We start from the raw sequence: 57,671 nt of genomic DNA, 5'->3' as shown, positions 1-57,671 counted from the left end.
CCCGTCCGTAGGTTAAAACGACCGCACAATCTTCCCCAGCGTCTCCATCGCCTTCTCACACGACTCGTCCCACGGGCTGCCGTAGTTCAAGCGAATGCACTTCCTGAAGCGCTGTGTCGGCGAGAAGATCGGTCCCGGTGCGATGCTGATGCCCTGGGCCAGCGCCATCTGGAACAACTTCAACGAGTCGGTTTGTTCCGGCAATTCCAGCCACAGGAAGTACCCGCCGGCAGGCTGGCTGACCCGTGTCTGCGCCGGGAAATAGCGCGCGATGGCGGCGAGCATGGCGCTTTGCTGTTCTTCCAGCGCGTAACGCAATTTACGCAGGTGCCGGTCGTACCCGCCGTGTTGCAGGTAATCGGCAATCGCCGCCTGGGCGGGCATCGAGGCACACAGCGACGTCATCAATTTCAGCCGCTCGATCTTCTGCGCATAACGTCCGGCGGCGACCCAGCCGATGCGGTAGCCCGGAGCCAGGCTCTTGGCGAACGAGCCGCAATGCATCACCAGGCCTTCGGTGTCGAACGCCTTCGCCGGTTTGGGCGCCTGTTGACCGTAGTACAACTCGGCGTACACGTCGTCTTCGATCAGCGGCACCTGGTGGCTGCGCAGTAACTCCACCAGTTCCTGTTTCCGGGCCTCGGGCATGGTTGCGCCCATCGGGTTCTGGAAACTGGTCATGCACCAGCAGGCCTTGATCGGGTAGCGCTCCAGGCTTTGCGCCAGCACCTTGAGGTCGATGCCATCGCGTGGGTGTACGGGGATTTCCACCGCCTTGAGTTTCAGGCGCTCGAGGATTTGCAGGCTGGCGTAGAACGCCGGTGCTTCGATGGCCACCAGGTCGCCCGGCTCGGTCACGGCTTGCAGGCACAGGTTCAGTGCTTCAAGGGCGCCGTTGGTGATCAACAGTTCTTCCATGGGCAGCATCAGCCCGCCCACCATGTAGCGCAAGGCAATTTGCCGGCGCAGTTGCGGGTTGCCCGGCGACATGTCGGTGACCACCATGCGCGGGTCCATTTCCCGGCTGGCGCTGGCCAGGGAACGGGCCAGGCGTTGCAGCGGGAACAGCGTCGGGCTGGGGAAGGCCGAGCCGAAGGGCACGGTTTGCGGGTCCTTGATGGAATCGAGCACCGAGAACACCAATTCGCTGACGTCCACCTCGGTGGACTCGTGCACATGGGCACTCACCACCGGCTCGGAAAACGGGCTGGGCGCATGGGTGTTGACGAAGTACCCGGAGCGCGGCCGGGCGCGGATCAGCCCGCGTCGCTCCAGCAGGTAGTACGCCTGGAACACCGTGGACGGGCTGACACCGTATGTCTGGCTGGCATAACGCACCGAAGGCACGCGCTGGCCGGGCCCGAGCACGCCGGAGCGGATCAGTTCTGCGATGTCGTCGGCGAATTTTTCGTAGCGTTTCATTGGGGCTCAGTGCTTTGAACAGATTTTGCTGATTGAACACAGATCAAACGGTGGGAGCGGGCTTGCTCGCGAAAGCAATCTTTCAGTTGATGTATCCATTGACTGGCACACCGCTTTCGCGAGCAAGCCCGCTCCCACATTTGATCTCCAGTGTTGCTGAAAGCTTGGGCTCAGCGATTCAATGGCGCCACAAACCGGCTGTCCGCCGCGCTGTAAATCCACGGCTCATCCACATCCGAGAGCTTGAAGCGGATCGTCTGCGAACTGCTGGCGGGCTTCTCTGCGGTCATCGCCACCGACACCGGCACATCGGTAATCTCACCTGGTGCCAGGCTGATCTCGGTCTTGCCCTGCAGCTGGAAGCCGTCGCCGTCCATCAGCTCCAGGCGGTAATCCTGGCGCTGCTGGGTCTTGTTGATGACCTTGAGGCTGTAGATGTTCTCGATCAAGCCGTCACTGTTCTCGCGGAACATCCCCCGGTCCTTGGTCACGTCCAGCGACACCATCGGGCGTTCCACCAGCGCCACCACCAGCGCGCCGATCATCACCAGCAGCACGGCACTGTAGCCGATCAGGCGTGGCCTGAGCAGATGGGTCTTGCCACCTTGCAACTGATGCTCCGAGGTGTAGCTGACCAGGCCGCGGGCATAGCCCATTTTATCCATGATCGAATCACAGGCATCGATACACGCGGCGCAGCCGATGCATTCCATTTGCAGGCCGTCACGGATGTCGATGCCGGTGGGGCATACCTGCACGCACAGCTGGCAGTCGATGCAATCACCCAGGCCGACGTCCGCCGGTTGCACGTCTCGTTTGCGCGGGCCACGGTTCTCGCCGCGGGCTACGTCGTAGGAAATGGTCAGGGTGTCCTTGTCGAACATCACACTCTGGAACCGCGCATACGGGCACATGTGCATGCACACCGCTTCCCGCAGCCAGCCGGCGTTGATGTAGGTGGCGCCGGTAAAGAACAGCACCCAGAACAGGCTTACGCCACCCATCTGCCAGGTCAGCAGCTCCTCGGCCAGCGGCCGGATCGGCGTGAAGTAGCCGACAAATGTCAGCCCGGTCAGCACGCTGATCCCCAGCCACAGCGTGTGCTTGGCCGAGCGCCGCGCCAGCTTGTCCAGGCTCCAGGGCGCAGCTTGCAGCTTGATGCGTTGGTTTCGCTCGCCTTCAGTGACCTTTTCGCACCACATGAACAACCAGGTAAACGAGCTTTGCGGGCAGGTATAGCCACACCACACACGCCCTGCGAATACGGTGATGGCGAACAGGCCGAACGCGCAGATGATCAACAGCGCCGACAGCAGGATGAAATCCTGGGGCCAGAACGTGGCACCGAAGATGTGGAATTTGCTTTCAGCCAGGTCCCATAACACCGCCTGCCGTCCGCCCCAGTTCAGCCACACGGTGCCGAAAAATGCCAGGAACAGAAAGCCTGCGCCTGCCACGCGCAAGGTACGGAACAGGCCGGTAAAACTGCGGGTGTGAATCAGGTTGTCGCTGGATTTGGCCTTCATCTTCTTTGGATGTGCAGGCTCAAACACTTCTATGGTTCGGACGGGGATTCTATCGCTCATGGTCTTTCGCTCATCAGCCTCCATCAGGCAGATGAACTATGACCGGCGGTCTGTTTGCATAACAGACTCAGGTATGGCGATAAAAAGCGGATCAGATGGGCCGCCCGTGTATGCCTGCGACAATGTGCTGCACCCGGTGGTGCGCGGGGTGCAGCGCTTTTGAGGCGGGGCTGATCCAGGTCAATCAAATCACCGAATCACCGTCGGTAGCTTTCAAGTGCTTACGGCCGTCTTTGGCACCCGCTACGGTCAATGCGTCGGCTTCGGCTTCGGTGATATAGGTGCGGTCACCGTTCAGCTTCACGAACGACATGGATTTCTCGCTGTCGGTTTCGACCGTGACATGGGTGGCTTCCAGTTGTTTCTCGTGGCCGTCCACATCGACGGTGAAGAAACATTGCTGACCTTCGATACGTACGGGCATATCGATCTCCTTTTTGTGGGCTATTACTGATTAGGGTGGGATGCGCAGGCAATGGTTCTGCGCAACTGACTGACGGTCGATGCTGTCCATGTTCTATCGACCCCCAACAAGGAAACGTCCATGGACGCCTGGTGGCATGAAGTCTGGGTAACCCTGCAAGCGGAATTTGCCGATATCGGCGATGCCCGGCAGCTCACGCAAATCACCGTTCGGCTGCTGATTGCGGCGATATTGGGCGGGATCCTGGGTTACGAGCGCGAACAGAAAGGCAAGGCCGCCGGGGTACGCACCCACATGCTCGTGGCCCTGGGCGCCGCGCTGTTCGTGTTGGTGCCGAGCATGTCCGGCTCCCAGGCAGACGCCATGAGCCGTGTGCTGCAGGGCGTGATCGCGGGTATCGGCTTTCTTGGCGCCGGCACCATCCTCAAGGGCAAGGAAGACGAGGAGGGTCAGCACGTCAAAGGCCTGACCACCGCCGCCGGCTTGTGGATGACCGCCGCCATTGGGGTGGCGGCGGGAATGGGGCGGGAATCCACGGCGGTACTCAGCACGTTGTTGGCCTTGGCGGTGTTCAGTGTGATGCCAAGAATCGTCAGGCTATTGGAAAAGAATTAGTCGCCGTATGTTTCATCAGGTCGCGCGTGAATGGGCTGACAGCGTGATATCGAGGCGTGTGCAACTTCACGCTCCTGCTGGACTGATCACTGTACCGGAATGGTGATTTGATCTTCTTTGTGATACGCGAATATGCGTTGGTCTTGAGCGAGCAAGTCAACACGAACCACCGGAAGCAGGCGCTGCGTATAGCCGTAATACTCGCGCTGAAGTTTCTTGGCTGCATCTCTTCCTGGCAAGTTGGCAGCGTTATAGAAGAAAGCCTGGAAGGGGACTTTATCAATCTCGGACACTGTCCAGGCTGAGGTGACGACTTCATTCCAATCTTCAATATAGTTTGCCGGCATCAGTTTTCTGACAGTGATGCTTAGAGAAAACTGCTGCACCGATCCACGAAACGCACACATAAAAAAATAAGCCGGTTTGACTTTGTTGAAGTGGGCCAGCCAGGTGGGGCCATCCACCACGCCTTGCTCATCGCAGTGCCGGCTCCATTCACGCTGGTAGCCTGGCAGCTCCCTGGAAGTTTCGCCGCATCCATCCGGGCGGTCACCTGTCGCACCATTGGTGGGAAAAGAGCAGCGCACGCTGATTGGGCCCGCTGCGGTGGAGGGCAATGCCGACATTATTACGCCAGCGTCCCGTGCAAACAGCTTCCTGATACCCAGGTCGGCTCGCAGGTAAGAGAATGCGGCGGCATTGCGCTCAAGCTCGCCGGGCGATGCTATGAGGCTGTCAGTGACGCGAATAAGCACCCATTGCAGTGATACAGGGCCAGGCCATCGGCACACTGAGCAGCGGTGTCCTGGTAGCGGTTGTTTAATTTGCTTGCGATTTCCGTATCGAGCGGGCCGGAGGGTTCGGTGGTGCAGGCGGTCAAGGTGCAAAGGGAAAGCAGCAGGTAGGCGGCTGTTCTTTTCATGAGGTATCTCCGAGAGGTTTTATTGTTCTGTTCTTCGCGCGTCGCACACTTTGATCATGGGCGGCGTTCGTCTCGGCTGATACTGTCGGTTTTGACAGTTCTTTATAATTTTTTGTGAATGAAGTTGCAGCTTATAGATTCAAGTAAACGCGGAAGCCTGAAGCTTCCGCTTTTTACTTCCTGTGATCGGTCTCTTCAGACAATCACCGGCGGCATCGTCGTCGGTGGTTCCTCCACCGGTGGTGGCTGTGTGCCTGGCGGTTCCTGCTCGGGAACCGGGTCGGGTTCGGTCGGCGGTAATGTGGGCTTATCTATATTGGGATCAGGCGTTTCAGCCGGAATAGGGATATTCATCGGTGTGGCCTCCTTTGTGCTTTGCTCTATCGGTGGACAATCGCGTGGTGGATTTGATTCCCCGCCCGATGGCGGGATATCCGCCTGAACTTTTCACTCGTCGGCATGCTCGGAACCTAGACGGCCCTGCTCAGGGAGAGTGGCGTCGTTTCAGAATTTGAATCAAGCACAAGAGCGTCCACTGGGCGTTAAGGGGAGATGCTCGATGACTGCTGAAACACTGACTCAAGACGATTCAACCTCCACATTACCGCTGTCCCAGGCACTGTTGCTGCCAAGGATCGCGATTGAAAGCACGACCCCGGTGATCGATGGCGGCGAGTTCGCGGTCAAGGCTGTGGTTGGCCAGCGCGTGCAGGTTGCCAGCAAGGTGTTCGCTGATGGCCACGACAAGCTTGCGGTGATGATCCGCTGGCGCCCGCGCAGTGAAGAAAGCTGGCACAGCGTGGTGATGACCGATGTCGGCAACAACGGCTGGGAGGGCGCATTCACCGTGACCGCCCAGGGCCCGCATGAGTATTGCATCGAAGCCTGGATCGACACGTTTGCCAGCTTTCGCTACGAACTGAGCAAGAAACACGAGGCCGGGGTGCCGGTCAGCCTGGAGTTGCAGGAAGGCCGCAGCCAGGTGTTGCAAGCCGCCGAGCGCAGTGACAATGAGCTGCGTGACCGCTTGATGTTGCTGCACCACGAACTCTCCGGTTTGCTGGAAACCGAGCAGGTCGCGTTGTTCCTGCACGAAGACAGTGCACACCTGATGACCCAGGCCGATCACCGCGCCTATTTGAGCATCAGCCCGGTGTATCCGATTGATGTAGAGCGCGAGGCTGCGCAATTTGCCAGCTGGTACGAGTTGTTTCCCCGCTCGATCACCGACGATCCCGCGCGCCATGGCACATTCAACGATGTGCACTCACGGCTGTCGATGATCCACGACATGGGCTTTGACGTGCTGTACTTCCCGCCGATCCATCCGATCGGTCGCAGCCACCGCAAGGGCAAGAACAATTCCCTGACCGCCGGGCCGGACGACCCGGGCAGCCCGTATGCCATCGGCAGCGAAGAGGGCGGCCACGAGGCGATCCATTCGCAGTTGGGCACCCGTGAGGATTTCCGCAACCTGGTCAAGGCCGCCGCCGACCATGGCCTGGAAATCGCCCTGGATTTTGCCATCCAGTGCTCCCAGGACCACCCGTGGCTCAAACAGCATCCGGGCTGGTTCAACTGGCGGCCCGACGGCACGATCAAATACGCCGAGAACCCGCCGAAGAAGTACCAGGACATCGTCAACGTCGACTTCTATGCGGCCGACGCGATTCCCAGCCTGTGGGTCGAGTTGCGCGACATCGTGGTCGGTTGGGTGGAAGAGGGCGTGAAGACCTTTCGCGTCGACAACCCCCACACCAAGCCGCTGCCGTTCTGGCAATGGCTGATCAGCGATGTGCGTTCTAAATACCCCGAAGTGATCTTCCTCGCCGAAGCCTTCACCACCCCGGCGATGATGGCGCGCCTGGGCAAGGTTGGTTACTCCCAGAGCTACACCTACTTCACCTGGCGCAACACCAAGGCCGAGTTGAGCGAGTACCTGAGCGAACTGAACGAGTCGCCGTGGCGCGAGTGCTTCCGGCCGAACTTCTTCGTCAACACCCCGGACATCAACCCCGGCTTCCTGCATGAATCCGGCCGCGCCGGCTTCTTGATCCGCGCCGCGTTGGCCACCATGGGCTCAGGCCTGTGGGGCATGTACTCGGGTTTTGAACTGTGCGAAGCGGCACCGGTGCCGGGCAAGGAAGAGTACCTGGACTCGGAGAAGTACGAGATCCGCCCGCGAGACTTCACGGCGCCGGGCAACATCATTGCCGAGATCGCCCAGCTCAACCGCATCCGCCGGCAGAACCCGGCCTTGCAGACGCACCTGGGGCTCAAACTCTACAACGCGTGGAACGACAACATCCTGTACTTCGGCAAACGCAGCGAGGATGGCAGCAACTTTATCCTGGTGGCCGTGAGTCTCGACCCGTTCAACGCCCAGGAGGCCAATTTCGAGTTGCCGCTGTGGGAGCTGGGCTTGCCGGACGATGCCCAGACCCAGGGCGAAGACCTGATGACCGGCCACCGCTGGACCTGGTACGGCAAGACCCAGTGGATGCGCATCGAACCGTGGCATCAGCCATTCGGCATCTGGCGCATTACCGTTTCCTGAAGCTGATCTCCAATCCAAAGGAGATCAAATGTGGGAGCTGGCTTGCCTGCGACAGCGGTGTGTCAGTGCAGATAATACTGGCTGATCCACCGCTATCGCAGGCAAGCCAGCTCCCACATTGACCGAGTTCCTTCAGGCAGAATTTTTCGAATTCCCAGGAGTTTCCAATGGCGAAGAAACCCAAGGCTGCCACCTTTATCAAAGATCCGCTCTGGTACAAAGACGCGGTGATTTATCAGGTTCACGTCAAATCCTATTTCGACTCCAACAATGACGGCATCGGTGATTTTCCTGGGCTGATCGCCAAGCTCGACTACATCGCCGACCTTGGTGTGAACACCATTTGGCTATTACCGTTCTACCCCTCGCCACGCCGTGACGATGGCTACGACATCGCCGAATACCGCGGCGTGCACAGCGACTACGGGACCATGGCCGACGCCAAGCGCTTTATCGCCGAAGCCCATAAACGCGGGCTGCGGGTGATCACCGAGCTGGTGATCAACCACACCTCCGACCAGCACCCCTGGTTCCAGCGCGCCCGCAAGGCCAAGCCCGGCTCGGCGGCGCGGGATTTCTACGTTTGGTCCGATGACGACCAGAAATACGACGGCACCCGGATCATTTTCCTCGACACCGAAAAGTCCAACTGGACCTGGGACCCGGTCGCCGGCCAGTACTTCTGGCACCGCTTTTACTCCCACCAGCCGGACCTCAACTTCGACAACCCGCAGGTCATGAAAGCCGTCCTGTCGGTGATGCGCTACTGGCTCGACATGGGCATCGACGGCCTGCGCCTGGACGCCATTCCGTACCTGATCGAGCGCGACGGCACCAACAACGAAAACCTCCCCGAAACCCACGACGTGCTCAAGCAGATCCGCGCCGAGATCGACGCCAACTACCCCGACCGCATGCTCCTGGCCGAAGCCAACCAATGGCCGGAAGACACCCAGCTGTACTTCGGGGACAAAAAGGGCGACGACGGCGACGAGTGCCACATGGCGTTCCACTTCCCGCTGATGCCGCGCATGTACATGGCGCTGGCCCAGGAAGACCGTTTCCCGATCACCGACATCCTGCGCCAGACCCCGGAGATCCCGGCCAATTGCCAATGGGCAATCTTCCTGCGCAACCACGATGAACTGACCCTGGAAATGGTCACCGACAAAGAGCGCGACTACCTCTGGAACTATTACGCTGCCGACCGCCGTGCACGTATCAACCTGGGGATTCGCCGCCGCCTGGCGCCGCTGATGGAACGCGACCGCCGGCGCATCGAGCTGCTCAACAGCCTGCTGCTGTCGATGCCGGGCACGCCGACCCTGTACTACGGCGATGAGATCGGCATGGGCGACAACATCTACCTCGGTGACCGCGACGGCGTGCGTACGCCGATGCAATGGTCCATCGACCGCAACGGCGGCTTCTCCCGCGCCGACCCGGCCAGCCTGGTATTGCCGCCGATCATGGACCCGCAATACGGCTACCAGTCGGTCAACGTCGAAACCCAGACCCAGGACCCGCACTCGTTGCTGAACTGGACGCGGCGCATGCTCGCGGTGCGTAAACAGTCCAAGGCGTTCGGTCGCGGCAGCCTGAAAATGCTCTCGCCCAGCAACCGCCGCATCCTGGCGTATACCCGCGAATACGCAGGCGCCGATGGCAAGAATGAAATCATCCTGTGCGTGGCCAACGTGTCCCGCAGTGCCCAGGCCGCAGAACTGGACCTCTCGGCGTTTGCCGGCATGGTTCCGGTGGAGATGCTCGGTGGCAATGCCTTCCCACCGATTGGCCAGCTGAATTTCCTGCTGACCCTGGCGCCGTATGGCTTCTACTGGTTCGTGCTGGCGGCGGAAAACCAGATGCCAAGCTGGCACGTGGAACCGGCACAAAGCATCCCGGACTTCACCACCCTGGTGCTGAAGAAACGCATGGAAGAATTGCTCGAAGCACCGTGCCGCACCACCCTGGAACAGAATGCGTTGCCGGCGTGGCTGCCCAAGCGCCGCTGGTTTGCCAGCAAGGATACGGCAATCGACAGCGTGCACATCGCTTATGGCGTGCGCTTCGGCGACCCGCAGCATCCGGTGCTGCTCAGTGAAATCGAAGTCACCAGCGCCGGCCAGGTCAGCCGCTATCAACTGCCGTTCGGCTTCCTTGGCGAAGACCAGTTCACCAGCGCCTTGCCGCAACAACTCGCGCTTGCCCGTGTACGGCGAGTGCGTCAGGTAGGTTTGGTGACCGATGCCTTCAGCCTCGACACTTATATCCGCGGCGTGATCCAAGGCCTGCAGGCCAAAACCGTCCTCGACTCCACCGATGGCGAGATTCGCTTCGAGCCCACGGCGCAGTTGGCCAAACTGGAATTGAACGACGAGTCGGAAGTGCGCTACCTCGCGGCGGAGCAGTCCAACAGTTCCGTGGTGGTGGGCGGCAGCCTGGTGCTCAAGCTGATCCGAAAAGTCAGCGCCGGGGTTCACCCCGAGCTGGAAATGGGCGCCTACCTGACCGAGGCCGGCTACGAACATATCTCGCCGCTGCTGGGCTCGGTGATCCGCCACGACGCCGATGGCCAGGACAACCTGCTGATGATCGCCCAGGGTTACCTGAGCAACCAGGGCGACGCGTGGGGCTGGACCCAGAATAACCTGGAGCGAGCGATTCGCGACGAGCTGGCCGAAGCCATGTCCGAGCAGGAACAGCACTACAACGCACTTGGCGAGCTGGCGGATTTCGCCGGCTTGCTCGGCCAGCGCCTGGGCGAGATGCACCTGGTGCTGGCGGCGCCCACCACTAACAAGGCGTTCAAGCCCGAGGTCACAACCCTCAAGGACAGCCAGGGCTGGGCCAGGCACGTAGGCGCACAAATCGACCACGCCTTGCAGTTGCTCAAACAGCATCAAACCAAGTTGAACCCTGCCGATCAGGCGTTGGTCAGTGCTTTACTGGAGCAGAAAAAGGCCATCGCCAGTCACGTTCAGGACCTGGCGAAAGCCACGGTGGGCGGGTTGCGCATTCGCGTGCACGGCGACCTGCACCTGGGCCAGGTACTGGTGGTCAAGGGCGATGCCTACCTCATCGACTTCGAGGGCGAACCGGCGCGGCCGCTGCCTGAACGTCGCGGCAAACACAGCCCGTACAAGGATGTGAGCGGGGTGCTGCGCTCGTTTGATTACGCGGCGGCCATGGCGGTGAATGTGCAGGGCGTCGACCAGTCGCCCGAGGCCAATGCGTCCCGGCAACGTGTGGCGGATCGCTACTTGCATGAGGCCAGGCAGGCATTTATCCAGGCCTATCACGCTGCCACGACTACACTGGCCCATGACTGGCAGGATGCCAAAGGCCAGGACGCAGCGCTGGCGTTGTTCAGCCTGGAGAAGGCCGCGTACGAAGTGGCCTACGAAGCAGAGAATCGCCCGAGCTGGTTGCCGGTGCCGTTGCAAGGTTTGCACGGGCTGCTCAGCGGGTTGAAACCAATATCGAAAACTGCACGCGGTGGGGAGACGTCATGAGTTTTACAAGCAAAGAACCGCTGCAGGAAAAGTTGAGTGTGATGCCCAAGCCTGCTGATATCGAAGCCCTGGTGCGGGCCGAGCACCATGATCCATTCTCGATCCTGGGTCCCCATGACGATGAGCAGGGCGGCCAGTTCATTCGCGCCTTCCTGCCGGAAGCACTGAGTGTCCAGGTCCTGGCCCGCGACAGCGGCGAGCACATCGGCAGCCTCGATGCGACCCAGGTGCCGGGCTTGTTTGTCGGGCATTTCGGCAGCCGTCAGGCGTACTTGCTGAAGATCCAGTGGGCCGGTGGCGAACAGATCACCGAAGACCCTTACAGCTTCCAGCAACTGCTGCTGGGGGAGATGGACCTGTACCTGTTTGCCGAAGGCAATCACCGCGACCTGAGCAGTTGCCTCGGGGCACAAGTGACCAGCGTCGACGGGGTCCAGGGCGTGCGTTTTGCGGTATGGGCACCGAATGCCCGCCGGGTCTCGGTGGTGGGCGACTTCAATATCTGGGACGGGCGCCGTCATCCGATGCGCCTGCGCCATCCGTCCGGGGTGTGGGAGATTTTCATCCCGCGCCTGCAACCCGGCGCGGCCTACAAGTATGAAATCCTCGGTGCCCACGGGATTCTGCCGCTCAAGGCCGACCCCATGGCCCTGGCCACGCAGTTGCCGCCGGATACTGCGTCCAAGGTCGCTTCGCCGCTGCAGGTCGACTGGCAGGACCACGACTGGATGCAATCGCGCAGCGAGCGGCAGAAACCCAGCGCACCCTTGTCGATCTACGAGTTGCATGCCGGTTCCTGGCAGTGCGAGCTGGATGAAGTCGGCGAGGTGTCCCGCCAGTACAGTTGGCGCGAGCTGACCGAGCGGTTGATCCCTTATGTACAGCAGTTGGGCTTCACCCATATCGAACTGATGCCGATCATGGAGCACCCGTTCGGCGGCTCATGGGGTTATCAGGCGCTGTCGCAATTTGCCCCGACGGCACGTTTCGGCTCGCCGGAGGATTTCGCGTTTTTCGTCAACGCCTGCCATCAGGCCGACATCGGCGTGATCCTGGATTGGGTGCCGGCGCATTTCCCCACCGACACCCACGGCCTGGCGCAATTCGACGGCACCGCGCTGTACGAATACGCCAACCCGCTGGAAGGCTTCCACCAGGATTGGGACACCCTGATCTACAACCTCGGCCGCACCGAAGTCCACGGCTTCATGCTGGCGTCGGCGTTGCACTGGCTCAAGCATTTCCATATCGATGGCCTGCGGGTGGATGCAGTGGCCTCGATGCTGTACCGCGACTATTCGCGCAAGGCCGGGGAATGGGTACCCAACCGCCACGGCGGGCGGGAAAACCTCGAGGCCATCGACTTCCTGCGCCACCTCAACGATGTTGTTGCCCTTGAGGCCCCCGGCGCGCTGGTGATCGCCGAGGAGTCCACCGCATGGCCGGGCGTAAGCCAGCCGACCCAACAGGGCGGCCTGGGGTTCAACTACAAGTGGAACATGGGCTGGATGCACGATTCGCTGCACTACATCCAGCAGGACCCGGTGTACCGTGCCCATCACCACAACGAGCTGAGTTTCGGCCTGGTGTATGCCTGGTCCGAGCGTTTTATCCTGCCGATTTCCCACGATGAAGTGGTGCACGGCAAACACTCGTTGATCGACAAGATGCCCGGCGACCGCTGGCAGAAGTTTGCCAACCTGCGGGCATACCTGAGCTTCATGTGGATGCACCCGGGCAAGAAGCTGCTGTTCATGGGCTGCGAGTTCGGCCAATGGCGCGAGTGGAACCACGATCAGCAACTGGACTGGTACCTGCTGCAATACCCCGAACATCGGGGCGTGCAGAAACTGGTGGGCGACCTCAACCGTCTGTACCGCGAAGAGCCGGCGCTGCATGACCAGGACGACGCACCACAGGGCTTCCAGTGGTTGATTGGGGATGACGCGATCAACAGCGTCTACGCCTGGTTGCGCTGGAGCAAGGACGGCAGGCCGGTGCTGGTGGTGGCCAACTTCACGCCGGTGCCGCGTGAGGCCTACAAGGTCGGCGTGCCGTTTGCCGGGCGCTGGAGCGAGGTGATCAACAGCGATGCCGACACCTATGCCGGTTCCAACTTCGGCAACGGTGGCGGGGCGTTTACGGAGGAGGAGCCCAGGCATGGGCAGCCGTTGTCGCTGTCGTTGAACCTGCCGCCATTGGGCGTGCTGATCCTGCGACCGGACGCCTGACTTCCAGCCGATGAAGACCCCATGTGGGAGCGGGCTTGCTCGCGAATGCGCAGTACCAGTGCCAGATTTTTTGGCTGACACACTGCATTCGCGAGCAAGCCCGCTCCCACAGTGGGGATGTGTTGTGGCTTAGAAGTCGACCCTTATGCCAATCGTGCCTTTTCGCCCATTCAGCTGATTACTGTCCAGATTGCTGTTGTACCCCACCTCGCCATACACACTGACCGTACTCGATACCTGCAGCGTTGCCCCGGTGCTGACGTCCAGCGTGGTGGATTTCTGTTCGGTGTTGATGTCCGTGCTGTCATTGAACGTGACAGTGTTATTCCCGGCGCTGGCGTGCCACACGTTGGTACGCACATAAGGCAGCAGGGGCATGCCGCTCACGCTGTAGCTGCCCTTGAGGCGGACACCGAGACGGGTGACGACGTTAGTGTCGGCGCGGAATGAGACATCCGAGATTCCGTCGTTCTGGCTGTCCACATAGCTTCTATCGACAATCACCTGGGCCTGCGGCTCAACCTCCCACTGTTCAGACACCGCAAACGGCATTCCCACCTCCATAGACCCCAGCACGTTGTGGCCCTTGGTTGGAAGTTTGACGCCCCGGTCGGATTCACTGTGGCCATCGAACCGCGTGCCCATCAGCACGACATCGATATAGGCGTGGTTGGCGCCGATGAGCGTCCAATACGCGCCCAGGCTGTCACCGCGCAGGGTGGTGTTGCCGGCGTCCTTGCCCTGAAAACCGCCATTGAAACCCGCCACATTGCCGGTCAGGCGGCTGTGGCCGACAAAGAAGCCGAGGCGTTGGGTCAGGCCAGCGTCGTTGGTCCAGGCATACAGGTCAGTGCCAACCTGGAAACCGGACAGGGAGCTGTCCAGCGACGGGCTGACGGTGCCGGCGAATGATTGCCGCGTGCTGCTGCCATACACCCGGCCCCAACCGGCCGCTAAAGCGCCAGGTTGACGTTGCAGGCTTTGGTCGCCCATGCGTTCGTGGTAGGTGCCCAGCATGCCCTGGACCATCTGCTGCACGGCGGGAAACAACACGGCATACACCGGGACTTCCGGGCGATAGATGGGTATGGGTTCTTCTCCCGGGAAAATCCCCGGGAGGTCCGGCGTGCCATCGGCGGGGACGGGGGGGAGAATGCCCACTGGGTCGTCAGGATCCTCAGGGTTGGGCAGCGGCGGCGCCACCACCGAGGACCGCAGGAACCAGTTTTGCCCGGTGCCCGGCGTTACGCCTCCTTTGAACAGGTAGTACTCATAGGCGCCTGCGGAAACGGATCCACCGCGCAGGGTAAACGCCAGGTCGCTGCTCGTGGCACCGTTAAGCGCTTCAACCACCTGGATGCCGTTCTGCAGCGTCATGGCGCCGGGGCCGGCAAGGTTGGTGACGGTGATGGTAGTGCCGCCTTGCAGCGTGCCCTGGCTGACTACCAGCTTGTCACTGGCCGAGCCGTCGGCGCCGAGTACCGATTGCAGCGCGAGTTCGCCACCATTGCCGGTGTAGTTGCCGTTGACCGTCAGGCTGTCGGTGGCGCTGGAGCTGCCGGTGGTCATGTCGATCAGGCCGCCGTTGTTCAGGTTGGCTGGTTGCCCGGCCGTGAAGGGGCTGATGCTGCCCTGTGTTACCTGCAGGGCGGCGCTGCCAAAAATATTCAGGGTACCGGTGGCCGTAGCGCTGTCACCGAGCTTGAAGTCGCCGCCCAGGGTCAGGCGCGAATTGTTGTCCAGGTTGACGGTTTCCCAGTTGACATAGCGGGTTGGCGTGGCGGATCGGGTGTTGTCGAAGGTCAGGGTGTCGTTACCCAAACCACCATCCAGGAGCGGAGTGGAAGCCAGGGTGGTTTCGGTCAGGTTGAGCAGGAAACCCCTGTCAGCGCCATCACCCATGAGGATTTCCTTATGGATCAGACCGCCGCCTTCCCAAGTGAACTCATCGTTGCCAAAGCTGGCGAGGATCTGCCCACTTATTTCCCCTCCGCTGACTTTGATGATGTCGTCGCCGCCGCTGACGCTGATGTTGCCACCAACCGCTCCTCCGGACACCAGGATGGTGTCGTTTCCGAAGCCAGTAACGAGGTTGCCGATGATCGCTCCACCCCGCAGGTCAAACAGGTTGTTGTCGAGCTTCATGTCGACCCGTCCGATGCTGCCACCGGTCATCAGCGCTACATCTCCATCTTCAAAAGCACCGACAATCCTGCCACTGCTCATGGTGAACTCGTCACGGCCGTCGCCCTGAGCCAGTGAGGTGACAGTGCCACCGCTCTGGAAGTACTGGTCAACCCCGTCACCCTGGGAGATTGCACCGGAGCTGCCGCCGCTGATTTGCGCAATATCACCGCCCGCGCCTTGCGTCACCGTGCCGGAGATATTGCCATTGAACAGTTGGAAAATATTTCTTCCGTCACCTTGATTGATCGCACCGTTGATCGCGCCGGAATCCATCGTGACCCGATCATCTCCCGCGCCATAAGTCACGTTGCCGACGATGATGCCGGTGCCGCCGACGGGGAACTCAAGGATGTTGCTTCCTTGTAAATCCGTCAGCGCGCCAGCACTGCCATCGCTGCACAGGGTGGTGTCGTTGCCTGCGGTTATGACCAACGTACAGGCGGCCTGCGCGGGGAGAGGCCAATTGAGCAACAGCGTCGTCACGCTGCAGACGCTCAGATACGTCACTGATGAAAACCGCGTGCTCATGATTCGCCCTCCCTGCAAGCCGGTGTTCCAAGCTAGCCACACAGAGAGAGCGTTCGCTACTGTCAGAAGTTACAGGTATAGACGAGTGGGTGCGCCTACAAAAATACAATCTCATAGGGCTCGCGCATGCGCTCCAGCAGCACCTGCGCCAGGATCGGCGCCAGGCCGATTTCCGGGTCGCCTGCCAGTTGGCTGGCATAGGCGTGGGCGGCGTGCAGCTTGCGGGCGACGCTCCAGGTGTCGAGCCGCACCTTGCGCGCGCGCTGCCAGGGGATGGCGGCGGTTTCCCGAAGCGGCCAGTGCCACGCCCAGATCGGCAGTTCGTGCAAGCGCACGCCCTTGACTGCGCAGGCTTTGGCAGCGGCACGGCCGACGGCGTCGTGGTCGTCATTGCCGTCGTTGCGCCAGGTGGTGAACACCACGTCGCCGGGTTGCAGGTAGCGCGCAATGAACTGGCTCATTTGCTGTTCCCGCGCGGCCAGGGCGTTGTCGGCGAAACCGCCGCGGATCCATTTCAGGCTGTGCAGGGGCACGCCCAGGCGGCGCAGGGCTTCGACACTTTCCTGGGGCCGCACCACGCTCAAGCGTTTGGCCGGCCACACGGCAGACCCCGGATGGCTGGCGCTGCCGTCGGTGATGGAGATCAGTTGCAGGGAGTATTCAAGGGTGCTGAGCAATTGCAGCAGACCGCCGCAGGCGATCACTTCATCGCCGGGATGCGGGGCGATGATCACCACGCGGGCGCCCTTGGGCACCAGGGTTGCGGGGTTGATGGCAGGGATTTGCGCGAGTTGCGGGGCGCTGTTCCAGATTTGCGCGGGGCCCCGGCGGTTGTCACTTAACAGTGCAGGCTTCATGGGTGTCACGTCCTTGTTTATCGGTGGTGCAGGCCGTACCCCGTTGACGGGACGGCTCTTGTGGTACGCGAGCGTCAGGTACTGCACGCTCGCGGCGCGACGGCGTTCCAACCCTGGATTGCCGTGCAAGGAATAGTGATGATAGTTATGAATCGCCGCTTTAACACCGCCGGGTGTCGCAATTTTTTCACGAGGCCTGCATCAGGCTCTTCAGGTAATCACCGAAGCCGCCCTGGGCGCGACAATCCAGGCGGGCACTGGTAATCACCTGGGGCGAGTGGCTCCAGGCAATGGAGGCCCCGCAGCGCTCCAGTTGGCGCACCAGCTCCACGTCTTCATGGCAGGGCAGGGGCTCGAAACCGCCGGCCCGCACGTAGGCGCCGGCACTGACGCCCAGGTTGGCGCCGTGGATATGCCGATGCCCGTCACGGGCGGTGTAGGCCTGGTGATAGCGGATCTGCGCCGCCGGGTCGAAGCCGTCGCTCCAGGCGTCCACCGTCACCGTGCCGCACACCGCATCCACGCCCAGGGCCAGTTGCGCCACCAGCCAATCGGGAGCGACGCGGCTGTCGGCGTCGGTGCAGGAAATCCAGCGCGCGCCGTTGTTAAGCAGGTGCCGCGCACCCACGCCGCGCACGTGGCCCACGTTTCGCGCCTGCACTTCCAGGCTGTGCACCTGGTATTCGCGGGCGATCATGGCGCTGCGGTCGCTGCAGCTGTCGAGCACTGTCAGAATCTGCACCTCTTCACCCAGCAGGCCCGGATGACTGGCGGCGACCATCGCAGCTTTCAGGCATTCGGGCAGCAGTTTTTCTTCGTTATGCACGGGTATCAGGATGCCGATCATCGCAGTCCCTCCAGGGTCGCAACCGTAGTGCCGTCGCGGCTCCACAAATCCAGTAGAAAATCGCTTTCGTGATGCTGCGCCAGATGTGGCATGCCCAGGCGCTGGCCGAGGCGCACATGCACCTGTTCGGCGGTCTGCGGGCAGCCTTCGATGATCGGGCGCCAGTGGCAGGCGAGGATTTGTCCGTCAGGCGTCAGGGAGGCGAGGGCGCGATCGATCAGCCCATCGAAATCCTTCGGGTCCAGGTAGTAGCAAAGCTCGCTGAGTACGATCAGCTCGAAGGTTTCGCTGGGCCATTGCTGCGGCAGGCGGCTCTGCTGCACGGTGGCGTGGGTGAAGCCGCGCAGCCGCGCCTGTGCGAGGCTGACCGCCGCTTGCGCCGTGTCACAGCAGAGCAGGCGGTCACAGCGCGGGGCCAGCTCGAAGCTCAGTTCGCCATTGGCGCAGCCGGGTTCAAAGATCGAGGCATAGCGCGGCCGGGTCAGCAGCGCCAGGGTCAGGGCCCGCTTGCGCTGTTCATACCAGCGTTGCCGAAAGGCCCAAGGGTCGTCGTTACCGGCAAACAGCTCATCGAAATAGGGCGTGGCGACACTCATACGAACACCACTTCAAAAGGTTGCAGCAGGCGCTCCAGCACATAGGGCGCGAGCACCGGTGGCAGGCCGATCTGCGGGTCGCCTTCCAACTGGCTGGCGAAGGCATGGATGGCGTGCCGTTTACGGGCCACGGCTTCAGGTGTCAGGAGAATTTTACGAGCGCGATCCCAGGGCACCTGGCTGTCTTCCGGGGTTGCCCAATGCCAGGTCCACACGGGCAGCTCGAGCAAGGTGGCGCCCACCGCCCGGGTCGCCTTGGCACTGGCACGGCCCACGGCCTCGTGGTCGCAATGGCCGTCTTCGCGCCAGGTGGTGAAGACCACGTCGCCGGGCTTGAGGTAACGCTCGATGAAGCGGCTCAGGTCTTCTTCACCTGCGGCGACCTGGCTGTCGCTGAACCCGGCCCGCAACCATTTCAGGCTGTGCAACGGCAATCCCAGCCGGTGCAGGGCCTGCGCCGACTCTTGCGGCCGCACCACGCTCAGGCGTTCCACCGGCCAGCGGCGGGAGCCGGGGTGACTGGCGCTGCCGTCGGTGACGGAGATCAGCAGGATAGGGCGATCCAGCGCGGCAAGGCCTTGCAACAGGCCGCCGCAGCCCAGGACTTCGTCATCCGGATGTGGCGCGATGATCACGGCGCGGCTGCCTTCAGGCACCAGTTCGGCAATGTCTACGCAAGGCAGCTCGGCCAGTCGCGACGAGCCTTGCCACACATGCAAGGGCGTGCCCTGGCCGACGATTGGATTGATCTTCATAGTTCCCATCTCCCTGGGCGCTCATCGGCGACTTGTTGACCAAGGGCGGCCAGGTCGCGCTCGGCATGACTTTGCCGCAGGTACACCGGCAAGTCGGCCATCAACTGGGCAAAATGCGGGTCCTTGCAATACGGCCCGGCGCCCAGTGCTCGGCCGACATGGTGAATCACCTGGTCGACGGTTTCTTCGATACAGGCCCGTGCCTGTTGTGCCAACAGCCGGGCATCTGCCTTGGGCTGCCGGTCGATATGGGTGGCGCTGTCGCGCAGCACACAGGCCGCGCTGTGCAAGGCACTGTCGACGCTGCCAAGGTGCGCCAGGGCGTGGGGCTCCGGGCGTTTTGCGCTCTGCTCGCGCAAGGCCTCCGCCAGGCGTTGTGCCGCGCCGTACCAGCAGGCGGCGATGCCGATGCCGCCTTGCCAGAAGCCCGGGCGCGCCAAATAGTCCCCAGGCTTGCCGATGGCCAGGCCAACGGTGTCCTGGAAAAGCACTTCAACACTGCCCGTAGCGGCCATGCCCACGGCCGCCCAGCCCTCATCGGTGACGGTTACGCCGGGCTGGTGCATTTCCACTGCAACCAGTTGCTGGCGATCCTCTTCATCCCACGCCGTGAGCAACCCGTGGCTGACCACCGCCGCGCCCGAGCACCAGGCCTTGCGGCCCTCCAGCCGCACACGTTGGCCGTCACGCCGGATCCGCACCTTGGCGGTGGGCGGCTCGGCCGCCCACATGCCCCACGTGCTGCCAACCGGCGGCAAGGGGCTGTCGAGTTCAGCGATGATCGCCAGGGCGTCCGTGTGGCCCTCGAACAACTTGCACAACCGCAGGTCATGGCCGGCGACTTGCGCCAGCCGGCTGAAGCGTTCCAACGTTTGCCCGCTGCCCGGCAAGGGCAACTGGTCCAGGCCTTCCTCCACCAAAGCCCTCAGCGCAGCGCCAAGGGCCTGGGTGTCCGGGTAATCCCGGTAGCCGCGAAGAAACTCATGCAAGGCCATGTCACACCTCGTCCTCATGCTGCAATTCAAACAGCAGCAGCGAACGCCCGGTGACCGCGTATTCGTGATCGAAATCGAAGCGCTCCTGGCCACGCACCGCTGGCTGGTTGGTGTCGAGCATGCAGGTCCAGAAGCCGCCATCCGGCACCGGTGGCAGGCGGAAATTGACCATGTCGTGGTGGGCATTGACCACCAGCAACAACGTGGCATCGGCCCCCGGGCGGCGAATCCCGGTTTCCTGGGCGCGGCCATCCATCAGCATGCCCAGGCAACGGCCATGGCTGTCCTGCCATTGCTCGATGGTCATTTCATCGCCGCTCGGCGCGAGCCAGGTGACGTCCTTGACCCCGATATCTTCGTTGTAGTCGCCCACCAGGAAGCGCCCGCGACGCAGGATCGGGTACGCCAGGCGCAACTTGATCAGGCGCTTGACGAACTTGAGCAGGGCCTTGCCGTCTTCATCCAGTTCCCAATTGATCCAGCCGATCTCGCTGTCCTGGCAGTAGGCGTTGTTGTTGCCGTGCTGGGTCCGGGCGAACTCGTCACCGGCTACCAGCATTGGCGTGCCCTGGGCCAGCAGCAGGGTGGCGAAGAAATTGCGCATCTGGCGCAGGCGCAGCGCGTTGATTTCCGGGTCGTCGGTAGGGCCTTCGACACCGTGGTTCCACGACAGGTTGTTGTTGCTGCCGTCCTGGTTGTTCTCGTCGTTGGCTTCGTTGTGTTTGTCGTTGTAGGACACCAGGTCGTGCAGGGTGAAACCGTCGTGGGCGGTGATGAAGTTCACCGAGCTGTACGGCCGGCGGCCGCGCTGGTTGAACATCTCGCCCGAGGCGGTCATGCGTCCGGCGAAGTCGGCCAGTTGGCCGTCGTCACCTTTCCAGAACGAGCGCACGGTGTCGCGGAAACGGTCGTTCCATTCCACCCAGCCCGGCGGGAAACCGCCGACCTGATAGCCGCCGGGGCCACAGTCCCACGGCTCGGCAATCATTTTCACCTGGCGCAGCACCGGGTCCTGGCGGCAGGCCACGAGGAAGCTGTGGCGCTCGTCGAAACCGTCGCGGTAGCGGCCAAGGATGGTTGCCAGGTCGAAGCGGAAGCCGTCGACATGCATCTCGGTCGCCCAGTAGCGCAACGAGTCAGTGACCATTTGCAGCACGCACGGGTGGCTCAGGTCGAGGGTGTTGCCGGTGCCGGAATCGTTGATGTAGAAGCGCTTGTCATCGGGCATCAGGCGGTAGTACGAGGCGTTGTCGATGCCGCGCATGGACAGCGTCGGGCCTTGCTCGTTGCCTTCGGCGGTGTGGTTGTAGACCACGTCCAGGATCACTTCCAGCTTGGCTTCGTGCAGGTGCGCGACCATTTCCTTGAACTCGGCGATCTTGCCGCTGGCCAGGTAGCGCGGGTCCGGGGCGAAGAAGGCGATGCTGTTGTAGCCCCAGTAGTTGGTCATGCCTTTTTGCAGCAGGTGCTGGTCGTTGACGAAGGCGTGCACCGGCAGCAACTCGACCGATGACACACCCAACTGGCGAATGTGCTTGAGCACATCGTCGACCATCAGCCCGGCGCAGGTGCCGCGCACTTCCTCAGGCACCGAAGGGTGGCGCATGGTGATGCCGCGCAGGTGGGTTTCATAAATGATCGTGCGATCCCACGGCGTGCGCACTGGCTGGTCGTTGCCCCAGGTGTGGGCCGGGTCGATGACTTTGCACTTGGGCACGAAGGGCGCGCTGTCGCGTTCGTCGAAACTGAGGTCCGCGTCCGGATGGCCGATGGTGTAGCCAAACAGGGCCTCGGACCATTTGAGCTCGCCCACCAGCTGTTTGGCGTAGGGGTCGATCAGCAATTTGTTGTGATTGAAGCGATGACCGTTGGCCGGGTCATAGGGACCGTACACGCGGTAGCCGTAGATCAGCCCGGGGTGGGCGTCGGGCAGGTAGCCGTGGAAGGTCTCGTCGGTGTATTCCGGCAGTTCGATGCGCTCCAGCTCGACTTCGCCGCTGTCGTCGAAAATGCACAGTTCGACTTTGGTGGCGTTGGCCGAGAACAGCGCAAAGTTGACCCCCAGACCGTCCCAGGTCGCGCCGAGAGGGAAGGGCAAACCTTCACGAATCCGCGACGGCTCGTTTTCCGGCGTCGAGTTGGGCTTGTTGGGTTTGCTCATTGAGATGCTCCTGCAAAAGGGTTTTTCCGGGCCGAACGGGGCCATTCCGGCGTGATGCCGGGTAGATATCGGTAGTTGGATAGCCTCCTGCGGTGCGGGCGCACCTGCAGGAGGATCTTTGGGTCAGGGTGCCTTGGGCTTCTTCGCAGCAGGCTTCTTCGCCGCCGGCACTGCGCTTGGCTTGGCTGCCGGTTTGGGCGCTGCCGCTGCGGGCTTGGCTTTTGGCTTGGCCTTGGCGGCGGCCTTCGGTGCCTTGGATGGCGTCAGCGCTTCGGCTTCCGCCAGTTTGCGCGCCATTTCCCAGTGTCGTGCGTCCTCGCCATGGGGTTTACCTTCAGATTCCCAGATCTGATGTGCCAGTTCGCGGATGCGTTTGTCTTCAGTACTCATCGCAATGCTCCTCACAGAAAATTTCAGCTTTCTTGATCATCAGGATTGATAAAGACATTGACCGGGAAATCCCCCAGGGCAGCGCTGATCATGAGCTCCTTGTTTGGTGTGACTGCGCCTGTTCGGAAAAGTCCCTTCCAATTTTGGGTTGGAGCGGCGAACGGTAATCGGACCCGGGTATCGCCCCAAATCTGCGCGTTGATCAGGGGATACACACCGTTTTCAAGCAGCCGGTGAGGCCAGCGTGGCACCACCACCAGCAGCTGTTTGCCCTGGTATTCGCGGTAGAAAGCGACTACCCGCTCGGCGTGTTCGCCCACCACTTCCAGAGGCTCGTACGTGCCCTGGCGAAACAGTTGCGGATGCGCCTTGCGCAACCCCAGGACCTGGCTGATCAACGCCTGTTTTATACGCCCGTCATGCCAGTTGAACATCAGCTCGCCGATGTCCGGCGGCGTGTGCAGCCCCTGTTGCCGTGCGGGGTAGTCCAAGGGGCGGCGGTTGTCAGGGTCCACCAATGTGAAGTCCCAGAACTCATCGCCCTGGTACAGGTCCGGCACGCCCGGCACGGTGAGGCGAAGCAAGGATTGCGCCAGCCCGTTGAGCGCGCCGGCCGGGGCGATGGCCTGGGCGGCCTCGCCGATGGCATCGCGCAGGGTCTTGCCGGCGTCCTCCAACAGCAGCCGTGACAGGAACGCTTCGACACCTTGCTCGTACAACTCGTTGGGTGCGCTCCAGCTGCTGTTGAGCTTGGCTTCACGCAGGGCTTTCTGCTGCCACTGCCACAGGCGCTGGTGATAGTCCGCCAGGCCCTCGGTATCGTCGCGGTGCAGGTCCAGCGGCCAACTGCCCAGCAGCACCTGATAGAGGATCAGTTCGTCACCTGCGGACGGCGTGTTGGCATCGCTGCGCAGGCGGGCGGCGAGGGGGCGCCATTGCTCCACCTGCTCGGTATACCAGTCGGCGGCCTCGCTGAGCACGGCCAGGCGCGCACGGGTATCTTCGCCGCGCTTGTGGTCGTGGGTGGCGGTGGCCAGCAGGTTGTCGGGGAAGGTGCGCAGGCGTTGCTGATTGACCGCGTGGAAGTCTTCCAGCGGGGCGCTGAATTGTTCGGTGCTGAAACCCACGTCATTGCGCGACAACAACACACCCGAGCGGTAGAACGCAGTGTCTTCCACGGCCTTGGCCGCCGCCGGCGAGGTCAGTTGCTGGAAGCGTACGCAGGCGTGCTTGAGCATCTTGCGTTTGCGGCCCAGGGGGCGGTCGCGCCAGGGTTGGCCGCCGAGCCATTTTTCCAGGTAGTCGAGCACCGGCCAGTCGCCTTCGCTCAAGGTGCTGCGGGCACCGGCCAGGGCTTGCAGGAAAAACACGTCATCCAGTTCGCTGCGGCCCCGGGCGCTGATGTAGGTGCGGTACACCGGGAAATGCACGATCAGTTCCTGCAACGCGCGGCGAATTGCACCCAGGGTCAGGTCGCGGCTCATCACATCGTCCCGAGCCACTTGCAGCAGGGCCTGGGCCACACTTTCAAAATCCCCGGCCAGGGAACCGTTGAGGATCTGCTGTCGGGCCAGCCAGGCTTCTTCGATAAATGAAGACGGGCGTTCGGTGTGGCGGGTCCATAACTCGGCCAGGGGTTCGAAGCCCTTCGGGTCATGTTGCAGCAATGACAGCTGGTTCATGAATTCGTAGCCGGTGGTGCCGTCCACGCGCCAGTCTTCACGCAAGGTTTCGCCTTCGCCGAGGATCTTCTCGACGAAGATCGGCAAGTGCCGCCCACTCGCCAGCGAGTCCACCCGGCGGCGCAGCTTGCGGCAGTAACCGCGCGGGTCGGCGAGGCCGTCGATGTGGTCGATGCGCAGGCCGTCGATCAGGCCTTCGCTGATCAGCTGGAAGATCTTGCCGTGGGTCGCTTCGAACACCGCGCTGCGTTCAACCCGCAGGCCGCCCAGCTCGTTGACGTCGAAGAACCGCCGCCAGTTGATATCGTCCGCTGCCGTGCGCCAGCTGGCCAGGCGATAGCTTTGTTGTTCCAGCAGGTGGTGCAGGCGGGCGAAACCTTCGGGATGGCGGGCGTCGTAGAGGTCGAGGTTCGCTTCGATGGCCTTCAGGGTTTCGGGGTCGCGGGCGGCCTCGATCAGTTCCTGTTTCAGCGCGGCGGCCTGGGGATAGGCGTCCGGCTGGTAGGCCAGGCTGCTGAAGCGATCGGCCAGTGACTTGACGGGCACCAGCTCGCCGTATTCCCGCGGGCAGATCGGGAAGCGATGTTCGTAATGCTCGACGTAGAAGCTGCCGTGCAGCGGGTCGAAGCGCAGCGGCAGGGCACCCGACTGCAGGGCTTCGCCGTAGTCGCTGCCCAGGAACGGCATCAGCAGTTGGCCCTTGAGCAGCGGGTCTGGCGAGTGCCATTGAATGTCGAAGAATTCGCTGTAGGGACTCAGGCGACCCCATTCCAGCAAGTCCAGCCACCACAGATTATCGGCACCGCCGACGGCCATGTGGTTGGACACGATATCGAGGATCAGCCCCATGTCATGTTCGCGCAACGCCGCAACCAATCGCCGCAGCGCCGGTTCGCCGCCCAGCTCGGGATTGACGGTGGTGGGATCGACCACGTCATAGCCGTGCATCGAACCGGCGCGGGCGCTCAGCAATGGCGAGGCGTAGAGGTGGCTGATGCCCAGCTCGGCGAAGTACGGCACCAGCGGCACGGCGTCGTCGAGGGTGAAGCCCTTATGAAATTGCAGGCGCTGGGTAGCCCGAAGCGTCAATGCTTTCATCGGTCACGCTCTTGGGCCTGGATGCGCGCCACGGCCAGCAACTCAAGGCGGCGGGCGGCATTGTCATCATCGAGCAGGGTGGCGGCATCGCCCGGCAGGCGCCGGCGCCAGTTCGGGTGGGTGTCGGTGGTACCGGGCAGGTTGGATTGTTCCTCGACCCCCAGGGCGTCCTCCAGCGGCAGCAATACCAAGGGTGCGCGGGTGTGGCCCAGGTAGCGCACGCTGGCGTCGATGACGTGGTCGGTTTCGTTGCGCACTTCGTCGATGAAGTTCTGCGGGTCCTGGCTCAAGGCCTGGCGCAGCGCCTGGCGTTCCCGCAGGCGGTGTTCGCTCCATTGCTCGACGGTGGGTGCATCGATCAGGCCCAGCTGGACATTCCAGTCGATATCGCGGCTGTGCCACCAACCGTTGAGGGTCGGCAGGTCGTGGGTGCTGGTGGTGGCCAGCGCGTTGTCCGGCCAATCGAGGATCGGCTTGAACTGGCCGCCGTGGTCTTGTTCGAACAGCAGCACGCGCATCCCAAGGATTGAGCGCGCGATGAGTTTTTCCCGCAGGCCGTCGGGTACGGTGCCGAGGTCTTCACCGAGGACGATCGCCTGGTGGCGGCTCGACTCCAGGGCCAACAGCCGCAGCAGGTCATCCACCGGGTAATACAGGTAGGCGCCGTCCCGTGGCGAGGCGTCCATCGGGATCACCCACAGGCGTTGCAGGCCCATCACATGGTCGATGCGCAAGCCGCCGGCGTGGGCGAAGTTGGCCCGCAGCATTTCGATAAACGCGCGAAAGCCGTTGCGCTTGAGGCCTTCGGGGGAAAACGCGGAGATACCCCAGCCCTGGCCGGCACGGTTCAGGATGTCAGGTGGCGCACCCACGGTCAGTTCCGCCAACAGTTCATCCTGGCGGCTCCAGGCCTGGCTGCCGCCGCCGTCGGCGCCCACTGCGAGGTCGGCGATCAGGCCGACACCCATGCCGCTGCCGCGCGCCGCTTGTTGCGCGCGTTCCAGGCACCGGGCAATCAGCCATTGGCTGAAGGCGTAGAAGCCGATCTCGTCCCGATTGGCTTCGGCAAACTGCACCAGGGCCGGGCTTTGCGGGCTGTGCCAGTCCTCTGGCCAGTGGCGCCAGTCGAGGCTCTCGCCGTTGGCCGCGCGTTCGGCTTGTACGGCTTCGAAGCGGCAGTGGTTTTCCAGGGCTTCACCGCCAGCCTGGCGGAAGCTCAGGAAGTCGGCATGTTGCGGGTGGTCGCCCTGGCGGAAGTCGTCATACAGGGTGCGCAACAGGCGCTGCTTGGCTTTGGCCGCGGCCGGCCAGTCGATCAGGCTTTGTTGCTCAAGGTCATTCAATTCGTCGGCCAGCCCGCTGGCTTCAATGGCAGTTTGCACCGCACGTTCGCCGAGGATGCAGCCGGGGGACGCGTACAAACTGTTGAGGAACAGGCGGCTGGACGGGGAATAGGGGCTGAAGCGCTCGGTGTCGGCGCTGAACATCGCGTGCATCGGGCTGATGGCCAGGGCGTCGGCGCCGCGTTCGGCGGCGGCGCGGGCCAGTTGTTCCAAGGCCTGGGTATCGCCAAAGCCGCCGTCGCCGCTGCGGCGCAGGGAATACAGCTGGGCGCTCAGGCCCCAGGCGCGGGCGGTCTGGGTGTCGACCGCTTCTGCAACGGTGTAGCAATGCGTCGGTGCCACGGCCAGGGTGAAATGCTGGTCGGCAATATGCACTTGTTGGTAGCCGACCGGAATCGAGCCGGGCAACACCGCGTTCTCGTCCAGGCTCAGGTCCAGCACGCTGGAATCTTCGAGGTGAATCTGGCACGGCGTACCGGGGGCGAAGTAGCGCGCCAGGTCCAGGCCGGCGCCGCTGTCGACGGTCATCAGGGGCGGCAGGTGCTTGTCTTGTTGCACGCGTTCGAGGTCCAGCAGGCTGGCTTCGATCTCGGCGTCGCTGTCGGCCGGGTGGCCCAGGCCTTTGAGCACGGCGCGCAGGGCGTCGGGCTTTACATGTTGCGGGCGGCCATTCGCGTCGATCCAATCGACGGCCAGGCCCGCTCGGCTGGCGAGTATTTCCAATTGCGCGTCGCTCAAGGGTGCTCTCCAACAGGGGAATGGGTGAGGCTGACGCGGGCGCTGAGGGGAGCCAATTGTTCGGCCCCGCTGGCCTGCGTCACAAATAGGAGGTGCTCGGCAGCCGGGTAGTTCAGAGAATCGGCGCTCAGGTTGAGGTCGATCTGCAACAGGCTGCCATTGCCCAGGCGCCAGCGCGCCGTGACCGCGCCCTCCGCCAGCACGTGCGCACCCAGGGCCATGCTGCCGGGCAGGTGCGGCACGATATGTTGGTGGCGCAGGCTCAGCAGGTGCCGGTAGAGCTGCGAGTCGCCGCAGTCGGCGAGGGCGGGTGCCGAGCGGCGGAAGGTCTGCAGGGAGTTGGGGTCGGGAATGCGTTCGCGGCGTTCGGGGTCGCTGAACGCGGCGAAGTCGGCAAACTCGTTGCGCCGGCCTTCACGTACCGCCTCGGCCAGTTCGCCGTGATGGTCGGTGAAGAACAGGAACGGCTCCTCGGCATTGACTTCATCGCCCATGAACATCAGCGGGATCATCGGCGACATCAGCAGCAAGGTCGTCGCGGCGCTCAGGGCCTGGGGCGAACACAGTTGATGCAGGCGTTCGCCCAGGGCGCGGTTGCCGATCTGGTCGTGGTTCTGCAGGAACAGCACAAAGGCGCTGGGCGGCAGGTGCCCGCTGGGCTCGCCGCGCGTGTGGCCGTGGCGCGTGGTGTGGCCCTGGTAGATAAATCCTTCGCTCAGGCAGCGCGCCAGTTTTCCCGTGGGGTCCTGGGCGAAATCGCTGTAGTAGGCGTCGGTTTCGCCGGTGAGCAGCACGTGCAGGGTGTTGTGGCCGTCATCGTTCCACTGGGCGTCGAAACCGCTTTCCAGCAGGCTGGCCTGGTTGAATTCGTTTTCCAGCACCAGCCACACATGCCGCCCCGTGTCGACTTGCTGGCGTACTTTTTGCGCCAGCTCCTGCAGAAATTCGGGATCGTTGATGGCGTGCACGGCGTCCAGGCGCAGGCCGTCGAAGCGGTATTCCAGCAGCCACATCAGGGCGTTGTCGATGAAGAAATCCCGGACCTCCCGGCGATCAAAGTCGATGCCCGCGCCCCAGGGCGTGTGCACGTCTTCGCGAAAGAAACCCTTGGCGTAGGTGCCGAGGTAGTTGCCGTCGGGGCCGAAGTGGTTGTAGACCACATCGAGGATTACCGCGAGGCCATAGTGGTGCGCACTGTCGATCAGCTGTTTGAGCTGCTCGGGCGAACCGTAGGAGGATTGGGGAGCGTAGGGCAGGACACCGTCGTAACCCCAGTTACGTTCGCCGGGGAATTGCGCGATGGGCATCAGCTCAATGGCGGTGACCCCCAGTTCGGCGAGGCGCGGCAGTTGTTTCTCGACCTCGGCGTAGCCCCCCAGTACGCCCACGTGCATCTCGTAGATCACCGCTTCGTGCCACGGCCGGCCTTGCCAGTGGCTTTGGCGCCACTGATAGGCCAGGGGGTCGACCACCACGCTGAAGCCGTGAACGTCCGTGGCCTGTGCCCGGGAAGCCGGGTCGGGAACGTCCTGTTCGCCGTCGATGTTGTAGCGGTAGCGGGTGCCCGGCGGGCATTGCAGCTGCACCACAAACCAGCCATCGGCCTGGGGCAGCATCGCTACCGATTTTCCTTCCTCAAATTCAACGCTGACATAAAACGCGTCTGGCGCCCATAACGCGAAGCGGGTGTGTTCCGCATCCAGCATGATCGCGCCGTGGGGCCAGGTTTCCAGAGTCCGTGACGGCATCTATGAAGACCTCTTTTTACTGTTTCCCCGATCTTCCCAGCGCTTTCGCTACCAGTTGCTCATAAAGTTCGGCATAGGGTTCCACTGCCTGGCACCAGTTGAACGGTGCGGCCATAGCCCGGCAACGCATGGCGTTGAGCAAGCCTGGGAAGGCGAAGACCTTGAACGCGCGGCTGAGGGCCGCTTCGTAGCTTTCGACAGTGGATTCGTTGAACAGGAAGCCGGTGACGCCATCCTCGATGGTGTCGGCCAGGCCGCCGGTGTTGCGTGCAACCGGCAACGAGCCGAAGCGCTGGGCATACATCTGGCTCAGGCCGCAGGGTTCGTAACGGGATGGCATCAACAGGAAGTCGCTGCCGGCGAACATGCGGCGCGCGTCGGTCTCGTTGAAGCCGATGCGCACGCCGATCTGGCCGGGAAAGCGCAGGGCCAGGGCACGCATGGCTTGTTCTTCTTCCGGCTCGCCGCGACCGATGATCGCGATCTGGCCGCCATTTTCGACGATGAAACTGGCGACCGCCTCGGTCAGGTCCAGGCCTTTCTGGTAGACCAGGCGCGATACCACGGCGAACAGCGGGCCGGTGGAGTCGTGCAAGCCAAACAGGTTGCGCACATGGGCGGCGTTCAGGGCCTTGCCTTCCCAGTCACCAATGTTGAAAGGGTGGGTCAGGTGCGGGTCGGTGGACGACTCCCAGCTTTCATCAATGCCGTTGGGAATGCCGCTGAGCAAGCCTTGCTGGGTCTTGCTGGCGAGGAAGCCATCCAGACCGCAGCCAAATTCGGGGGTGGTGATTTCCTGGGCGTAGGTGGCGCTGACCGTGGTGATATGGCTGGAATACGCCATGCCGGCCTTGAGGAATGACAGCTTGCCGTAGAACTCCATGCCTTCTTGCTGCAAGGCGTGTTCGGGAATGCCCAGCTCCGGGCACGAGGCCAGGCTGACCACGCCCTGGTAGGCGAGGTTATGAATGGTGAACAGCGTTGGAGTGCGTGACCCACGCCAGTGCATATAGGCTGGCGCCAGGCCTGCTGGCCAGTCATGGGCGTGCACCAGGTCCGGGCACCAGTGGATCTGCGCCAGGTTGGCGGCAATATCGGCGGCGGCCAGGCCCAGGCGGGCGAAGCGGATATGGTTGTCGGGCCAGTCGCGGCCGTTGTTGGCGCCGTAGGGCGTACCTTCGCGCTCGTAAAGCTCGGGGCAGATCAGCACGTAGATAACCAAGCCGTCCTTGAGGTCCATGCGCCCGATCTTGCACGGTGGCAGCGCGGCGTGGCCCCCCAGCTCACCGATGATATGAATAGGGTTGTCGCTGTCCAGCACCTGCGGGTAGCCGGGGATCAGCACGCGCACATCGTGCAGGTGCGCCATGGCGCGGGGCAGGGCGGCGGAAACGTCGCCCAGGCCGCCGGTTTTCACCAGGTCGGCCAGTTCGGAAGTGACAAACAGCACTTTTTTGCGATTGGGATTCACACGTGGGACCGGCCGCACCGTGTTGGGAAGGTCGGCCAATGAGGTCGGCCCGCCAACCGGCTGACTAAAACGCTCTCCCTGAGTATCTACAGCGGCACTGATCATAGTTCTCTCCCGAGTTTTGGTCGGCTGATGGCATATGGCAATCAGCGAAAGTTGACCGCGTCCTGCGGCCAGGCGCACAAGCGCTACACAGACTGGCAAGCCTTATGCCAGTTGTGCTGGAGTCTTAAATAGAGTGGATGGACGGGCGTTCGGTGGGAACCGTCAGCACTCGCCTTACCTTAAACCTGACCTGTGGCAGAGTTGGAAAGTTTCGATTTTTTGCGGGGTTTTTGTTTTGGATCGGACCCATCGGTCATGAGTCTAGGACAGATCCCAGAGCCTGTGGGGTCTGTGGGGTATTTTTGTAGGACAAATTTTTTTCATGAGCCCGGTAGCAGCTGTCGAGCGCGCTCCGGTTCAGGATCGGCAGTGCGCCCGACGCAGCCTCGCTGAGGCTCGACAGCTGCTACGGGGGGAGTGGGAGGTGAAATGTGTGCACTAGCTTAGTGCGCGAACGGGCACTCCTTTGGCCCACGCTTGGATGTCTTCGATCATCTGCTGGTAGAACTGGCGGTAGTTCTGCTCGCTGACGTACCCCACATGAGGGGTGGCCAATACGTTGGGCAACTGGCGGAATGGATGCCCGGCTGGTAGCGGCTCCTGGGCGTACACGTCCAGTGCCGCGCCCGCCAGCCGGCCATTGGCCAGGGCGTCAATCAAGGCGGCCTCATCGACAATCGGCCCGCGTGCCGTGTTCACCAAATGCGCCGTAGGTTTCATCCAGCCCAACGCTTCGGCGTCCACCAGCCCGCGGCTGCGGTCGCTGAGCACCAGGTGAATCGACAACACGTCCGCCTGTTCAAACAACTCGCGCTTGCTGACCCAGGTCACGCCGCTTTCGGCAGCGCGCTCTGGGGTAAGGTTTTCGCTCCAGGCAATTACGCGCATGCCGAAAGCCTGGCCAAATTTGGCGACCTTCTGGCCAATGCTGCCCAGCCCGAGAATCCCCAGGGTCTTGCCGTACAAATCGCCGCCCAGGCCCACTTGCCAACCCCCGGCGCGCAGGGAATTGGCTTCGGCCAGCAGGTTGCGGGTAGACGCCATGATCAGTGCCCAGGTCAGTTCCGGGGCCGCGTGCTTGTAACTGTCGGTGCCGCCTACCTGGATACCCAGGGCCTTGGCCGCAGGAATGTCGATGGCGGCGTTGCGCATGCCGCCGGTCACCAGCAACTTGAGCCTGGGCAAGCCTTGCAACAGAGCCTGGTCGAAGGTGGTGCGTTCGCGCATCACGCAGATCACCTCGAACCCCTGCAAACGCTCGATCAACGTGGCGGTGTCCGCCGGGTAATCGTGGAGGAAGTGCACCTGGCCGACCGACGCCAGGACTGACCAGTCCACCACGCCACTGGCCACATTCTGCCAATCATCAATCACTGCGATCTGTACCGACATTCACGCATGCCTCGAAAAAGGTTGGATTAAAGGGCGTTCAGCCCTTGCAACAGTGCCTTGTGAAACTGTACCGGCTCTTCCATTTGCGGTGCATGGCCCAGGCCCGGGAATTCCACCAGGGTGGCGTGGGGAATCAGCTTGGCCACTTGCTTGCCCAGCACCGCGTAGTTGCCGAGCTTCGCCTTGACCTCCGGTGGCGCCAGGTCTTTGCCAATGGCGGTGTTGTCGGAGGTGCCGATCAGCAGCAGGGTGGGCATCTGCAGGTCCTTGAACTCGTAGTACACCGGCTGGGTGAAGATCATGTCGTAAATCAGCGCCGAGTTCCACGCCACCTGGGTGTGGCCGGGGCCTTTGTTCATGCCGGCGAGCATATCGACCCAGCGGTCGTATTCAGGCTTCCAGCGGCCGACGTAGTAGGTGTCGAGCTCGTATTTGCGGATGCCTTCGGCGGTCAGTTTCAACTCGCGCTCGTACCATTGGTCAACGCTGCGGTAGGGCACGCCGATGGCCTTCCAGTCTTCCAGGCCAATCGGGTTTACGAGGGCAAGTTGTTCGGTTTGCTGCGGATAGAGCAGGGCGTAGCGTGTGGCAAGCATGCCGCCGGTGGAATGGCCGAGCAGGGTAGCCTTCTGAATACCAAGTTTTTCCAGGAGTTGATGGGTGTTGATCGCCAGTTGCTGGAAGCTGTACTGGTAATTGTCCGGCTTGCTGGAGGTGCAGAAACCGATCTGGTCGGGAGCGATCACCCGGTAACCGGCGTCGCTCAGGGCCTTGATCGATTCATCCCAGGTGGCGCCGCAGAAGTTCTTGCCGTGCATCAGCACGATGCTGCGCCCGTTGGCCTTGCCCTTGGCCGGCACGTCCATGTAGCCCATCTGCAGGGATTTGCCCTGGGACTGGAAGGTGAAGTGCTCTACCGGGTACGGGTATTGGAAGCCTTGCAGCTCGGGGCCGTAGGTCTGACCTTCTTCGGCGGCGAAGGCGGGCAGGGCGCTGCCGAGCAACAGGCTGGCGACGCACAGAGAGCGGATCTTGGACATGGTTAGAGCTCCGGGAACAGTGCCCGGATGCTGTGGCGAGGGGATTAACGGGAGATTAAATCCAGTGCAGGGTGAGCATGGCCAGTCCCCCGTAGCGCGCCCCTTTGGCCAGGGTCACCAGCACCAGGAACCGCCAGAACGGTTCGCGCATGACCCCGGCCACCAGGGTCAGCGGGTCACCAATGATCGGCACCCAACTGAGCAGCAACGACCAATGGCCCCAGCGCTGGTAATGGGTACGGGCCTTTTCCAGGTGCCTGGGGCTGACCGGAAACCAGCGTCGATCCTTGAAGCGCTCGACCGAGCGGCCCAGCAGCCAGTTCACCACCGAGCCCACTACGTTGCCGGCCGTTGCAACCCCGAGCAGCAGCCACACGCTGTAATGCCCGCTGATCATCAGCCCTACCAGCACCGCCTCCGATTGCATCGGCAACAGCGTGGCGGCGCCCAAGGCGGCGAAAAACAGTCCCAAGTAACCGGCAAGCATCAATCAGCGTGCCGGATAGTCAGCCACTACCACGTCTTTGCCATCGCGAGTCAGGCCGATGACCTGATAGGCATCGCTGCTGCCGTCCATCTCCATGCCTGGCGAGCCCATGGGCATGCCCGGTGCTGCAATGCCCAGCAAGTCGTCGCGCTTGCGCAGGGCCAAGACCTGGTCGGCTGGCACATGGCCTTCGACGAACTTGCCGTCGATCACGCCGGTATGGCAAGACGCCAGGCGTGGCGCCACGCCCAGGCGCTGCTTGACCTCGCTCATGTTGCTTTCCACATGGTCGTTGACCTTGAACCCGTTGCTTTCCAGGTGGGCAATCCACTTTTTGCAGCAACCGCAGTTGGCATCACGGTGCACGTCAATCGGGATCAGCTCGGCAGCCTGGGCCAGGGTGCTCATGAGCAGGGCCGACAGTGCGGCCAGTCGCAGGGTGGTTTTCATCGTCATCTCGTCGGATAAAGGGCAACAGCGGGGCATTCTCCCTGCTTTTTGGAAAAGGGTTTCCCGGGAGTGTTACGAGGTTTTACGAAAAACCGACAGCACCAGAATAACCGCCTGGTGCTGTCGGAAAACTGAGAGGGATATGACGGTTTTGTCAGGCTGGCGGGGGTTCCAGGCGCTGCTTGAGCTGATCAAGGGCCTGGTTGGACAGTGCGATCATGCGCTCATGCAGGGTGGTCAGTTGCAGTTCGGTTTCATAGGTCAGGATGCGCTTGAATAGCGTGCCGTTGCCCTGTACTTGCAGCAGATAATGAATACAGCCATCGACCGCCAATGAGGTGAACGCGGTCTTGAACTCCCGCGGTCGCTGCGCAATCTGCACGCGATAGCTCATGGGAACCCGCACACCCAGCAGGTCGATGGTTTCAGTGAAACGATGACCGGCAGGCAATGAGCCGGCGATACCGGTGTCGGCGCCCAGGGATGTCGGATGCCATTCATGCCAGCGATCCGGTTGGGTAACGTAGTCGTAAACGTCGTCGATAGAGGCTTGTATATAGCGTTCCTGACTGATCCGCTCCAGACGGATCGGGTGCTCAACTGCGTGCATGACACACCTCCTGTGTGGCGAGACTAAGCACAGCGAACTGTCAGAATAGTCTGGCTCCCGCGCATTGCACGGGAGCTTTCAGGCTATTTTTTCAACGCACCTTGAAGCGACCCATCAATGCAATAACCCGGCCATTGGCATCCAGCAGGCTCTGGGTGTTGTGCTCCGTGGCGTGGCCGCTTTGCACCAGCTCTTCGACCATGTGGCGGATGTGCACCATGCTGCGGTTGATTTCCTCGGTCACCGCGCTTTGCTGTTCGGCGGCGGTGGCGATCTGGGTGCTGAGGTTGTTGATATGGCTGACGGAGCCGGCCATCTCGTCCAATCCTGTGTTCACCCGGGCCGTGGCGTCAGCCGCAGACTGGCAGCTGGCCTGGGTGGCTTCCATGGCCGTCACCGAGGAACTCACGCCCGTGGTCAGGCGCGCCAGCATTTCATTGATCTGCGAAGTACTGGCCTGGGTACGGGCGGCGAGGGCGCGGACTTCGTCGGCCACCACCGCAAAACCCCGGCCTTGTTCGCCGGCCCGGGCGGCTTCGATGGCCGCGTTGAGTGCCAGCAGGTTGGTCTGGCCCGCGATGGCGCCGATCACGCCGAGGGTTTCGGTGATGCGGGCGGCATCCTGGCGCATGTTTTCCACGGTGTGGGTGGCGCTGGAGACCTCGCCGATCAACGCGCTGACGCTGCGGGAAGCTTCGCCGACCACCACCCGCGAACGGTCGGCGTGCTCATTGGCGCGCTGGGTGAACGCAGCCGTTTCGGCGGCGTTCTCGGCCACGGTGTCGGCGGTGGAACTCATCTCGGTGATGGCCGTGACGGTCTGGTCGGTTTCCGAGGCATGGCGCACCAGGATCTGGTTGGTCTGGGCCGACGTCTGCTGCAATTGCGCCAGGCTCGACGACATGGCGCCGGTGGCCAGGGTCACTTCTCCAATCATGTTTTGCAGGTAGACGATAAAGCGGTTCACCGAATGGCCAATCGCCCCCAGTTCATCCTCGGCGCGGATGGTGATTCGCCGGGTCAGGTCGGCATCGCCGTTGGACAGTGCGTCGATATTGGTTTTCAGGGCGGTCATCCGGTGCACCAGCTGGCGGATGGCGTACACCGCCAACAGCACCAACAGCAGGATCATCGGGATTTGCAGCATCGCCAACGTGCCCAGTACGTCATCACGTTGGGCGGTGATCAGCGAGGTCGGCAGCGCAGTGGCGAGGAACCACGGGGTGCCTTCGATCGGGCGCATGAAGAACGTGCTGGCCACGCCCTGGTTGTCGAACTCGCTGCGTTGCAGGGTTTGATCACGATGGGCCAGGCCGGCGCGGACCTGGGCGGCAAAGGCCGAGGTGCCGGCCAATTCGCTGATGTTCTTCAACACCACGGGGCCGCTGATGCGCGTGCTGTTGCTGATGATCTTGCCGTCGCCTTCGACGATCAGCATTTGCCCGCCGAGGTCTTTTTCCTTGCTGGCCACCAGGTCGTTGAAGAAGCCCAGGGTCACGTCGATGGTGGCGACGCCATAGGCTGCGCCGTCACGCTGGATCGCCATCGCGCAGTTGGTGCGTGGCTCCTGGCTGGCGTCATCCTTGTAGGCCGCCGCCCAGGCGCACTGGCCGCGGGGCGAAGCGAGGCCGCCCTTGTACCAGCTCTGGTCGTAGTAGTTGGGGGCCGCGTCGCTGTTCCAGAAGGTATTCACCGCCAGCTTGCCCGAGGCATCGCGGTGCCAGAAGGTGCTGTGCTTGTTGCGTCCCGGGGTGCGTTGGTTGGGCAGGGGCCAGATGCCGCCGCCAAACACTTTCAATTCGCCGTACTGGTCCACCAGGCCTGGCAGCACCTTGTCGATGGCGTCGCTGTCCAGCAGCGGGATGGTTTGGGTGATGCTGCGTTGCTGGGCCTGAACCTTGTTCAGTTCGCCCTGGATCTGCTCGGCCACTTCGGCAATGCGATTGAGGGCCACCTGTTCTTCGGTGTGGCGCAGCTTGGGGGCCACCAACTGTCCGATGCCCACCACCGTCAAGACGAATAACAACAGGACGAACAGCACCAGGAACAGGGTGTAGCGGGCTTGGATAGAGCGCAATGAGGGCATGGGGTCGTCCTTACGAAGCGTTTATTGTGCGACGCGGCTTTGTTAGAGCTTCGAAGGGCTATCGGCTTGGGACGGGCGAGCTTGAGGCACTATCGTGCAAGAAAACCCAGGGCAGGGATTTAAGGCGCGGAGCTGGCGAGCCAGCCCCGATCCGGCGTGGCAGGATTATTTGTCCAGCATCTGCATGACCGCTTCCGGGTAGCGCAGCCCGGCTGTGGCGTTGGCCGGGAAGATGGCCTCCAGCGCCGCCAACTCGGTCGGGCTCAGCTTGACCTCCAGTGCCGCGACGTTCTCTTCCAGGTATTTGCGTTGCTTGGTCCCCGGGATCGGGATCAGGTAATCCCCTTGCGCCAGCACCCAGGCCAACGCCAGTTGCCCGGCGGTCACGCCCTTGTCGGCGGCCAGGGCTTGTACCTGTTTCACCAGCAGCAGGTTCTTCGCGAAGTTTTCACCCTGGAAACGCGGGCTGAACCGGCGATAGTCATCCGCCGCAAAGTCATCCGGGCTTTTCAGCGCGCCGGTCAGGAAGCCGCGGCCCAGTGGGCTGTAGGGCACAAACGCGATTCCCAGGCGTTGGCAGGCCGCGAGGCAACCGTTGTCTTCCTGGTTGCGGCTCCATAACGAATATTCGCTTTGCAGGGCGCTGATGGGATGCACCTTGTGGGCGCGCTCCAGGGTAGCCGCCGACGCTTCACTCAAGCCCAGGTAACGCACCTTGCCTTGCTTGACCAGTTCGGCCATGGCGCCAACGGTTTCTTCAATCGCCACTTCGGGGTCGATGCGGTGCTGGTAATACAGGTCCAGGGTTTCCACGCCCAGGCGCTTCAAGGTGCCGTCGATGGCCTCGCGAATGTATTCCGGGCGGCCGTTGACGCCACGCAGTGCCGGGTTCGCCGGGTCGCGCACGATGCCGAACTTGCTGGCGAGGAACACCTGGTCGCGCTTGCCGGCGATGGCCTTGCCGATCAGCGCTTCGTTGGTGTGGGGGCCATACATGTCGGCGGTGTCGAGTAGGTTGATCCCCAGTTCCAGGGCGCGGTGCAGGGTGTATATGGCTTCAGTGGTGTTGGTGCCGGTGGTGTAGAAATCGGTCATGCCCATGCAGCCGAGGCCGATGGCGGAAACCTGAGGGCCGTTCTTGCCGAGTTGACGTGTGTGCATGGGTCCAGCTCCTGTGTGGGAAGGGCTCCATTGTTGCCCTCGACAAAAGCGGGATAAACCGGCTAAAACCACTATCACTATTATGAAATTCTAAATAATCCCTGAAGGAAACCAGCCAGTGGACCGTTTCAACGCCATGCGCGTGTTTGTGCGGATTGTCGAGTTGGGCGGCTTTGCCAGGGCGGCCGACAGCCTGCAACTGCCGCGCGCCTCGGTGACCATCCTGATCAAGCAACTGGAGGCGCACCTTGGGGTGCAACTGTTGCAGCGCACCACGCGCCAGGTCAGCCCGACCCTGGACGGCGCCGCTTACTACCAGCGTTGCGTGAGCCTGCTGGCGGACCTTGAGGAAACCGAGGCGGTATTCTCCACCAGCCGACGAAACCCGCGCGGCACGTTGCGTATCGATATGCCGTCCGGGATCGGGCGTTTCCTGGTGATTCCGGCAATGCCCGAGTTCACCACACGTTACCCGCAGATTGATCTGGAAATCGGCCTCAACGACCGCCCGGTGGACCTGATCCGCGAAGGCGTTGACTGCGTGTTGCGCGGCGGCCTGGCGCTGGATGAGTCGCTGGTGGCACGGCCGCTGGCGATGATGGATCAGGTGACCTGCGCCAGCCCCGGCTACTTGCAGCAGTTCGGCGTGCCATCGACGCTGGATGAGTTGGCCGGCCATCAAGTGGTGGAGTATTTCTCCAGCACCAGCGGCAAACGCTATGGCCTGGAGTTTCAGATCGGCAGCGACATCCGCTTGGTCGACCTGCCCAAGCAAGTGGCGGTCAACAGTGCCGATGGTTACCTGGCGGCCTGTGAGGCGGGTTACGGCCTGGTACAGACGCCGTACTACCACGCCGTTCGCCAGTTGGAAGCGGGCACGCTGGTGGAGGTGCTGGCGCATCAGCCGCCGCCCAGGTTACCGCTGACGGCGCTGTACCCGCCGCATCGCCAGCTGTCGCAACGGGTGCGGGTGTTTGTCGATTGGCTGGTGGAGTTGTGTGCCCGGCCGGGCAATGGGTTGCAGCGTCAACCTTGAGCCTTGCGGTAGGCGCCGGGCTGGAAGCCGGTGACCTTATGGAAGGCCCGGGTAAACGCCGCCACCGATTGATAACCCACGGCGAGGGACACGTCCGCTACGGTCTGGTCCTGCTTGAACAGTTGGCAGGCGTGGCGCACACGCATCATCAGCAGCACTTGCCCCGGCGACTGCCCGCACAGTTCATTGAAGCGCTTGAAGAACGCCGAGCGCGACAGGCCGGTGCAGGCGGCCATGCTTTCCAGGGTCCAGGGCTCGGCCGGGCGTGCGATCAACTGCTCAAGCAGGTTGGCAAATGCCGGTTGCCGAGCCAGCGCCGCGAGGCCGCCGAGGTCGGTGTTGTCCAGCACCTGTTGGCGCAGCACATACAGGAACAGCAGGTGGCACAGGCGCTCCAGCAGGGCGGGCGAGGGCGCCGGCGTGCGCTCGCATTCCTGCAGGATCAATTCGAACAGGTTGCGCGCGGCGGTCAGCGATGGATCACCGGCCCGCAGGATGATCCAGGCGGGCAGGGTGTCGACAATCATCGCCGACAGCCCGGACTGGAAGTGAAAGAACCCGCACACCAGGCCCACGCCGTCACTGGCTTGGCTGTCCAGTGGCAGCATTGGTTTGCGCGGGCATTCCTGGGCGCCGGTGGCGGTGCCATCGCTGGACAAGCGGTACGCCAGGTCTCGCAGCAGGAAGACTGCATCGCCGTTGTTCAATGGGTAAGGGGTCGAGTCGCCGTCGATGTGCATCCAGCACTGCCCTTGCACCACCAGATGAAAACTCGCGCTTGCCAGGCCATGGGTGCTGGCGTGCCAGTCGCCGCAGTAACGCCCGACGTGAAACAGGCTGGTGTTGAGTTCAAGGCTATCTAATAACCAATCGACGAGTGAACTGGACGAATTCATCTAACGGAAAGACTCTAGAGCAAGTAATCGCTACTTTAGACTATTGAGCGGATTTTTTATAACCAACAGACTTGGTACACGAATCCATGAGGAGACCACTCCATGTCCCGCGTACCGATGCTAACCCTGGAAACCGCTCCTGAGGCGGCCAAGCCCTTTCTGGAAAATGCCCTGAAGGGTTCCGGGTTCATCCCCAATCTGTTGGCGGTGCTGGCCAACGCCCCGGCAGCCCTGGAAACCTACATTACCGTGTCGGGCCTGAACGCCAAGTCTGACCTGAGCCTGGCCGACCGCGAAGTGGTGCAACTGATTGCCGCCACCAACCACGGTTGCGATTTCTGCGTCGCCGGGCACACTGCCGTAGCGCGCAACAAGGCCAAGCTGCCGGAAGACGTGATCGATGCCCTGCGCCAGCGCGGTGAACTGCCCAACGAGCGTTATGAGACACTGGCCGCGTTCACCCGTGAAGTGATCGCTACCCGCGGTGATGTCAGCGACGCCGGCTACACCGCGTTCCGTGAGGCAGGCTACACCGACGGTCATGCCCTTGAGGTTATTCTGGGTGTGAGCCTGGCCACCCTGTGTAACTTCGCCAACGTGTTTGCCCGTACCCCGTTGAACCCGGAACTGGCGCAATACCGTTGGGAAAAACCGGCTAGCTGAAGGCGCGCAAGCGTTCGCGATGGTAAACATGCTGCAACAAGGAGAAACATGAATGCTTGACCCAATCTTGAGCCGTTGGCTCGATGTTCAAGCGCAGGCCCTGGATGTGGGCAGTTGCGATCCGCAGGAAGTGCTGCCACGGCTGGCAGAGGCCAATGTATTACGTATCGGTGTGCCCAAGGACCTCGGTGGCCTGGGCGGCGATGTCACCGGCGCGGTGGAAGCTATCGCCGATGTGGCGAGCCATTCCCTGGCGTCGGCATTTGTATGCTGGGGCCAACGCTCGTTTATCGAATACCTGCTGCAAAGCCCGAACCAGCGCCTGCGCGAGCAACTGCTGCCGGACCTGCTGAGCGGCAAGCTGGCCGGGGCGACCGGGCTGTCCAACGCGATGAAGTTTTTGTCTGGCATCGAGTCGCTGCAAATCAGCGCCGAGCCGACCGACGACGGCTGGAATCTCAATGGCCGCCTGCACTGGGTGACCAACCTGCGCAAGAACGGGTTTGTGGTGGCTGCCGCCATCGAGCATGCCCAGGGCGGCGCGCCGTTTATCCTGGCGATCCCGGACTCGGTGTCCGGGCTGCAACGTTCCCGTGACCTGGAACTGTTGGGTCTGCAATCGAGCAATACCGCAGCCCTCGGCTTTGAAGCCGTGGAGCTGAGCCGCGACTGGTTGCTGCATGAGGATGCGCGCAAGTTCCTGCCGGCCGTGCGCCCGGCATTTCTGGGCTTGCAATGCGGCATGTCCATCGGCCTGGCGCGGCGCTCGCTGGCGGAGGTGGCCAATCACCTGGGCTCCAGCCGCACCGTATTGCGTGAAGAGCTGGAAGTGTTGCGTACCTCCCTGGAGCAGGCGGTCAACGACCTGAAGAAAGGCCTGCTGGCCGGCCGCTTCGGCACCGAGCCGGTACCGTTGTTCCGCCTGCGCATCGCCCTTGCGGAAATCGCTGCCAGCGCTGTGCAACTGGAGCTGCAAGCCAGCGGCGGCAAGGCCTACCTGACGGCCCACGGCAGCGGTTTTGCCCGGCGCTGGCGCGAGTCGGCGTTTGTGCCGATCGTGACCCCGAGCCTGGTGCAGTTGCGCACCGAGTTGAACCGTCAGGCCAATCTATGAGCCAGGCGGTATTGCACGCCCAGGGAATTTGCCTGGGCTATGGGGGCAACTCGGTGCTGGAAGGTTTCGACCTGCAATTGCAGCCCGGCGAGGTGGTGTCGATCCTCGGCCCCAGCGGCGTTGGCAAGTCCAGCCTGCTGCGGGTGCTCGCCGGTTTGCAAGCGCCCCAGGGTGGCAGCATCCGCCTGCTGGGCGAGCCGTTGAATGGCCCGCACCCGCGCGTGGCGGTGGCGTTCCAGGACCCCAGCCTGCTGCCGTGGCTGAGCCTGGAAAAGAACGTCGCCTTCGGCCTGGACTTTGCCCGCCAGCCGCACCTCAGCCCTGAAGAACGTCGCAGCCGGGTCGACCATGCGATCCACGCCGTAGGCCTGGAACACGCCCGCCAGCAATTCCCGGCGGCGCTGTCCGGCGGCATGGCCCAGCGCACGGCGCTGGCGCGTTGCCTGGCACGCCAGCCGCAGGTATTGCTGCTGGACGAGCCCTTCGGTGCCCTGGATGAAGTGACCCGTGCCGACATGCAGCACCTGCTGCTCAAGGTCAATCGCGAGCAAGGTTCGGCGGCGGTGCTGATCACCCACGACATCGACGAAGCGCTGCTGTTGTCCGACCGGATTCTGCTACTGGGTAACCGCCCGGCGCGGACCCTCGGCGAATGGCGCATCGACTTGCCGCAACCGCGGGAAGAACAGGTGGAAGCCATCGGCACCCTGCGCATCGAGATTCTCAAAACCCTACGGCGGGCGAGCCGCACTGACCCCCAACCCCCTGAACTGCTGGAGCCTTGCCATGTGTCTGGATGACCTCACTCACTCGCGCCGTGACTTTCTCAAACTCTCGGCCGTGCTCAGTGCCGCCGGAGCCTTGCCACTGCTGAGCAGCTTGCAGGCCCGGGCGGCCAGTGAGCCGGACGCACCGGTACGCATCGGCTATTTGCCGATCACCGACGCCACGCCGTTGCTGGTGGCCCACAACAATGGCCTGTTCGAGGCCGAAGGCATCAAGGCCGAGCGCCCGGTACTGCTGCGCAGTTGGGCCCAGGTGATCGAGGCGTTCATTTCCGGGCAGGTCAACGTGATTCACCTGCTGTCGCCGATGACCGTATGGGCGCGGTATGGCAGCAAGGTCCCGGCCAAGGTCGTGGCCTGGAACCATGTGGGTGGCTCGGGCTTGACCGTGTCGCCGGGCATTACCGACGTGAAGCAACTGGGCGGCAAGTCGGTGGCGATTCCGTTCTGGTACTCGATCCACAACGTGGTGGTGCAGCAGCTGTTCCGCGACAACGGCCTGACCCCGGTGGCCCGTGCCGCCGGGAGTGCGATTGCCGCCAACGAGGTCAACCTGATCGTGTTGCCGCCCTCGGACATGCCGCCGGCCCTGGCCAGCAAGCGCATCGACGGCTACATCGTCGCCGAGCCGTTCAACGCCCTGGCGGAAAACCTCAATGTGGGCCGCGTACAGCGCTTTACCGGCGATGTGTGGCGCAACCATGCGTGCTGCGTGGTGTTCATGCACGAGCATGACCTGACCAACCGCCCGGAATGGTCGCAGAAGGTGGTGAATGCGATCGTCAAGGCCCAGGTCTGGACCCGTGACAACCGTGAAGAGGCGGTGAAGCTGCTGTCCAAGGACGGCGAGAACCGCTACACCCCGCATGCCGAACCAGTGCTGCGCAAAGTCCTGGCGCCGGCTGCCAGCGACCGTGCGGCTTACCTGGCTGACGGCGCGATCCAGCACGCCAACTGGGACGAGCACCGCATCGACTTCCAGCCGTATCCATTCCCCAGCTACACCGAGGAACTGGTACGCCGCCTGAAAGACACGCTGATCGAGGGCGACAAGAAATTCCTCGCCGACCTGGACCCGGCGTTTGTCGCCAAGGACCTGGTGGACGACCGCTTCGTGCGTAATGCGATCGCGGCGGTGGGCGGCATGAAGACCTTCGGCTTGCCTGAGGGCTTTGAGCGAAACGAGGAGATTGGCGTTTGAACAACGGCAAAACCTTGGGGTTGCCGGGCTGGTTGCTTGGCTTGAGCGGGTTGGCGGGGTTGTTGTTGCTCTGGTGGCTGGGGGTGAAGGTCTTTGGCAGCGCGGACGGTTTGTCTGCGCGGTTTTCGCTGTCGGCGACCCTCGCCAGCCTGTGGGAGTTGCTGGGCCGCAGCGAGCTGTACCTGAACATAGCCGTGAGCCTCAAGCGGATCTTCGTCGGGCTGTTCCTGGCATTGCTGATTGGTGTACCGCTGGGCTTGCTGGTGGGCAGTTCGCGCAAGCTGGAGGCGGCAACCACGCCGGCGTTCCAGTTTCTGCGGATGATCTCGCCGCTGTCGTGGATGCCCATCGTGGTGATGTTGATGGGCGTGGGCGACCAGCCGATCTACTTCCTGCTGGCATTTGCCGCGGTGTGGCCGATTCTGCTGAATACGGCGGCGGGTGTGCGTCAGCTCGATCCGCGCTGGTTGCAACTGAGCAAGAGCCTGAGCGCCACGCGCTGGGAAACCTTGCGCCGGGTGATTATTCCCGGGGTCATGGGGCACGTGCTGACCGGCGTGCGCCTGGCCATCGGGATCCTGTGGATCGTGCTGGTGCCGTGCGAGATGCTCGGGGTCAGTGCCGGGCTGGGTTATTACATCCTCGACACTCGCGACCGGCTGGCCTACTCGGAGCTGATGGCGATGGTGCTGCTGATCGGCTTGTTGGGCTTTGCCCTGGATGCGTTTGCGCGCTGGTTGCATCAGCGCTGGGTGCATGGAGGGTGAACACCTCATGCAAAGGCTCGGAGGCTTTCCGGGCCTTTGCGATGTGCTCAGGGTTTCACGTAGATGCGCAGGTCGCCTGGAATATCGTTGGGCTGTAATGGCCGGTTCGGGTCTGGCGCAGGGTTTTTTGCTTTAAGCCCGATGCTGCTGTGGGTCATGTTCCTGTTGTCAAAAACCCCGATGCCGATGCTTTCCGTCAGTTCCGCCAAGCCCGGAACACCTTCGGAGGTGTTCATGTGTGCGCTTCCCACTAACGCGACCCACTTTTCGGTGCCGGAGTTTGCCTGGATGGTTTCCGCAGCGTAGTAGTTGAACTCCTTGAGCCGCTTTTCAGAGTTGACGCCAGTGCGGGTGCGATCACGGGATTTGTCGTGTCTATGTCGCGTCAGGTAATAGTGATCGAGGGGTAAAAGCTCTATTCCATTGTCTTCAAATTTTTTCTTGAGTTGCTCCAGTGTTGGATTCGTGCGGCGAGTGTTGCTGTTTCCGAGCATTCCGATTCCATCATCAGCGGGGCCACCGATGTAGTCGATATACCCTTCGAAATAGACTTTTTTGACACCCTGGCTTTTTAGCGTATCGACGTTGTCGAACAGCATTTTAAAGCTGGCCATCTGCGAGTGAGACTCTCCAAACACCACGCCGTTTGATGCTTTCAATGCCTCCGTGATCAGATCGGCTGCGGGGATCGGTACGGGGATATCGGGGATTGTAGGGCGCGGCGGAAGGCCTCCATCCTTGATCGCCTCATAATAGTCCTCCATTTCCACCCGAAACTTATCCAGCGTTGCCTGGCGGGTGTCGAGCTTGAAATGGTCGACTTCGAGCCTTCCTTTCAAACTTTCCACGTATTGGCCCTCGGGTAACGGCTTCCTGATTCGAGGCGGGCGGTTGACGGTGTTTGTCGGGTTAAACCGGTGAGTGCTCTTGCTCGAAGCGGCATAGGCGTTGGGGGAGGGCTCCAGCGTATCAGCGCTACTGAACGCTTGCAGGGGGCTGCCGTACGGCTGGTGCTTTTGTGCGTCGAAAGCGTACCACTTGCCCTTGATCTGCACCGCGCTGCCCTCGACCGTCTGCTCGCCCATCTGGAATGAGCCGGTAGCGGCTGCGTCATATCGAGTGCCGGCGGCGGCAAGCTCGCTGTTGCTCGCTGTACCCTTGAGCGTTTTCAAGCCCTGGGTGGCTGCGTTTGCGCCGTCGATGGCGAGTTTTCCCGCGCCGACTACCAGGTCGCCAAGTCCGCTCAGCGGATTGAGTTCCGAGAGTGCGGTAACCCCGAAAATCTTGCTCAGCTTGAGGGCTTTGCTGGCCGCGCTGCTGGCAGTGCTCAGGGTTTTTCCGACCTTCGCGGCGACGCCTGCACCTGCCGTGAGAAAGCCGAACACATCAAATGCCAGGTCAGAGAACCCATCTTTATAGTTGCCATTACTGAAGTTGACGATGGCCGACCTGAGCGGAACAAGGTCGAGAAAAAAGTTGCCGATGGTGCTGGCGACCGTCCTTCTATGCTCATCCGGCGTACTTCCGGCCGCTTGTTGCCTGAAGGTTTCCAGATCGAGCCCCTCGACGATTGAATCCGCAAGGTACTCCGCCCGGAAATTCCTGAACAGGTTGGGATTGGATCCCTCGAGCGGGTTCTCTTGCTTTATATAGTCGCGCTTGGCATCGAAGGTGGAGAACTCTTCTATTCGGGTTACTTCGTTGGCGATCTTCTGGTCCTGGCGAGTGATAATTGCGTTGCTGACTTTCCTGATGCTGCCTTTTTCGGTATCGAACTCATAGGTGGACGGCTTGTTCTGGTGTTTTGTGGTGACCAGTATTTTTTTGCTTGTATGGAAGAGGGTTTCTCCCGCGAATGGTGTCCAGCTGACTCTGTAGGATTTTTCTTTGTAGAAGTTCAGCTTTCCTAACCGCAAGTTTTCTTTGTCCTCCGGTGGAAGGTTGGCGAGGGCATTCAAGATGGAATATTTCTTGACGGTTTTATAGTCGCTTATGGTCTGGCTAATGGCTTTGTCAAAGGTGTCGGGGACTTTAAAGCCGGGGCCATGGGTAAAGGCGGCGAAGGCATCAAGATCGACGCCATGCGTTCCAGGTTTGAGCTCCCAGTCTGATGCCGTTATTTTCTCGCCTTGCATGGTCAGGTCCAGCATGGAATAAGGGCCGCGAGTGGGGATCGTCTTGTTGGCGGTTTTGTTGGGCTTGAGCAACACCTTCTCTTCAAAGGGGACGCCTTCGCCAAATTTTTCCTTGAGCAGGTCCAGCGCCATCTGCTTGCGGCTGGGCATCGGGGTGTCAAGCAAGCCGGAGGCGTGTTTCAGCTTGCCCAATTGATAGTTGAACGCGTCCATGGCGGTATCAATGTCTGGTTTTTCGTAAAGCGTGTCGTCTTTCGCCTCAAGCACCCCATTGACCACGGCCCAGTCCAACAATGCCGCAGTTTGGGCAGCTTCGGGCGCGGGCCCACTTGAGTCGGCGACGATCATCACTTCGGCAAAACTCATGTTCGCTACGCTGCCAGGGGACCTGGCTTCGATGGCGGCCGCCGCGATGCACAGGTTGGCCCAGGCCAGGCTGCCGTAGACCACGCTGTCGGGAATATCCTTGATCAGCAACTGCGGCGCCGCCCGCATCAACAGCAGATGCGTACCCAGCGAGGCGTTGGCAGGTGAGGTTTTGCCGGTATCACTCAAGTGCTCGCGCAGGCCGGCGACGATCGCCGAGGTGGGTTTGCCCCAATATTGTTTATGTGACAGGTCGAATCCGGCCACTTTGTTGCGATGCGGTTGGGTGATGGATTCCTGATCCAGATCGAGGTTGATGGCTGCCAGTACGTGATCATTCACACTGCTATCAGTCGGAATGCTCTCCAGTTTGGTGTGCAAGGCCTCTCCCAGCGCCTGGCCTCGGGGGGAACGGATGAGGGCTTCCAGCGTTTTGGCCGGATCGCTCGAGGCGTCGCTGGAGAGCGGCAGGTTAACGTTCAGAAACTCCAGGAGCCCCCACTGCTGGCTTGCTTGCTGAACATCCGGAGCGCCAGCGGCATGTTCTCTGGCGGCGGTGAGCAGTTCGTTCTGCTGAGGTGTGCTCAAGGGCAGGGGCCAGGACAAGGCGCCGCCCAGATTTCCCCATGGATGGGGGTGGGAACGTGTCAGCGATGTGCGCGCCAGGGTCATCAGCTCATCATGGGTGGTTGGCTCGGGCAAGCCCATAGCCTTGAGAAAGTTTGCAAGACTCACGGCGTTAGCACTATTTGGGGGGTAAGAAGAGTTGGGCGCGAGGTCCATCAGCGTGCTTCCCAGCGCAGATCGCACCACCAGAAACGGCGCGTTCGGTCCTGCCAACGTGGCGACATGAGTGAGCTGCTGCGCCAGTGCCTGCCAGTTTTTTCGGTCAGCCAGCGCGGTCTCCAAGGCTTTCGGGCCATTGGGGGGCGGTGTGTCAGCCGCGGGGTCCGGAATGTCCGTTGCGCTTTGCAATATTTCATCGGGGTATGACGGTATATCGGGGAGTGGTATCGGAGGAGGGGGCGGTGGTGGGTATGCAGTGGAGGAAGGAACCGAGTTGCTGACTATCATCGTGAACACCTTTAGGCACGCTCATTCAGGAATGCGCCTTTCAGGAAAACCTCCCTGCTTCCTGGACGCTCTTGCTGAGTGTCGGAAGCAGGGGGAATGGCTCCGCCTGTAAAGTGTTCAAGATGTCAGAAAATGTACGGATGACCGATCAGCGATGGTAATACCCCGGTCCGCCTTCGCTGTAGCGATGGTCATGCCAACCGCCGCCGCCGTGGGGGAAAATAATGCAGCCGCTCATGCTCAACATGATCAGCAAGGGAATCAGCAGTGTGATTCGACGAAGCATTTCAAAATCCTCTAGGGTGCTCTCAGGTTCAATCAGGCGTTGGGCAAGCCAAAGTTTTTCATCGCCTGTAACATGAGACCCCGCCGACCCCAATCCATCCCCGCTAACAGGTATGTGCTTGGTGTGGTAGTCGATACAAAGTGGACACAATTTTTTAGCTTCAGGAACCTGTCATGACCCAAAAGCAACGTTTGAAATACTCGATTCTGATCTCCCTGCTGGTGCTGGGGACGATGTTTGGCCTGTCCTACTTGCAGAACAACGGGGTCATCAGCGAAAAGACGTTCCAGTACATCGCGATTGCGGTTGCGGTAACCGTGGTGGTGATCAACGGTGTGATGCGTCGCAAGGTCAAGCCTAACCTTTGAGTCAGGCCCGGCCTTCCAGGACTTTGGCAGCCTGCTCGTGCAGGCTGTAGCTCTTGTCGGCGTTCAGGGTGATCACGCCTTCGGTGCACAGGCGCTTGAGCACCTCACGCACGCTGAGAAACGACAACGGGATGCCCAGCTCCAGCAAATGGCTGTGCACGCCGCGCACGCCGAGGGTGCGCTGGTTGTCGGCGGCGGTCAGCAGGGCGTCGATGACCTTCAGCCGGATCAGGCTGGTGCGCAGGCCAAAGCATTTGAGCAAATGACGAATACGCTGGTTGCCATGTTCCGGCGCCTTGCCGAACGCCTGGTTGCCGGTGGCAAAACCTCCGTCATGCATGGGTGAGTGTCCTTCCGTGGGCAGTTGCGAGTTGTACATGCAGAAACTCCTTATCAGAGCCTGATCAGGAAAATGATGGCGCTCTTAGTTAATAAGACGTACGAGCTGCACAAATCATGAAGCGGGGGATGTAGAAATTTTGTCGGTAACATCCTGGAGACATACCGACCTGTCCGAATAAACGCCTGCGGCTGCTAAAATTATTCCCGGTATTTACGTCTTAACTGAGGTGTTGGCGAAGCTGTCCCTCGTCGCGGTGTTTAATTTGGCTGTGGAGTCTGCGTGATTATTTCCAACGGGTTGTTCAGGGTGTGTGTGGCAGGGGCGTTGCTGGGGCTGAGTCTTTCGGCCACGGCGCGGGTGCAGGAGCAACAGGCCACCGCCGAGATCCGTCGCACCAGCTTTGGTGTCCCGCATATCCGGGCCAACGATGAGCGTGGGCTGGGTTTCGGCATCGGTTATGCCTATGCCCAGGACAACCTGTGCCTGCTGGCCAATGAGGTGGTAACGGTCAATGGCGAGCGTGCCAGGTACTTTGGTCCCGAGCAGGCGACCCTGGAAGGGCGTAACAACCTTGCCAACGACGTGTTCTTCACCTGGCTGAACACCCCCCAGGCCGTTGCGGCATTCTGGAAGGCCCAGCCCCCGGCGATGCAGCAGCGCATTGAAGGGTATGTTGCCGGTTACAACCACTACCTCAAGGAGCGCACTGCCCAGGGGTTGCCGGCGCAGTGCCAGGCGGCCTGGGTACGGCCGATCACGGCCGAAGACCTGGTCAAGCTGACCCGCCGGCTGCTGGTGGAAGGTGGCGTCGGGCAATTTGCCGAGGCCCTGGTGGGGGCCACGCCGCCCAACACCGTCGCCCAGGTGGACAGCAAGGCGTTTGAGGTCGCGGCGGCCAACCAGCAACGTTTCGCCCTGGACCGTGGCAGCAACGCGGTGGCGGTGGGGCGTGACCGTTCGTTCAACGGCCGCGGCATGCTGCTGGCCAACCCGCATTTTCCGTGGGTGGGCGGCATGCGTTTCTACGAGATGCACCTGACCATCCCCGGCCAGCTGGATGTGATGGGCGCTGCGTTGCCGGGCCTGCCGGTGATCAATATCGGCTTCAACCAGCACGTTGCGTGGACGCACACCGTTGATACGTCCAAGCACTTCACCCTGTATCGCCTGACTCTGGACCCCAAGGACCCGACTCGCTATTTGCTGGACGGCAAGTCCGTGCCCATGGATAAAACCACGATCAAGGTAGCGGTAAAAACTGCCGACGGCGGTACCCGGGAACAGTCCCGCACGGTCTACAGCTCGCAGTTCGGCCCCATCGTGCAATGGCCGGGCAAACTCGACTGGGACGCCAAATATGCCTTCAGCCTGCGGGATGCCAACCTGGGCAACGACCGTGTGCTGCAACAGTGGTACGCGATGAACCGCGCGGCGAACCTCAAGGAACTGCAAACCTCGGTACACACCCTGCAAGGTATCCCGTGGGTCAACACGGTGGCAGCGGATGACCAGGGTCAAAGCCTGTACATGAACCTGTCGGTGGTGCCGAACGTCAGCGCGAAAAAGCTCGCACAGTGCAGTGACCCACGGGGCGGGCTGCAATTCATCATGCTCGACGGCTCTCGCAGCGCCTGCGCCTGGGACGTGGACCCGCGTGCCGCCCAGGCCGGGATCTTCCCCGCCGAGCAACTGCCGCAACTGGAGCGCACCGACTACGTGCAGCACTCCAATGACTCGGCCTGGCTGGTCAACCCCAAGGCACCCTTGACCGGGTTCTCGCCCGTTATCAGCCAGGACAAGATCGGCTTGGGCCCGCGTGCGCGCTTTGCCTTGCAACGCTTGCAGGAGCTCGACAAGCAACCGATCAAGGTCGCCGACCTGCAGAATATGGTCATGGACAACCAGGTGTATCTTGCCAGCCAGGTGATGCCGGACTTGCTGAAGTTCTGCGCGGGTGCCGATGCCAGCGTGAAATCGGTGTGCGACAGCCTGAAAAACTGGGACCAGCGCGCCAACCTCGACAGCGGCCTGGGCCTGGTGCACTTCATCAACCTGGCGGAGCAACTGGCGCAAGCGCCGGACGCGTGGAAGGTGGGTTTCGATCCGGCACAACCCCTGACCACACCACGTGGGCTGGCGGTCGATCGGGCAAACGTGGCCAAGGCACTGCATGAAGCGATGCTCGCGTCAGCCGCCGACGTGGCCAAGCGCGGGCTGACGGCGGACAGCCGCTGGGGTGATATTCAGGTCTCGGGCCAGACACCGATCCACGGCGGCCCGCAAGAGCTGGGCGTTTATAACGCCATGCAAAGCGTGCCTCGGGCCGATGGCAAGCGCGAGGTAGTCAGCGGCAGCAGCTACTTGCAGATCGTGACGTTCGACGAGAAGGGGCCCAATGCCGAAGGTGTGCTGGCATTCTCCTTGTCCAGCGACCCCGCGTCGAAATACTTCAAGGACCAGACCCAGGCGTTTTCCGAGAAAAAACTCAGCCCGCTGCCGTTTACCGAACAGCAGATCAAGGCGGACCCGCAGTATCAATTGCAGGTTATCCGTGACAAGGAAGAAGCCGGGCGGTAGGGTAGCCCACCAGGAATGCCTGCCCCTTGAGAGAATATTTTTTGAAATCAAGGGGTTGCAAGCCCTGGCAAATGAGTACATAATTGCGCCCATCGAACGCACTGAAGCATTAAAAACTTCAATGTTTTCAATGAGATAGAGTAGAGGCAAGCTTCACATAGCCCACTCAAGTTTGTATGCGGTGAATGTCGGTTGTAAGGCATTGATCGTTTGAGGCCGAGTAGCAAAATGGTTATGCAGCGGATTGCAAATCCGCCTACGCCGGTTCGATTCCGACCTCGGCCTCCACTCTTAAAAACCCCGTAGATTAACGTCTACGGGGTTTTTTATTGAGCTCGAAAAAAAGAGCCGCCCCCCAGATCTTTTCCATTTTGCCGTTTAGCGATAGCTCCAACGCAGGCATCAATCTTCTTTGCGGTCTTCGGCCGGAGTTCATGAATTGACCCCGGTGATTCCTTCCACGACTACGGTACTAGCGCCCTGGCTCCCCAGCCAATCTCGGTCAGACGCTGTTCCTGAACCTTTTTTCTGAGGCATGTGAATACCCTTGTGCCCATAAAAAAGGAGTGTGCGGATGGGTTCTTACTGGAGTGAGGTTGCTGACAGGCCTTCGCGCTTCATCAGCTTCAGCTCCCGACGAATCTACTGGGTAGTACATGGCTCGATGTGGAGTCGGAGCCACTCGGTGCAGAATCAGTCGCCCTCATTCAATCTCGCGGCCTGAGCCGCGGCCGAAACCTCCTCAAGGGCGAATCTTCAGTGTTCCGCACCTCCTCATGTTGAAACGCCAAAATGTAGCCAAATGTACCCGACGGTAAATGTTTCGAAATGTGAAAAAAATGTCCGACATAACTTGGTAATTGAGTTAGATTCCTATTAGCATTCTCGAAATGTTAACGCGCTTGACCCACTCGTCGTAGGAATCCTCGTTTTGAAACATCACTTTTCTGCCAGTCTGTTGCTTGCTGGCGCTTGCAGCGCTGCGTCCCTCGTTCACGCCACCGAAGACTTGACGTTGCCGACTACCCAGATCGAAGCGAGTAGTGAACCTATTGACGGTCCAACCGTGGGCTACAAAAGCAACCCGTCGTCCAGCACTACCCGTCTGGGCTTGACGGACAAGGAAACCCCGCAGGCCGTGACCACCATCACTCGGCAAGCCCTGGATGACTTCAAGATCACGGGCATCAAGGATGCGCTGCGTGCTGCGCCCTCGGTGACCGTGGAGCAAACCGAAACCGATCGTACGGAATTCACCTCGCGCGGCTTCGATATCAACAACTTTGAATACGATGGCGTGGGCATGCCCTTCGTGGGAACCGTATTGGTCGGTGATCAGGACTTGGCCGAGTTCGAGCAGATCGACATCCTGCATGGCGCCAATGGTTTGATGAGCGGGGCTGGCAACCCGTCGGCCACGGTCAATTTCGTACGCAAACGTCCGACCGAGACCTTCCAGGCGCAAATCGATACCAGCGTCAGCTCATGGGATGGCCGTCGTGTGGACGTGGACGTTTCCGGCCCGTTGACGGATACCGGCAACGTACGCGGCCGCTTCATTTACTCCCACGACAAGGGCAACTCGTGGATGGATCGATACAGCCATGAGCGCAACGTCGCTGCCGGGCTGTTGGCGTTCGATGTGTCCGATGCCGACACCGTGACCGTGGGTTTCTCACAGCACGACAGCAATTCAAACGGCAGCACCTGGGGTAACTTGCCGTTGGTGGATAACGATGGCAACGCCATTCACTATGGCAGCCGCAGCTCCAGCATCGGCCAGCCGTGGACCTATTGGAACCTGCGTACCCAGCGCACATTCGCTGAGCTCAAGCATGATTTTGGCAACGGCTGGAACGCTACGGTCACCGCCACGGGCATCACCGAAAAGCAAGACACCAACATGATGTATGTCGCCGGGGTCAGCGGTGATGACGCCTCAGTGTTTGCCGCCAATACCACCAGCGAGGCTCATCAGTTGCTGGGCGAGGCCAAGGTCTCCGGCCCGTTCAGCCTGTTTGGCCGAGAGCATGAGTTGACCCTCGGTGCCGCCTATGGCCGCACCCATCAGAAGGCCCGGGAATACGATGCGGCTGCAGATGGCTACTACGACGTTTCATTCTCGGATGTGCTGGCGGGCAATCTGGCGCATCCGTCGTTCCTGTTTACCAGCGACGCCAATACGCAGAATTTCACGGACACTCAGAAAAGCGTGTACGCCGGTGCCCGATTCAGTCTGGCCGATGATCTTCACTGGATCGCCGGCGCGCGGATGATCAGCCTGGACGCTTCCGGCGACAGCTATGGTTCCGACTACTACACCCGCGCACATGGCAAGGTGACGCCTTACACCGGCCTGGTCTACGACCTGGACAAGCAGTGGAGCGTGTATGGCAGCTGGACGAAAATCTACAGCGCTCAGTACAACCTGGGCAGGGACGGCAAACTGCTTGCTCCGCTTGAAGGCAAAAGCATGGAAGCCGGTGTGAAGGGCAGCTTGCTGGATGACCGCCTCAACGTCACCGCCGCGGCGTTCAAGACCGAACAGCAGAATGTCGCGGAGTATGTCGGCCTGGTGGGTGGCCGGTCCGTTTACGACCCCATGGATTACAAGAGTCACGGAGTAGAGCTGCAAGCCTCTGGCGAAGCGCTACCCGGCCTGGACGTGCTCGCCGGGTATACCTACGTGCGCATCGACAACGACGATGGCGACAAGGCCCGTAAGTATGTGCCAACTCATAGCGTGCGCGGCATGCTCACCTATCGCTTGCCAAGTTTGCCCCAAGCCAAGATCGGTACACGGGTAAGCTGGCAGAGTGCAGTGGAAAACGACACGAACAGTGCCATCCACCAGAACGCCTACGCGTTGCTCGATTTCATGGCCAGCTATGACATCGACAGCAACTGGAGCACGTCGCTGAACCTGAACAACGTCACCGATCGCAAATACCTGCTATCGCTGTACAACAGTGCCACGACCGCCAGCTACGGCGCCCCGCGTAACCTGGTAGCGTCTGTTACCTGGAAATACTGATACCGCCTGGGGGCTCGCTGTGCCCCGTGACGCGCGGCGAGCCTGGCGCTTTAAGGAAAACCACCGAGCATGACTGCACGCACCTTGCGTATCTGGTTTCTGGTCCACAAATGGACCAGCCTGATCGCTACCGTTTTCCTGTTGTTGCTGTGCCTGACGGGGCTGCCACTGATCTTTCATGAAGAGATTGAGCACTACTTCGAGCCGCCGCCGCCCCTGCGCCCGCTGACCGCCGATACACCACGAATCGACTACGACACCGTCATTGCCAGTGCATTGGTGGCGCAGCCGGGGGAGGTCGTGCGTTTTGTCGGTTTCGATCCGGAAAGTCCGCTCGGTACGGTGTACACGGCAACGAGCATTATGCCGCCACCGATCGAGGGGCATTCGCAGTCGTTCGATACACGCACTGGCGAGTTATTTCCTGCGGTACCGCCAGACGATGGGTTCATGAACCTGATGTTGCGCCTGCATACCGATTTATTCATGGGGTTGCCCGGTTATCTGTTTCTCGGTTTCATGGGGCTGCTGTTGGTCGCGGCGCTGGTGTCCGGCGTGGTGGTGTACACACCGTTCATGCGCAAGCTGGACTTTGCCACCGTGCGCAACGGGCGCAGTTCACGCTTGAAGTGGCTGGACCTGCATAACGTGCTCGGCATCGTCACCCTCGCCTGGGTGTTGGTGGTGGGGCTGACAGGCGTGATCAATACGCTGGCATTGCCCATTTTCGACTTTTGGCAGAGTGACCAGTTGGCGCAGATGACCGCGCCCTACAAGGATGCGCCGCCGCTGGAGCGCCTCGGGTCGTTGCAAAAAGCGCTGGATACCGCGCGTAAGGCGGCGCCAGGCATGGAGCCCAGCTTCATCGCCTTTCCCGGTACTCAGTTCAGCAGCCAGCACCATTACGCAGTGTTCATGCGCGGCACCACGCCGCTCACTGCGCGATTGCTCAAGCCGGCCCTGGTGGATGCGAGTACCGGCGAGCTGACCGACATGCGTGAGATGCCGTTGTACGTGAAAACCTTGCTGGTTTCGCAGCCGCTGCATTTTGGTGATTACGGTGGTGTGCCGCTGAAAATCATCTGGACGCTGCTCGATCTCATCAGCATCGTCATCCTCGGCAGTGGGCTCTACCTGTGGCTGAGCCGTCGCAAGGTACCGTTGCAAAAACGCTTGGATGAATTGCATGCCAGCGGGCCGGAAATGGGGGGCCGATCATGAGGCGCGGACTGTGGATGATCTTTCGCTGGCCGCTGTTGCTCTTTGTTCTAAGCCTGTTCGGATTGCTCTCGGCGCTGATCGGTGACGGCGTCTATGACCTGCTTTCATGGCTTAGCCTGGGGGTGCCGTTGGGGCTGGTCGGGGTGGTTTGGCTGCGTTTGCGTTCAGCCAAACGATGATTGGCGCGATCCTCAGCGCCGTCATCAACAGCGTCAGCTGCCACTCGGTTGCAGGTCGATTTTCTCCCAGCGGCAACTCACCCACGGAGTTCGCCAGGGCATTGCATGCTCAGCGCCGCGACGAAGTCGTGAATGCCGCTGTACTGGGAAAGTCTTCCGCACATGGCCAAGCCCTCAACCTGAAACCTGAGCTTAGACGATGGTTTTCGGGTGAGACATCAGTTCGTTCAGCACACTGCGCAGCCTCTCGGCCTCGCGCGTGCTGAGTCGATCTGAAGTGGTGAGGTTGGCGATCTGCTTCCTCATCGCTGCAGCTTCGGCACCGCGCAGCCTGAGGTATCCGGCAAACTCTTCGTTCTTTGCCTGTGCTTCTGTCAGCATCGCGACCAGGCCGAAGATATCCGCCCGGGCCTTGCGCAGTTGCAGGTTCAGTTCCTGGATCTCGTTCTCGAGCAGCCGGGCATGTTGTTTGTGCATTTCGAGAGGCGTGGGGATGCCAAGCCACCCGCAGGTGTCTTCGTCGATATTCATAGGAGGTATTTCGAGTGCTGTATGTGTATACAGTATTCGAGATTGGGTGAAGTGGAATGCTTGAGGCGACGAACTGCAGGGTTACCCGACGATCAGTCGGGCGCGGGCCTCCCACTCTTTACTATTTACCGGCGGTGATACGCGCCATGAACTGACGCGTCAGGCTGGCGATCTGCTCGGTTTTTTCATCGAGCGCGAAATGCCCCGCGTCCAGAATATGAACCTCGGCCCCCGGCACATCATCCTTGTAGCGCATGGCTCCCGGCACAATGAACGACGGGTCGTATTTTCCCCACATGACCAACATCGGCGGTTGGTTGTCTTTCAACCATTGCTGCCATTTTGGGTAAGAGGCCACGTTGTTCTGGTAGTCCAGCAACAACGCCGACTGTATCGCCCGCTGGCCCGGACGGGATAAGGCGGCAAACTCGTCCTCCCAGGCATCAGGGTTGTAACGCTCGGGATGAGGGCTGGTGCCCAGATGACGCTGCTTCGTGCCTTCGTACCCCGTGAACCCATCGACTTGTTCGGGATGCTCGGCGGGAGCCTTCCAGTACTTGGCGATGTTCGCCCACTTGGCACCCAGGCCTTCGTCATAGGCATTGGCGTTCTGGATGATGATGCCGTGCAGTTTTTGCGGCGCGTTGAGGATCATCCGAAAGCCTACCGGGCCGCCGTAGTCCTGCATAAACAGGGTGTATTCATGGATCTGCAATTGCGTGAGCAGCTTGCTCATGGTGTCGGCCAGATGGTCAAACGTGTAGGTGTAGGTCGCGGCCGAGGGCGCGTCGCTTCTGCCGAACCCGGGGTAGTCGGGGGCGATCACGTGATACCGGTCAGCAAGCAACGGGATCAGCGAATCCCACATGCGCGAGGACGAAGGGTAGCCATGGAGCAGCACCAGGGGCGGCGCGTCCCTGGGGCCGGCCTCGCGATAGAAAACCCTCACGCCGTCCACACTGGACCAATGATAGCCAGTGGACTCGGTGGTATAGGGGACGGACGGCACCGGTTCGCTGGCGTGTGCCGGTGCGGTCATCGAAAGAGTGGTCATAAGTGCTCCCAGCGTGCAAAAGGTGGCGATGTTCATTGAGGC

The 57,671-nt window shown here is 61.5% G+C and carries 45 protein-coding genes, 1 tRNA gene and 1 pseudogene; 16 read left to right on the top strand and 31 right to left on the bottom strand.

Annotated features, from left to right (window positions below; translation table 11 throughout):
* Positions 1-12: 12 nt before the first annotated feature.
* From mapR to HX839_RS17820, 3 genes are all read right to left on the bottom strand, one after another.
* On the bottom strand, positions 13-1,422 hold the full coding sequence (gene mapR / locus HX839_RS17830) for a GntR family transcriptional regulator MpaR (protein ID WP_177067459.1): 1,410 nt from the start codon (positions 1,420-1,422) through the stop codon (positions 13-15).
* 170 nt (positions 1,423-1,592) lie between these two features.
* On the bottom strand, positions 1,593-3,008 hold the full coding sequence (ccoG, locus tag HX839_RS17825; protein WP_177067458.1) for a cytochrome c oxidase accessory protein CcoG: 1,416 nt from the start codon (positions 3,006-3,008) through the stop codon (positions 1,593-1,595).
* 184 nt (positions 3,009-3,192) lie between these two features.
* Positions 3,193-3,432: a DUF3203 family protein gene (locus HX839_RS17820; protein WP_003207514.1), complete on the bottom strand. Its 240-nt coding sequence runs from the start codon at positions 3,430-3,432 to the stop codon at positions 3,193-3,195.
* Positions 3,433-3,552: 120 nt separating this feature from the next.
* Between HX839_RS17820 and HX839_RS17815 the strand changes: the two genes are divergently transcribed.
* The gene (locus tag HX839_RS17815) at positions 3,553-4,047 is read left to right on the top strand and encodes an MgtC/SapB family protein (RefSeq protein ID WP_087692384.1); all 495 of its coding nucleotides are present in this window, start codon (positions 3,553-3,555) and stop codon (positions 4,045-4,047) included.
* A gap of 86 nt (positions 4,048-4,133) precedes the next feature.
* Here the strand turns inward: HX839_RS17815 and HX839_RS17810 are convergent, their stop codons facing one another.
* The gene (locus tag HX839_RS17810) at positions 4,134-4,673 is read right to left on the bottom strand and encodes a hypothetical protein (RefSeq protein ID WP_177067457.1); all 540 of its coding nucleotides are present in this window, start codon (positions 4,671-4,673) and stop codon (positions 4,134-4,136) included.
* A gap of 491 nt (positions 4,674-5,164) precedes the next feature.
* Positions 5,165-5,323, bottom strand: coding sequence for a hypothetical protein (locus HX839_RS17805; RefSeq protein ID WP_166742161.1), 159 nt, complete (start codon positions 5,321-5,323; stop codon positions 5,165-5,167).
* A 205-nt stretch (positions 5,324-5,528) separates the two neighbouring features.
* On the opposite strand from HX839_RS17805, the gene HX839_RS17800 reads away from it, so the two are divergent.
* The 3 genes from HX839_RS17800 (at position 5,529) to glgB (ending at position 13,272) form a co-directional block, all read left to right on the top strand.
* Entirely contained in the window at positions 5,529-7,526 is a 1,998-nt protein-coding gene (locus HX839_RS17800) for an alpha-1,4-glucan--maltose-1-phosphate maltosyltransferase (RefSeq protein WP_102605565.1), read from the top strand.
* A gap of 167 nt (positions 7,527-7,693) precedes the next feature.
* Positions 7,694-11,041: a maltose alpha-D-glucosyltransferase gene (gene treS / locus HX839_RS17795; protein ID WP_008435160.1), complete on the top strand. Its 3,348-nt coding sequence runs from the start codon at positions 7,694-7,696 to the stop codon at positions 11,039-11,041.
* Complete coding sequence (gene glgB / locus HX839_RS17790) at positions 11,038-13,272, top strand: 1,4-alpha-glucan branching protein GlgB (RefSeq protein WP_003207521.1); 2,235 nt, start codon at positions 11,038-11,040, stop codon at positions 13,270-13,272. Before treS ends, glgB begins: the two co-directional genes overlap by 4 nt.
* 129 nt (positions 13,273-13,401) lie before the next feature.
* On the opposite strand, the gene HX839_RS17785 is transcribed toward glgB, so the two are convergent.
* The 19 genes from HX839_RS17785 to HX839_RS17695 form a co-directional block, all read right to left on the bottom strand.
* Complete coding sequence (locus tag HX839_RS17785) at positions 13,402-15,987, bottom strand: autotransporter outer membrane beta-barrel domain-containing protein (RefSeq protein ID WP_177067456.1); 2,586 nt, start codon at positions 15,985-15,987, stop codon at positions 13,402-13,404.
* Positions 15,988-16,082: 95 nt separating this feature from the next.
* Positions 16,083-16,844 (bottom strand): PIG-L deacetylase family protein, encoded by a 762-nt coding sequence (locus HX839_RS17780; RefSeq protein WP_003207524.1) that lies wholly within the window; start codon positions 16,842-16,844, stop codon positions 16,083-16,085.
* 187 nt (positions 16,845-17,031) lie between these two features.
* A complete protein-coding gene (locus tag HX839_RS17775) occupies positions 17,032-17,691 on the bottom strand; it encodes a glycosyltransferase family 2 protein (RefSeq protein WP_177008561.1) in 660 nt (219 codons plus the stop codon).
* The gene (locus HX839_RS17770) at positions 17,688-18,287 is read right to left on the bottom strand and encodes an SAM-dependent methyltransferase (RefSeq protein WP_177067455.1); all 600 of its coding nucleotides are present in this window, start codon (positions 18,285-18,287) and stop codon (positions 17,688-17,690) included. The genes HX839_RS17775 and HX839_RS17770 overlap by 4 nt, the downstream gene beginning before the upstream one ends.
* Positions 18,284-19,042 carry a PIG-L deacetylase family protein gene (locus HX839_RS17765; protein ID WP_134326428.1) on the bottom strand — a complete coding sequence of 253 codons (759 nt, stop codon included), beginning with the start codon at positions 19,040-19,042 and terminating at the stop codon, positions 18,284-18,286. Before HX839_RS17765 ends, HX839_RS17770 begins: the two co-directional genes overlap by 4 nt.
* On the bottom strand, positions 19,039-20,037 hold the full coding sequence (locus tag HX839_RS17760; protein ID WP_177067454.1) for an acyl-CoA dehydrogenase family protein: 999 nt from the start codon (positions 20,035-20,037) through the stop codon (positions 19,039-19,041). The genes HX839_RS17765 and HX839_RS17760 overlap by 4 nt, the downstream gene beginning before the upstream one ends.
* Before the next feature lies 1 nt (position 20,038).
* A complete protein-coding gene (glgX, locus tag HX839_RS17755) occupies positions 20,039-22,198 on the bottom strand; it encodes a glycogen debranching protein GlgX (protein WP_003207536.1) in 2,160 nt (719 codons plus the stop codon).
* A gap of 123 nt (positions 22,199-22,321) precedes the next feature.
* Positions 22,322-22,588: a DUF2934 domain-containing protein gene (locus tag HX839_RS17750; RefSeq protein ID WP_003207537.1), complete on the bottom strand. Its 267-nt coding sequence runs from the start codon at positions 22,586-22,588 to the stop codon at positions 22,322-22,324.
* Positions 22,589-22,611: 23 nt separating this feature from the next.
* Positions 22,612-25,368, bottom strand: coding sequence for a malto-oligosyltrehalose synthase (locus HX839_RS17745; RefSeq protein WP_177067453.1), 2,757 nt, complete (start codon positions 25,366-25,368; stop codon positions 22,612-22,614).
* Positions 25,365-27,449 carry a 4-alpha-glucanotransferase gene (gene malQ / locus HX839_RS17740; protein ID WP_087692374.1) on the bottom strand — a complete coding sequence of 695 codons (2,085 nt, stop codon included), beginning with the start codon at positions 27,447-27,449 and terminating at the stop codon, positions 25,365-25,367. The genes HX839_RS17745 and malQ overlap by 4 nt, the downstream gene beginning before the upstream one ends.
* Positions 27,446-29,197, bottom strand: a complete 1,752-nt coding sequence (treZ, locus tag HX839_RS17735; RefSeq protein WP_177067452.1) for a malto-oligosyltrehalose trehalohydrolase — start codon at positions 29,195-29,197, stop codon at positions 27,446-27,448. Before treZ ends, malQ begins: the two co-directional genes overlap by 4 nt.
* 16 nt (positions 29,198-29,213) lie before the next feature.
* The gene (glgA, locus tag HX839_RS17730) at positions 29,214-30,773 is read right to left on the bottom strand and encodes a glycogen synthase GlgA (RefSeq protein ID WP_177020003.1); all 1,560 of its coding nucleotides are present in this window, start codon (positions 30,771-30,773) and stop codon (positions 29,214-29,216) included.
* 438 nt (positions 30,774-31,211) lie between these two features.
* Positions 31,212-32,165 carry a D-2-hydroxyacid dehydrogenase family protein gene (locus HX839_RS17725; protein WP_177067451.1) on the bottom strand — a complete coding sequence of 318 codons (954 nt, stop codon included), beginning with the start codon at positions 32,163-32,165 and terminating at the stop codon, positions 31,212-31,214.
* Between the two features lie 26 nt (positions 32,166-32,191).
* On the bottom strand, positions 32,192-33,205 hold the full coding sequence (locus HX839_RS17720) for an alpha/beta fold hydrolase (protein WP_177067450.1): 1,014 nt from the start codon (positions 33,203-33,205) through the stop codon (positions 32,192-32,194).
* A 55-nt stretch (positions 33,206-33,260) separates the two neighbouring features.
* Entirely contained in the window at positions 33,261-33,692 is a 432-nt protein-coding gene (locus HX839_RS17715) for a YqaA family protein (protein WP_177067449.1), read from the bottom strand.
* 3 nt (positions 33,693-33,695) lie between these two features.
* Positions 33,696-34,142 (bottom strand): DUF411 domain-containing protein, encoded by a 447-nt coding sequence (locus tag HX839_RS17710; protein WP_003207550.1) that lies wholly within the window; start codon positions 34,140-34,142, stop codon positions 33,696-33,698.
* A gap of 154 nt (positions 34,143-34,296) precedes the next feature.
* Positions 34,297-34,752: an SRPBCC family protein gene (locus HX839_RS17705; protein ID WP_177067448.1), complete on the bottom strand. Its 456-nt coding sequence runs from the start codon at positions 34,750-34,752 to the stop codon at positions 34,297-34,299.
* A gap of 91 nt (positions 34,753-34,843) precedes the next feature.
* A complete protein-coding gene (locus tag HX839_RS17700; protein WP_177067447.1) occupies positions 34,844-36,838 on the bottom strand; it encodes a methyl-accepting chemotaxis protein in 1,995 nt (664 codons plus the stop codon).
* Positions 36,839-37,003: 165 nt separating this feature from the next.
* Positions 37,004-37,999 carry an aldo/keto reductase gene (locus HX839_RS17695; RefSeq protein WP_177067446.1) on the bottom strand — a complete coding sequence of 332 codons (996 nt, stop codon included), beginning with the start codon at positions 37,997-37,999 and terminating at the stop codon, positions 37,004-37,006.
* A gap of 118 nt (positions 38,000-38,117) precedes the next feature.
* Here HX839_RS17695 and HX839_RS17690 point away from each other — a divergent pair, with 118 nt between their 5' ends.
* Positions 38,118-39,035, top strand: a complete 918-nt coding sequence (locus HX839_RS17690) for a LysR family transcriptional regulator (RefSeq protein ID WP_177067445.1) — start codon at positions 38,118-38,120, stop codon at positions 39,033-39,035.
* Here the strand turns inward: HX839_RS17690 and HX839_RS17685 are convergent.
* Positions 39,026-39,931, bottom strand: coding sequence for an AraC family transcriptional regulator (locus HX839_RS17685; protein WP_087692364.1), 906 nt, complete (start codon positions 39,929-39,931; stop codon positions 39,026-39,028). The two genes, HX839_RS17690 and HX839_RS17685, sit on opposite strands and share 10 nt — an antisense overlap.
* Positions 39,932-40,033: 102 nt before the next feature.
* Between HX839_RS17685 and HX839_RS17680 the strand changes: the two genes are divergently transcribed.
* The 5 genes from HX839_RS17680 to HX839_RS17660 are packed head-to-tail and all read left to right on the top strand — an operon-like array spanning position 40,034 to position 44,461.
* Complete coding sequence (locus HX839_RS17680) at positions 40,034-40,594, top strand: carboxymuconolactone decarboxylase family protein (protein WP_003207562.1); 561 nt, start codon at positions 40,034-40,036, stop codon at positions 40,592-40,594.
* A 52-nt stretch (positions 40,595-40,646) separates the two neighbouring features.
* The gene (locus tag HX839_RS17675; protein WP_003207563.1) at positions 40,647-41,708 is read left to right on the top strand and encodes an acyl-CoA dehydrogenase family protein; all 1,062 of its coding nucleotides are present in this window, start codon (positions 40,647-40,649) and stop codon (positions 41,706-41,708) included.
* Positions 41,705-42,508 carry an ABC transporter ATP-binding protein gene (locus HX839_RS17670; RefSeq protein ID WP_102605551.1) on the top strand — a complete coding sequence of 268 codons (804 nt, stop codon included), beginning with the start codon at positions 41,705-41,707 and terminating at the stop codon, positions 42,506-42,508. The genes HX839_RS17675 and HX839_RS17670 overlap by 4 nt, the downstream gene beginning before the upstream one ends.
* Entirely contained in the window at positions 42,495-43,694 is a 1,200-nt protein-coding gene (locus tag HX839_RS17665; RefSeq protein WP_010171568.1) for an ABC transporter substrate-binding protein, read from the top strand. Before HX839_RS17670 ends, HX839_RS17665 begins: the two co-directional genes overlap by 14 nt.
* A 14-nt stretch (positions 43,695-43,708) precedes the next feature.
* A complete protein-coding gene (locus tag HX839_RS17660; RefSeq protein ID WP_172834573.1) occupies positions 43,709-44,461 on the top strand; it encodes an ABC transporter permease in 753 nt (250 codons plus the stop codon).
* Between the two features lie 47 nt (positions 44,462-44,508).
* On the opposite strand, the gene HX839_RS17655 is transcribed toward HX839_RS17660, so the two are convergent.
* Both HX839_RS17655 and HX839_RS17650 read right to left on the bottom strand, forming a co-directional pair.
* Positions 44,509-47,871, bottom strand: a complete 3,363-nt coding sequence (locus HX839_RS17655) for a membrane-targeted effector domain-containing toxin (protein WP_256344725.1) — start codon at positions 47,869-47,871, stop codon at positions 44,509-44,511.
* 313 nt (positions 47,872-48,184) lie between these two features.
* The gene (locus HX839_RS17650) at positions 48,185-48,322 is read right to left on the bottom strand and encodes a hypothetical protein (RefSeq protein WP_003207572.1); all 138 of its coding nucleotides are present in this window, start codon (positions 48,320-48,322) and stop codon (positions 48,185-48,187) included.
* 173 nt (positions 48,323-48,495) lie between these two features.
* Here HX839_RS17650 and HX839_RS17645 point away from each other — a divergent pair, with 173 nt between their 5' ends.
* On the top strand, positions 48,496-48,690 hold the full coding sequence (locus tag HX839_RS17645) for a hypothetical protein (protein ID WP_003207574.1): 195 nt from the start codon (positions 48,496-48,498) through the stop codon (positions 48,688-48,690).
* Between the two features lies 1 nt (position 48,691).
* Here HX839_RS17645 and HX839_RS17640 read toward each other — a convergent pair whose 3' ends face one another.
* Positions 48,692-49,069: a hypothetical protein gene (locus HX839_RS17640; RefSeq protein WP_032899365.1), complete on the bottom strand. Its 378-nt coding sequence runs from the start codon at positions 49,067-49,069 to the stop codon at positions 48,692-48,694.
* A gap of 243 nt (positions 49,070-49,312) precedes the next feature.
* Here HX839_RS17640 and HX839_RS17635 point away from each other — a divergent pair, with 243 nt between their 5' ends.
* The 5 genes from HX839_RS17635 (at position 49,313) to HX839_RS17615 (ending at position 56,044) form a co-directional block, all read left to right on the top strand.
* Positions 49,313-51,610 carry an acylase gene (locus HX839_RS17635; RefSeq protein WP_177067443.1) on the top strand — a complete coding sequence of 766 codons (2,298 nt, stop codon included), beginning with the start codon at positions 49,313-49,315 and terminating at the stop codon, positions 51,608-51,610.
* 214 nt (positions 51,611-51,824) lie between these two features.
* A tRNA-Cys gene (locus HX839_RS17630) sits at positions 51,825-51,898 on the top strand.
* Between the two features lie 643 nt (positions 51,899-52,541).
* Positions 52,542-54,644: a TonB-dependent siderophore receptor gene (locus HX839_RS17625; protein ID WP_003207678.1), complete on the top strand. Its 2,103-nt coding sequence runs from the start codon at positions 52,542-52,544 to the stop codon at positions 54,642-54,644.
* A 69-nt stretch (positions 54,645-54,713) separates the two neighbouring features.
* Positions 54,714-55,865 (top strand): PepSY domain-containing protein, encoded by a 1,152-nt coding sequence (locus HX839_RS17620; RefSeq protein ID WP_102606116.1) that lies wholly within the window; start codon positions 54,714-54,716, stop codon positions 55,863-55,865.
* A complete protein-coding gene (locus HX839_RS17615; RefSeq protein WP_023658797.1) occupies positions 55,862-56,044 on the top strand; it encodes a hypothetical protein in 183 nt (60 codons plus the stop codon). Before HX839_RS17620 ends, HX839_RS17615 begins: the two co-directional genes overlap by 4 nt.
* A gap of 25 nt (positions 56,045-56,069) precedes the next feature.
* Here HX839_RS17615 and HX839_RS31630 read toward each other — a convergent pair.
* From HX839_RS31630 to HX839_RS17605, 3 genes and pseudogenes are all read right to left on the bottom strand, one after another.
* Positions 56,070-56,208 (bottom strand): annotated as a pseudogene (locus tag HX839_RS31630) (DUF159 family protein); the annotation flags it as partial.
* A 28-nt stretch (positions 56,209-56,236) separates the two neighbouring features.
* Positions 56,237-56,575, bottom strand: a complete 339-nt coding sequence (locus HX839_RS17610; RefSeq protein WP_008435088.1) for a hypothetical protein — start codon at positions 56,573-56,575, stop codon at positions 56,237-56,239.
* A 121-nt stretch (positions 56,576-56,696) separates the two neighbouring features.
* Positions 56,697-57,629: an alpha/beta fold hydrolase gene (locus HX839_RS17605; protein WP_023658799.1), complete on the bottom strand. Its 933-nt coding sequence runs from the start codon at positions 57,627-57,629 to the stop codon at positions 56,697-56,699.
* Positions 57,630-57,671 lie beyond the last annotated feature (42 nt).

Origin of the sequence: Pseudomonas sp. I8001 (assembly GCF_013385345.1) — a bacterium.
Classification (GTDB): domain Bacteria; phylum Pseudomonadota; class Gammaproteobacteria; order Pseudomonadales; family Pseudomonadaceae; genus Aquipseudomonas.
The sequence above is the reverse complement of the archived record's forward strand: the minus strand, read 5'-3'. Positions and strand labels throughout refer to the sequence as shown.

Coding starts and splice junctions, on each gene's coding strand:
- HX839_RS17680 (WP_003207562.1), top strand. CDS start 40,034: ATGTCCCGCGTACCGATGCTAACCCTGGAAACCGCTCCTGAGGCGGCC.
- HX839_RS17775 (WP_177008561.1), bottom strand. CDS start 17,691: ATGATCGGCATCCTGATACCCGTGCATAACGAAGAAAAACTGCTGCCC.
- glgA (WP_177020003.1), bottom strand. CDS start 30,773: ATGATCAGTGCCGCTGTAGATACTCAGGGAGAGCGTTTTAGTCAGCCG.
- HX839_RS17750 (WP_003207537.1), bottom strand. CDS start 22,588: ATGAGTACTGAAGACAAACGCATCCGCGAACTGGCACATCAGATCTGG.
- HX839_RS17645 (WP_003207574.1), top strand. CDS start 48,496: ATGACCCAAAAGCAACGTTTGAAATACTCGATTCTGATCTCCCTGCTG.
- HX839_RS17780 (WP_003207524.1), bottom strand. CDS start 16,844: ATGAAGCCTGCACTGTTAAGTGACAACCGCCGGGGCCCCGCGCAAATC.
- HX839_RS17610 (WP_008435088.1), bottom strand. CDS start 56,575: ATGAATATCGACGAAGACACCTGCGGGTGGCTTGGCATCCCCACGCCT.
- HX839_RS17765 (WP_134326428.1), bottom strand. CDS start 19,042: ATGAAGATCAATCCAATCGTCGGCCAGGGCACGCCCTTGCATGTGTGG.
- HX839_RS17695 (WP_177067446.1), bottom strand. CDS start 37,999: ATGCACACACGTCAACTCGGCAAGAACGGCCCTCAGGTTTCCGCCATC.
- HX839_RS17685 (WP_087692364.1), bottom strand. CDS start 39,931: ATGAATTCGTCCAGTTCACTCGTCGATTGGTTATTAGATAGCCTTGAA.
- HX839_RS17760 (WP_177067454.1), bottom strand. CDS start 20,037: ATGGCCTTGCATGAGTTTCTTCGCGGCTACCGGGATTACCCGGACACC.
- HX839_RS17640 (WP_032899365.1), bottom strand. CDS start 49,069: ATGTACAACTCGCAACTGCCCACGGAAGGACACTCACCCATGCATGAC.
- HX839_RS17605 (WP_023658799.1), bottom strand. CDS start 57,629: ATGACCACTCTTTCGATGACCGCACCGGCACACGCCAGCGAACCGGTG.
- treS (WP_008435160.1), top strand. CDS start 7,694: ATGGCGAAGAAACCCAAGGCTGCCACCTTTATCAAAGATCCGCTCTGG.
- HX839_RS17720 (WP_177067450.1), bottom strand. CDS start 33,205: ATGTCCAAGATCCGCTCTCTGTGCGTCGCCAGCCTGTTGCTCGGCAGC.
- treZ (WP_177067452.1), bottom strand. CDS start 29,197: ATGCCGTCACGGACTCTGGAAACCTGGCCCCACGGCGCGATCATGCTG.
- HX839_RS17745 (WP_177067453.1), bottom strand. CDS start 25,368: ATGAAAGCATTGACGCTTCGGGCTACCCAGCGCCTGCAATTTCATAAG.
- HX839_RS17700 (WP_177067447.1), bottom strand. CDS start 36,838: ATGCCCTCATTGCGCTCTATCCAAGCCCGCTACACCCTGTTCCTGGTG.
- HX839_RS17785 (WP_177067456.1), bottom strand. CDS start 15,987: ATGAGCACGCGGTTTTCATCAGTGACGTATCTGAGCGTCTGCAGCGTG.
- HX839_RS17705 (WP_177067448.1), bottom strand. CDS start 34,752: ATGCACGCAGTTGAGCACCCGATCCGTCTGGAGCGGATCAGTCAGGAA.
- HX839_RS17815 (WP_087692384.1), top strand. CDS start 3,553: ATGGACGCCTGGTGGCATGAAGTCTGGGTAACCCTGCAAGCGGAATTT.
- HX839_RS17665 (WP_010171568.1), top strand. CDS start 42,495: ATGTGTCTGGATGACCTCACTCACTCGCGCCGTGACTTTCTCAAACTC.
- HX839_RS17800 (WP_102605565.1), top strand. CDS start 5,529: ATGACTGCTGAAACACTGACTCAAGACGATTCAACCTCCACATTACCG.
- glgX (WP_003207536.1), bottom strand. CDS start 22,198: ATGAGCAAACCCAACAAGCCCAACTCGACGCCGGAAAACGAGCCGTCG.
- ccoG (WP_177067458.1), bottom strand. CDS start 3,008: ATGAGCGATAGAATCCCCGTCCGAACCATAGAAGTGTTTGAGCCTGCA.
- HX839_RS17615 (WP_023658797.1), top strand. CDS start 55,862: ATGAGGCGCGGACTGTGGATGATCTTTCGCTGGCCGCTGTTGCTCTTT.
- HX839_RS17810 (WP_177067457.1), bottom strand. CDS start 4,673: ATGTCGGCATTGCCCTCCACCGCAGCGGGCCCAATCAGCGTGCGCTGC.
- mapR (WP_177067459.1), bottom strand. CDS start 1,422: ATGAAACGCTACGAAAAATTCGCCGACGACATCGCAGAACTGATCCGC.
- HX839_RS17770 (WP_177067455.1), bottom strand. CDS start 18,287: ATGAGTGTCGCCACGCCCTATTTCGATGAGCTGTTTGCCGGTAACGAC.
- HX839_RS17820 (WP_003207514.1), bottom strand. CDS start 3,432: ATGCCCGTACGTATCGAAGGTCAGCAATGTTTCTTCACCGTCGATGTG.
- HX839_RS17715 (WP_177067449.1), bottom strand. CDS start 33,692: ATGCTTGCCGGTTACTTGGGACTGTTTTTCGCCGCCTTGGGCGCCGCC.
- HX839_RS17710 (WP_003207550.1), bottom strand. CDS start 34,142: ATGAAAACCACCCTGCGACTGGCCGCACTGTCGGCCCTGCTCATGAGC.
- HX839_RS17650 (WP_003207572.1), bottom strand. CDS start 48,322: ATGCTTCGTCGAATCACACTGCTGATTCCCTTGCTGATCATGTTGAGC.
- HX839_RS17805 (WP_166742161.1), bottom strand. CDS start 5,323: ATGAATATCCCTATTCCGGCTGAAACGCCTGATCCCAATATAGATAAG.
- HX839_RS17725 (WP_177067451.1), bottom strand. CDS start 32,165: ATGTCGGTACAGATCGCAGTGATTGATGATTGGCAGAATGTGGCCAGT.
- HX839_RS17675 (WP_003207563.1), top strand. CDS start 40,647: ATGCTTGACCCAATCTTGAGCCGTTGGCTCGATGTTCAAGCGCAGGCC.
- glgB (WP_003207521.1), top strand. CDS start 11,038: ATGAGTTTTACAAGCAAAGAACCGCTGCAGGAAAAGTTGAGTGTGATG.
- HX839_RS17620 (WP_102606116.1), top strand. CDS start 54,714: ATGACTGCACGCACCTTGCGTATCTGGTTTCTGGTCCACAAATGGACC.
- HX839_RS17670 (WP_102605551.1), top strand. CDS start 41,705: ATGAGCCAGGCGGTATTGCACGCCCAGGGAATTTGCCTGGGCTATGGG.